45 protein-coding genes and 3 tRNA genes are annotated in these 46,139 nt (G+C 68.7%); 26 read left to right on the forward strand and 22 right to left on the reverse strand.

Features of this window, described 5'->3' with window-relative positions; translation table 11 throughout:
• The first annotated feature begins 835 nt into the window (after positions 1–835).
• Positions 836–2,116: a hypothetical protein gene (locus ABD120_RS23650; protein WP_343952196.1), complete on the forward strand. Its 1,281-nt coding sequence runs from the start codon at positions 836–838 to the stop codon at positions 2,114–2,116.
• A 330-nt stretch (positions 2,117–2,446) separates the two neighbouring features.
• On the opposite strand, the gene ABD120_RS23655 is transcribed toward ABD120_RS23650, so the two are convergent.
• The gene (locus tag ABD120_RS23655) at positions 2,447–3,637 is read right to left on the reverse strand and encodes a serine/threonine-protein kinase (protein ID WP_343952198.1); all 1,191 of its coding nucleotides are present in this window, start codon (positions 3,635–3,637) and stop codon (positions 2,447–2,449) included.
• A 208-nt stretch (positions 3,638–3,845) separates the two neighbouring features.
• Between ABD120_RS23655 and ABD120_RS23660 the strand changes: the two genes are divergently transcribed.
• The 7 genes from ABD120_RS23660 to htpX all read left to right on the forward strand — a co-directional run bounded on the left by ABD120_RS23660 (position 3,846) and on the right by htpX (position 13,438).
• Positions 3,846–4,763, forward strand: a complete 918-nt coding sequence (locus ABD120_RS23660) for a 4Fe-4S binding protein (RefSeq protein ID WP_343952199.1) — start codon at positions 3,846–3,848, stop codon at positions 4,761–4,763.
• Positions 4,760–5,485, forward strand: coding sequence for an NADH-quinone oxidoreductase subunit J family protein (locus ABD120_RS23665; RefSeq protein WP_343952201.1), 726 nt, complete (start codon positions 4,760–4,762; stop codon positions 5,483–5,485). The genes ABD120_RS23660 and ABD120_RS23665 overlap by 4 nt, the downstream gene beginning before the upstream one ends.
• A complete protein-coding gene (gene nuoK / locus ABD120_RS39885) occupies positions 5,485–6,240 on the forward strand; it encodes an NADH-quinone oxidoreductase subunit NuoK (protein WP_425564021.1) in 756 nt (251 codons plus the stop codon). Before ABD120_RS23665 ends, nuoK begins: the two co-directional genes overlap by 1 nt.
• Positions 6,237–8,138: an NADH-quinone oxidoreductase subunit 5 family protein gene (locus ABD120_RS23675; protein ID WP_343952202.1), complete on the forward strand. Its 1,902-nt coding sequence runs from the start codon at positions 6,237–6,239 to the stop codon at positions 8,136–8,138. Before nuoK ends, ABD120_RS23675 begins: the two co-directional genes overlap by 4 nt.
• The gene (locus ABD120_RS23680; RefSeq protein ID WP_343952203.1) at positions 8,135–10,372 is read left to right on the forward strand and encodes an NADH-quinone oxidoreductase subunit M; all 2,238 of its coding nucleotides are present in this window, start codon (positions 8,135–8,137) and stop codon (positions 10,370–10,372) included. The genes ABD120_RS23675 and ABD120_RS23680 overlap by 4 nt, the downstream gene beginning before the upstream one ends.
• Before the next feature lie 272 nt (positions 10,373–10,644).
• Positions 10,645–11,880 carry an NADH-quinone oxidoreductase subunit N gene (locus ABD120_RS23685; protein ID WP_343952204.1) on the forward strand — a complete coding sequence of 412 codons (1,236 nt, stop codon included), beginning with the start codon at positions 10,645–10,647 and terminating at the stop codon, positions 11,878–11,880.
• A 706-nt stretch (positions 11,881–12,586) separates the two neighbouring features.
• Positions 12,587–13,438 carry a zinc metalloprotease HtpX gene (gene htpX, locus ABD120_RS23690; RefSeq protein ID WP_343952205.1) on the forward strand — a complete coding sequence of 284 codons (852 nt, stop codon included), beginning with the start codon at positions 12,587–12,589 and terminating at the stop codon, positions 13,436–13,438.
• A 13-nt stretch (positions 13,439–13,451) separates the two neighbouring features.
• Here the strand turns inward: htpX and ABD120_RS23695 are convergent, their stop codons facing one another.
• The 3 genes from ABD120_RS23695 to ABD120_RS23705 all read right to left on the reverse strand — a co-directional run bounded on the left by ABD120_RS23695 (position 13,452) and on the right by ABD120_RS23705 (position 15,133).
• Entirely contained in the window at positions 13,452–13,739 is a 288-nt protein-coding gene (locus tag ABD120_RS23695; RefSeq protein WP_343952206.1) for a hypothetical protein, read from the reverse strand.
• A gap of 40 nt (positions 13,740–13,779) precedes the next feature.
• Positions 13,780–14,025 carry a PHD finger domain-containing protein gene (locus tag ABD120_RS23700; RefSeq protein WP_343952207.1) on the reverse strand — a complete coding sequence of 82 codons (246 nt, stop codon included), beginning with the start codon at positions 14,023–14,025 and terminating at the stop codon, positions 13,780–13,782.
• 73 nt (positions 14,026–14,098) lie between these two features.
• Complete coding sequence (locus ABD120_RS23705) at positions 14,099–15,133, reverse strand: aldo/keto reductase (protein ID WP_343952208.1); 1,035 nt, start codon at positions 15,131–15,133, stop codon at positions 14,099–14,101.
• A gap of 92 nt (positions 15,134–15,225) precedes the next feature.
• On the opposite strand from ABD120_RS23705, the gene ABD120_RS23710 reads away from it, so the two are divergent.
• Positions 15,226–15,846 (forward strand): TetR/AcrR family transcriptional regulator, encoded by a 621-nt coding sequence (locus tag ABD120_RS23710; protein WP_343952209.1) that lies wholly within the window; start codon positions 15,226–15,228, stop codon positions 15,844–15,846.
• 231 nt (positions 15,847–16,077) lie between these two features.
• On the opposite strand, the gene ABD120_RS23715 is transcribed toward ABD120_RS23710, so the two are convergent.
• Both ABD120_RS23715 and ABD120_RS23720 read right to left on the reverse strand, forming a co-directional pair.
• Positions 16,078–16,159: transfer RNA gene (locus ABD120_RS23715), tRNA-Tyr, on the reverse strand.
• Between the two features lie 110 nt (positions 16,160–16,269).
• Complete coding sequence (locus tag ABD120_RS23720; RefSeq protein ID WP_343952210.1) at positions 16,270–16,602, reverse strand: cupin domain-containing protein; 333 nt, start codon at positions 16,600–16,602, stop codon at positions 16,270–16,272.
• Positions 16,603–16,765: 163 nt separating this feature from the next.
• Here ABD120_RS23720 and ABD120_RS23725 point away from each other — a divergent pair, with 163 nt between their 5' ends.
• Positions 16,766–17,257 carry a YajQ family cyclic di-GMP-binding protein gene (locus tag ABD120_RS23725; RefSeq protein WP_343952212.1) on the forward strand — a complete coding sequence of 164 codons (492 nt, stop codon included), beginning with the start codon at positions 16,766–16,768 and terminating at the stop codon, positions 17,255–17,257.
• Positions 17,258–17,316: 59 nt separating this feature from the next.
• On the opposite strand, the gene ABD120_RS23730 is transcribed toward ABD120_RS23725, so the two are convergent.
• A complete protein-coding gene (locus ABD120_RS23730) occupies positions 17,317–18,177 on the reverse strand; it encodes an NAD(P)-dependent oxidoreductase (RefSeq protein ID WP_343952213.1) in 861 nt (286 codons plus the stop codon).
• A gap of 81 nt (positions 18,178–18,258) precedes the next feature.
• On the opposite strand from ABD120_RS23730, the gene ABD120_RS23735 reads away from it, so the two are divergent.
• A complete protein-coding gene (locus ABD120_RS23735) occupies positions 18,259–18,840 on the forward strand; it encodes a TetR/AcrR family transcriptional regulator (protein WP_343952214.1) in 582 nt (193 codons plus the stop codon).
• A gap of 189 nt (positions 18,841–19,029) precedes the next feature.
• Here the strand turns inward: ABD120_RS23735 and ABD120_RS23740 are convergent, their stop codons facing one another.
• Positions 19,030–19,827, reverse strand: coding sequence for a hypothetical protein (locus tag ABD120_RS23740; protein ID WP_343952215.1), 798 nt, complete (start codon positions 19,825–19,827; stop codon positions 19,030–19,032).
• Between the two features lie 148 nt (positions 19,828–19,975).
• Here ABD120_RS23740 and ABD120_RS23745 point away from each other — a divergent pair, with 148 nt between their 5' ends.
• The 3 genes from ABD120_RS23745 to ABD120_RS23755 are packed head-to-tail and all read left to right on the forward strand — an operon-like array spanning position 19,976 to position 24,747.
• Positions 19,976–23,125, forward strand: a complete 3,150-nt coding sequence (locus ABD120_RS23745; protein ID WP_343952216.1) for an AfsR/SARP family transcriptional regulator — start codon at positions 19,976–19,978, stop codon at positions 23,123–23,125.
• Between the two features lie 42 nt (positions 23,126–23,167).
• Positions 23,168–24,280 (forward strand): FAD-dependent monooxygenase, encoded by a 1,113-nt coding sequence (locus ABD120_RS23750; RefSeq protein WP_343952217.1) that lies wholly within the window; start codon positions 23,168–23,170, stop codon positions 24,278–24,280.
• Entirely contained in the window at positions 24,277–24,747 is a 471-nt protein-coding gene (locus ABD120_RS23755) for an NUDIX hydrolase (RefSeq protein WP_343952218.1), read from the forward strand. Before ABD120_RS23750 ends, ABD120_RS23755 begins: the two co-directional genes overlap by 4 nt.
• Here the strand turns inward: ABD120_RS23755 and ABD120_RS23760 are convergent.
• Complete coding sequence (locus ABD120_RS23760) at positions 24,722–26,203, reverse strand: hypothetical protein (protein ID WP_343952219.1); 1,482 nt, start codon at positions 26,201–26,203, stop codon at positions 24,722–24,724. The genes ABD120_RS23755 and ABD120_RS23760 overlap by 26 nt on opposite strands.
• Before the next feature lie 64 nt (positions 26,204–26,267).
• Here ABD120_RS23760 and ABD120_RS23765 point away from each other — a divergent pair, with 64 nt between their 5' ends.
• On the forward strand, positions 26,268–27,353 hold the full coding sequence (locus ABD120_RS23765; RefSeq protein ID WP_343952220.1) for a calcium:cation antiporter: 1,086 nt from the start codon (positions 26,268–26,270) through the stop codon (positions 27,351–27,353).
• On the opposite strand, the gene ABD120_RS23770 is transcribed toward ABD120_RS23765, so the two are convergent.
• Positions 27,354–27,839: a DinB family protein gene (locus tag ABD120_RS23770; RefSeq protein ID WP_343952221.1), complete on the reverse strand. Its 486-nt coding sequence runs from the start codon at positions 27,837–27,839 to the stop codon at positions 27,354–27,356.
• A gap of 137 nt (positions 27,840–27,976) precedes the next feature.
• On the opposite strand from ABD120_RS23770, the gene ABD120_RS23775 reads away from it, so the two are divergent.
• On the forward strand, positions 27,977–28,990 hold the full coding sequence (locus ABD120_RS23775) for a lysozyme (protein ID WP_343952222.1): 1,014 nt from the start codon (positions 27,977–27,979) through the stop codon (positions 28,988–28,990).
• A 38-nt stretch (positions 28,991–29,028) separates the two neighbouring features.
• Complete coding sequence (locus ABD120_RS23780) at positions 29,029–29,571, forward strand: C40 family peptidase (protein ID WP_343952223.1); 543 nt, start codon at positions 29,029–29,031, stop codon at positions 29,569–29,571.
• A gap of 24 nt (positions 29,572–29,595) precedes the next feature.
• Here ABD120_RS23780 and ABD120_RS23785 read toward each other — a convergent pair whose 3' ends face one another.
• Positions 29,596–29,814 carry a hypothetical protein gene (locus ABD120_RS23785; protein ID WP_343952224.1) on the reverse strand — a complete coding sequence of 73 codons (219 nt, stop codon included), beginning with the start codon at positions 29,812–29,814 and terminating at the stop codon, positions 29,596–29,598.
• 45 nt (positions 29,815–29,859) lie between these two features.
• Here ABD120_RS23785 and ABD120_RS23790 point away from each other — a divergent pair.
• A tRNA-Thr gene (locus ABD120_RS23790) sits at positions 29,860–29,932 on the forward strand.
• A gap of 59 nt (positions 29,933–29,991) precedes the next feature.
• Here the strand turns inward: ABD120_RS23790 and ABD120_RS23795 are convergent.
• Genes ABD120_RS23795 through ABD120_RS23805 form a run of 3 tightly spaced genes read right to left on the reverse strand, consistent with a single transcriptional unit; the run spans position 29,992 to position 33,094 of the window.
• Entirely contained in the window at positions 29,992–30,744 is a 753-nt protein-coding gene (locus ABD120_RS23795; protein WP_343952225.1) for an ABC transporter permease subunit, read from the reverse strand.
• Positions 30,741–31,628 carry an ABC transporter ATP-binding protein gene (locus ABD120_RS23800; RefSeq protein WP_343952226.1) on the reverse strand — a complete coding sequence of 296 codons (888 nt, stop codon included), beginning with the start codon at positions 31,626–31,628 and terminating at the stop codon, positions 30,741–30,743. The genes ABD120_RS23795 and ABD120_RS23800 overlap by 4 nt, the downstream gene beginning before the upstream one ends.
• Complete coding sequence (locus ABD120_RS23805) at positions 31,625–33,094, reverse strand: alpha/beta fold hydrolase (protein ID WP_343952227.1); 1,470 nt, start codon at positions 33,092–33,094, stop codon at positions 31,625–31,627. Before ABD120_RS23805 ends, ABD120_RS23800 begins: the two co-directional genes overlap by 4 nt.
• Before the next feature lie 150 nt (positions 33,095–33,244).
• Here ABD120_RS23805 and ABD120_RS23810 point away from each other — a divergent pair, with 150 nt between their 5' ends.
• The 3 genes from ABD120_RS23810 (at position 33,245) to rpmG (ending at position 34,809) form a co-directional block, all read left to right on the forward strand.
• The gene (locus ABD120_RS23810) at positions 33,245–34,369 is read left to right on the forward strand and encodes a sensor histidine kinase (protein ID WP_343952228.1); all 1,125 of its coding nucleotides are present in this window, start codon (positions 33,245–33,247) and stop codon (positions 34,367–34,369) included.
• A 130-nt stretch (positions 34,370–34,499) separates the two neighbouring features.
• A tRNA-Met gene (locus tag ABD120_RS23815) sits at positions 34,500–34,573 on the forward strand.
• A 71-nt stretch (positions 34,574–34,644) separates the two neighbouring features.
• Entirely contained in the window at positions 34,645–34,809 is a 165-nt protein-coding gene (gene rpmG, locus ABD120_RS23820) for a 50S ribosomal protein L33 (RefSeq protein WP_101786011.1), read from the forward strand.
• Positions 34,810–34,946: 137 nt separating this feature from the next.
• Here rpmG and ABD120_RS23825 read toward each other — a convergent pair whose 3' ends face one another.
• The 4 genes from ABD120_RS23825 to ABD120_RS23840 all read right to left on the reverse strand — a co-directional run bounded on the left by ABD120_RS23825 (position 34,947) and on the right by ABD120_RS23840 (position 37,208).
• On the reverse strand, positions 34,947–35,465 hold the full coding sequence (locus ABD120_RS23825; RefSeq protein ID WP_343952229.1) for a hypothetical protein: 519 nt from the start codon (positions 35,463–35,465) through the stop codon (positions 34,947–34,949).
• 27 nt (positions 35,466–35,492) lie between these two features.
• Entirely contained in the window at positions 35,493–36,161 is a 669-nt protein-coding gene (locus ABD120_RS23830; protein WP_343952230.1) for a hypothetical protein, read from the reverse strand.
• 169 nt (positions 36,162–36,330) lie between these two features.
• On the reverse strand, positions 36,331–36,759 hold the full coding sequence (locus tag ABD120_RS23835) for a MaoC family dehydratase (protein WP_343952231.1): 429 nt from the start codon (positions 36,757–36,759) through the stop codon (positions 36,331–36,333).
• Positions 36,759–37,208 (reverse strand): MaoC family dehydratase N-terminal domain-containing protein, encoded by a 450-nt coding sequence (locus tag ABD120_RS23840; protein WP_343952232.1) that lies wholly within the window; start codon positions 37,206–37,208, stop codon positions 36,759–36,761. The genes ABD120_RS23835 and ABD120_RS23840 overlap by 1 nt, the downstream gene beginning before the upstream one ends.
• Before the next feature lie 500 nt (positions 37,209–37,708).
• Between ABD120_RS23840 and ABD120_RS23845 the strand changes: the two genes are divergently transcribed.
• The 5 genes from ABD120_RS23845 to ABD120_RS23865 all read left to right on the forward strand — a co-directional run bounded on the left by ABD120_RS23845 (position 37,709) and on the right by ABD120_RS23865 (position 42,153).
• The gene (locus ABD120_RS23845) at positions 37,709–39,385 is read left to right on the forward strand and encodes an alpha/beta fold hydrolase (RefSeq protein WP_343952233.1); all 1,677 of its coding nucleotides are present in this window, start codon (positions 37,709–37,711) and stop codon (positions 39,383–39,385) included.
• Positions 39,325–39,489, forward strand: a complete 165-nt coding sequence (locus ABD120_RS23850; protein WP_343952234.1) for a hypothetical protein — start codon at positions 39,325–39,327, stop codon at positions 39,487–39,489. The genes ABD120_RS23845 and ABD120_RS23850 overlap by 61 nt, the downstream gene beginning before the upstream one ends.
• Positions 39,490–39,552: 63 nt before the next feature.
• Positions 39,553–40,584 carry a UDP-N-acetylmuramate dehydrogenase gene (locus ABD120_RS23855; protein WP_343952235.1) on the forward strand — a complete coding sequence of 344 codons (1,032 nt, stop codon included), beginning with the start codon at positions 39,553–39,555 and terminating at the stop codon, positions 40,582–40,584.
• Between the two features lie 81 nt (positions 40,585–40,665).
• Entirely contained in the window at positions 40,666–41,352 is a 687-nt protein-coding gene (locus ABD120_RS23860) for a hypothetical protein (RefSeq protein WP_343952236.1), read from the forward strand.
• 231 nt (positions 41,353–41,583) lie between these two features.
• Positions 41,584–42,153: a TMEM165/GDT1 family protein gene (locus ABD120_RS23865; RefSeq protein ID WP_343952237.1), complete on the forward strand. Its 570-nt coding sequence runs from the start codon at positions 41,584–41,586 to the stop codon at positions 42,151–42,153.
• A 175-nt stretch (positions 42,154–42,328) separates the two neighbouring features.
• Here the strand turns inward: ABD120_RS23865 and ABD120_RS23870 are convergent, their stop codons facing one another.
• The 4 genes from ABD120_RS23870 to ABD120_RS23885 form a co-directional block, all read right to left on the reverse strand.
• Complete coding sequence (locus ABD120_RS23870) at positions 42,329–43,372, reverse strand: ABC transporter ATP-binding protein (RefSeq protein WP_343952238.1); 1,044 nt, start codon at positions 43,370–43,372, stop codon at positions 42,329–42,331.
• Entirely contained in the window at positions 43,373–44,170 is a 798-nt protein-coding gene (locus ABD120_RS23875) for a carbohydrate ABC transporter permease (protein ID WP_343952239.1), read from the reverse strand.
• The gene (locus ABD120_RS23880) at positions 44,167–45,021 is read right to left on the reverse strand and encodes a carbohydrate ABC transporter permease (protein ID WP_343952240.1); all 855 of its coding nucleotides are present in this window, start codon (positions 45,019–45,021) and stop codon (positions 44,167–44,169) included. The genes ABD120_RS23875 and ABD120_RS23880 overlap by 4 nt, the downstream gene beginning before the upstream one ends.
• The coding region (locus tag ABD120_RS23885; RefSeq protein WP_343952241.1) for an ABC transporter substrate-binding protein at positions 45,018–46,139 on the reverse strand (1,122 nt) is incomplete at its 5' end. The genes ABD120_RS23880 and ABD120_RS23885, both read right to left, overlap by 4 nt.

A 46,139-nucleotide genomic window follows, 5' to 3' on the forward strand; every position in this document is an offset into this window, starting at 1 on the left:
GCCTTCGCCTTCGCCTTCGCCTTCGCCTTCGCCTTCGCCTTCGCCTTTCTTGCCGCTATTGCGGGTTGTCGTCCTCCCTGGGGCTCAGTAGTTGGCTCGGTTCGAGTACGGCGAGGGCCTTTGAGGCTGCCCACTGCCGAGGAGATGGCGCAGACGACCGCCGAAGTTCATGGACGATGGCCCTGTATCAGCACGCTCGGCCGGGTGCCTGCTGTCGTCGCTCGCACTACCGACGGCGAGAACCGGCTGCTATCTCCAGCACTGCCGCTGCCACTGCCTCAACCGCAGTCACGGCTATCGCCCCCGCTGTCGACCTCGACGGCCATGGACGTCTGCGAGGCAGCCGTTGGCGTCCTTGACCGTAGACGACGGATCTTCCCGTTCGACGAGCGCAGGTCGCCGCCGCCGCGATCAGCGACAGGGTTCAGTGACCACGGTCGGGACATGTCTCCAGTCGATGGCCGAAACAGCTCGGCATGGGTCATGCCTTCGCATATCTGGTCGAATGTTCAGACGGCAAGTTGGTGGTCTCATCGCCCCGGCATCCACGCACGGGCGCTCTGGAGTGGCTTCTCAGTCAAGGTCTTCGGAGAGCTGGAGAGCTGGAGAGCTGGAGAGCTGGAGAGCTGGAGAGCTGGAGAGCTGGAGAGCTGGAGAGCTGGAGAGCCGGAGAGCTCGGGGAGGCGGTGAATGTCCTGCAGAACAGTTATCGCGCACCCGGGTTTCTGTCCGACATCGCTTCCAGATCCGTTCTAAGCCGTCAGCGGTCGATCGTGTCGTCTAGTTTTCGCGCAGAATGGTGTCGACAGGGAGGCGGGGGCCAAAGGAGGAACGAATGCCGCCGATCGAGTTCCGTCATCCAGTCCTTACTCTCGTCCTCACCTGGGACGGCATCACGCTCAGCGCTGCCGACACCCGTACTGGCCGGTCGTTGTCGGCTCCAGCGCCTTGTTCGCTTCTTCTCTACGGGTATGAACGGTCAAGTCTTCATCCGAAGCACGGCTGGACCTATCAGGAAACCATCACCGGCCTTGCGATCCTCGACGCAGCCGGGCTGGTTGTCGCGGAGTTCCCCGGCGAATGGGATCTCCGTGCCTTGGGAGTCTTTGCCCGTGGCTGCGGCATTCCCCTCAACGACGTGAGAGCCTGGCCCGGTCACCGAGTGCGAGCGATTCTCGCCGGACGGGCACCCGGCTGGTCCAGGTTCACCGGCCTGCCGATTCCCTGGTACCGCCGCTGGGGCAAGTCCGTCGCGATCGGTCTTGGCTCGGCGGCCGCACTGGCGATGGTCATCCTGGTATCGATCGACGCATGGTTCGTATGGCGTGTCTTCTCGACTGTCGGCCGGTTGTTATCGGAGTTGGCCGCGTTCAAGTGGATGGTCTTTCTGTTCAGTCCATTCCTGATGCTGAGCGCCCCGGTGCGGTCGCGCATACATCGTCGTCGCATCCGCCGAGGCGTCATTCTGGCCTCGCCGGTCGGCATCCACCTGTCGGTAACCGGCAGAACTCTGCACATCCACCGCGGTTCAGAAGTAATCGCCGCCGCTCCTCTTGGCTCCCATCCACCAGCTAGTTCTGAGTACCCCTCTGCGGTGTCTGTTGCCGAACAGCAGCCCACCAGCACGCCCGCCATCGGGCCGGAAGCCGCTGCTCGCCGCGAAGGGGAAAGTGTAATGAATCAAATGGCAGGAGAGAACTTCACGTGGCCCTCGCCCGCTGAGCCCAAGTCGATATTCCACCCTGAACGGGCGACCTCTCAGAATAGTCTCACGGTTGGCGATTGGCTATCGCCCGGCGCCTCGCCGCCAGCTACTGTTCCGATTTCACCAGATAATGTTCAGCCCTGGACTTTCGAGCCGGTTGACCGGATCTCACCACCAACGCCTGCTCGGTCGTCTTCGGTGGTCAAGCTGCTGCTCTATGGCTATGAGGATCTCGCAGGGCTTGTTCTCATGTCCGCTTCAGGTGAGCCGCTTCATCATATCCCGGGTCCGTGGGCGCCGGAACTGGTCAATCGTTTCGCCGCGCGGCACGAACTTGTCCTCGAAGTTCGTGTATTGCAGAGAAGTGACTACATTTCGCTGGTCGCTCGGTCCCATCAAGCTACACCCTAAATCTGGGTGAGGTCGATGCGCTTCGCTAGGCGCGAACATCTCACAACATCGGGTTCAGCGGTGGCTCTCGATGGCTGCGAGTTGGAATTGTTCCGGGAGTCGGAATTGGTAATCGAACTCTGACGCCGCTTTAGGGCTGCACCTTGAGCTGTCGGCTATCGGTGACGGGCTCTGGCTCAACAATGCGTCGTTATGGAGAGGTTTTGTGCGGGCGAGGAGCGTGGTATTGAGGGAGCGTGAGTGGCGTCGGTGGGTGGCGGGTTGGAGGCTTTGCCGTAAAGGAGACAAAGGCCCAAAGGGCCGTCGGGGAAGAATGGCGGGTCGCGCCGGTCAGTGGACGATCGCCAGCATCACGTCGGAGGCCGACGGTCGCTCGTCGGGGCGCTTGTGGAGGCAGGCTCCGACGATCCCCCGCAAGGCGGGCGGCAATGGTGACAGATCAGGATGGAAGTTGAGCACCCGGTTGAACACCGCGGGGACGGTGTCCTCTCCGAACGCCGGTCGTCCCGTAGCCGCGAACAGGATGGTCACCGCCCAACTGAACACGTCCGACGGGGGGCCGACGGTCCCGCCCGTCAGCTGCTCCGGAGACATGTACGGCGGGGTGCCGATCATCTTGCCCTGGGTCACGGTGACCTGGTCGAAGGCTCTGGCGATGCCGAAATCGATGACGCGCGGACCGTCTGGGCCGATGAGGACGTTGCTTGGCTTGAAGTCACGATGCACCACCCCCGCCTTGTGGATGGCGGCCAGCGCTCCGGCTGTGGATAACGCCAGGCGAGTGAGGCTGTCCTGGTCGCGCGGGCCGTACTTTCGTACGAGTTGCTCAAGGGACGGGCCTTCTACGTACTCGCTCACGATGTAGGCGTTCTGTCCGCTGATGTTGACGTCGAGGACCCTGGCTGTGGAGAACGTCGCGACCCTGCGGGCGGCGTCCACCTCCCTGGCGAATCTGGCCCGTGCGGTCTCGTCGACCAAGTCGTGCAGGACCTTGACCGCAACCTGTGAGCCGCTGGGGGCCGTCGCCAAGTAGACCGCGCCCTGGCCGCCGCGACCGAGTTGGCGGAGCACCCGGTATCCGCCGACCCAGCCGGGGTGGTTGGACTGCGGCGGAGCGGGCGGCTGGACCGGTGGCGGCGGGAAGACCGGGGCGGTGGGGCGTTGGTGCAGGTCCTGCCGGGGGACGGCGCCGCGCCGACCCTTCGCCATGATCGGGACCATGATTCCGGAGTGGATCACGCCGCCCAGCCAGCTGAACCCGAACCCCAGGACGACGACGGTGGCCAACGGCTCGGGTATGGCCTCCACGTCGCCGTAGCCGATGAGCGCGAGCAAGAAGATCGCTACACAAAGGGTGTAGACGCAGGCCGCGACGGCCTGGAAGAGGCTGCGTCGCCAGTAGGCGGCGAACCCTATCGTGAACGGCGTCGCGAGCCCGCAGCTGACGAGTGGGACGACCGCCCAACCCACGGCGGCGGCCCAGGCTCCGGGGCTTGGACTTGCGGGGTGGGGGTGGGACATGGCGGGAAGACTACCGGGCTGGGGCGACAGGGTGGGGGCCGTGAGCCCGCTGTGGATAAGTGTGCACAGGTTGTGGATGGCTGTGGAAAACCTGGGGACAAGAGGTCCGGCGCATTCACCTGTGGCGGATAGTGCGTCATGATGTTGAGTCATGGCGAAGATACCGGGAGTAGGACTCGTAAGGGGACTCTCAGTCACCCTTCGCCACATGCTGCGCAAATCCATCACGCAGCAGTACCCCGAGGTCAAACCCGATCTACCGCCTCGGAGTCGGGGCGTGATCGCGCTGGTCGAGGAGAACTGCACCTCTTGCATGCTCTGCGCCAGAGAGTGCCCCGATTGGTGCATCTACATCGACTCGCACAAGGAGACCCTCCCCGCGCCCGAAGGCGGCAGGCCCCGGCAGCGCAACGTCCTCGACCGCTTCGCCATCGATTTCGCCCTCTGCATGTATTGCGGGATCTGTATCGAGGTGTGTCCGTTCGACGCGTTGTTCTGGTCCCCTGAGTTCGAGTACGCCGAGGGGGACATCCGCGAACTTCTCCACGAGAAGGAGCAACTAGCGTCTTGGGCGGCGACAGTACCCCCGCCACCCGCACACGACCCCGGGGCAGAGCCGCCCAAGGAGCTGACCGCGGCGCCGCGCCGTCCTGCCGCTCAAGCAGCGGCCCGTCCTGCGAGGCAGGCGCCGGCTCCTCGACCCGAGCCCGATAGCGGGCAGGACGCCCCGTCCGCCCCCGAGGAGGGCTCGCGTCCGCGTAGGTCCGTGGCCAACGTCCGAGGGATTCGTCCGCCCGGCCGCCTGCCCGAGTCCGCTGCGGGCCGTACGCCCAAGACGCCGGGGCCGCCACCGGACGGCTCAGAAGCGCGACCATCCGATCGTCCGCAGGGGAATTCAACGGATTCGCCCGACAAATCAGGGAAGCCTGAACGGAAGTTGTCCACAGGCGAACCCGGGGCGCAAGAGTTGTCCACAGGTCCCGGCGAGCCGCCCGCGCCCGCCGAATCCGAAGAGCAGACTTCTCCCGCGACCCCACGTAGGCGCAGGATGGCCGACCCACGATCCATCCGCCCGCCCGGACGGTTGCGCCCCGACGAGACACGGGAGTCCGAGGAGGATTCGTGACCGAGGCAGCGCCCTTCCTGCCCCCGACCACGCAAGAAGTCGTCTTCTTGCTCCTGGGTGCGGTGGCCGTAGGAACGGCGCTGCTCGTCGTCACCACCAGACAACTCGTCCACGCCGCTCTCTGGCTCGTCGTCTGCTTCGGCGCGCTGGCGGGCGGCTACCTCGTTCTGACCGCCGAGTTCGTCGCCTGGGTCCAGGTGCTCATCTACGTCGGCGCCATCGTGGTGCTGATGCTGTTCGGCATCATGCTCACACGTGCGCCCATCGGCCGTTCCCCCGACCTCGACAGCGGTAATCGCGCGGTGGCGACCGTCGTGGCGCTGGCGACCGCGGGCATCCTGGTCACGGTCGTCATCGACGGCTTCGGCACCGCGTACTCCCCGCTCAAGCCCGGAGCGGGCGCGGCGGAACAACTCGGCGCGAGCGTGTTCAGCACGTGGGTGCTGCCGTTCGAGGCTCTCTCCGTGCTTCTGCTGGCCGCCCTGATCGGCGCCATCGTCCTCTCCCGCACCGACATCCGCGGCGCGCCCACGCGTTCGCGATCTCCGAACGGCTCGGTGCCCGGCGTGGCATCCAGTCCGGACCGCGACACCATCGGCCCTTCGCCACGCGATTCAGGTCAATCCACTACGACCACGCCCTCCATACAGGGCCCTGAAGCAACGAAGCCGACGGAAGGCAGACCGCACAACAGCTCAACCGATGATGACGGGGGGCAATAGTGCACATCGTCTATCCGGCGATCGTCTCAGCCCTGCTCTTCTCCATCGGTGTGTACGGCGTGCTGGCCCGGCGCAACACCATCCTGGTCCTGATGTCCGTCGAGTTGATGCTCAATGCGGTGAACATCAACCTGGTGGCGTTCGACGTCTGGCTGGGGGACCGGCTGCACAGCGGACAGGTGCTCACGCTGTTCGTCATCGTGATCGCCGCCGCAGAGGTCGGCCTCGGGCTGGCCATCGTGCTGGCTCTGTTCCGGAACCGTCAGACCGTGGACATCGACCACCTCCGCACACTGGCCGAGCCGAACGATCACGCACCCGTCGACGGAGCCCTCACCCCGGCACGGGTCGGTGTCGGCTCGTCCGCTGGAGGAACCGCGAGGGCGCATAGCGGGCAGTACGGCCCGACCGGAGGTGAGAAGGGGGCGCCTCCAGTCGAAACCGGCCGATCTGGAACAGACCTAGATGATCGGGCCGGCCGAGGGCAGGGGCCAGCAGATCAGACTGCGGCCGGAACACCCAGAGGCGAAGTGGCGGCGGCCGGAACACTCAAAGGTGAAGTGGCGGCGGCCGGACCCAAAGGTGAAGTAGCGGCGATCGGGGCGTCCGAGGGCGAAGCAGACGACGCACCGGAAGGCCGACAAGCCAAGGACGCAGGGCCGGAGCCCGGCAAGGATGCCTCAGAGGGAGGGACCGGGCGCGCCTCCGGCGAGGGGCGGCCGGAGAACACCGACAGGCGAGGAGGCACGGCATGACGTCCTTTCCCCTCCTCATCGTCGTTCTCCCGTTCGCGGCGGCGGCAGCGGGGCTGCTGCTGTCCCGCTGGCCGCACCGCCGGGCCGACAGCGCGGGGCAGGTGTCGGCGGTCGCCAACCGGCGAGCCGCATGGTTCGCCATCGCTCCCACAGCCGTCTCGGCTGCCCTGGCCCTCGTCCTGGCATCGGCCCAAGGCTTCGCGTTCTTCACCGGCGCCGAGCCGCAGCCCCTGACAGCCGAGTACGGCACCATCGGCACCGGCGGCCTGGCGATCTCATTGACCCTCCAGGCCAACGGCCTGTCCACGGTCATCGGAGTACTGGTGACGCTCGTGGCCCTCGCCGTCCAGGTGTACTCCGTCGGCTACCTGCACGGCGACCCGCGCTACCCCTCCTACAGCGCGTTCATCAGCCTGTTCACCAGCGCGATGCTGCTCGTCGTCCTCTCCGGCGATCTCCTGCTCCTCTACGTGGGCTGGGAGGTCATGGGACTGTGCTCGTACCTGCTGATCGGCCACTGGTGGGAGGACCGCGCCAACTCGCGGGCGGCGGTCAAGGCGTTCCTCGTCACCCGCCTGGGCGACGTCGGGTTCCTGTTCGGGATCTTCGTGCTCGGGGCGGCGGCGGGCAGTTTCCGTATCGCGGACGTCCTGGCCAGCGTGCCCGACCTGTCCTCCGGAACGCTGGTCACGGCGACGCTGCTGCTCCTGGCCGGAGTCGCGGGCAAGAGCGCCCAGATGCCGCTGCACACCTGGCTGCCGGACGCCATGGCGGGCCCGACGCCGATCAGCGCGCTCATCCACGCGGCCACCATGGTCGCCGCCGGCATTTTCGTCGTCGCCCGGCTCTTCCCGGTCTTCGCCCAGGCAGGGCCAACCATGGACGTGCTGGCCGTGATGGCCGCGCTCGGCATGCTCGGCGCCGCGCTGGCCGCTCTCGCCCAGGACGACCTGAAACGGGTGCTCGCCTACTCCACCATCAGCCAACTCGCCTTTATGGCAGGCGGCCTGGCCGCAGGGTCGGACACTGCTGCGATCTTCCATCTGGTGACACATGGGGCGTTCAAGGCGCTGTTGTTCCTCTGCGCGGGCGTGGTCATCCACCATGTGGGCTCCAACCTGATGAGCCGGATGGGTGGTCTGCGGCGCGCACTGCCGCTCACGTTCGCGGCGACGACCATCGGGTTCGCCGCCCTCATGGGACTGCCGCCCGCCAGCGGCTTCTTCAGCAAGGACAGCGTCCTGGCGGCGATGGACCAGGCGCTCGGCGGTGGCACGCTGACGTACGGTGTGGCTCTGACGCTGTACGGCAGCGCGCTCGCGACCGTGGCCGTCACCGGTGCCTACGCCACCCGGGCCTGGTTGCGGACCTTCCTCGGCGAGCCCGGAGCCGTCGCACTCGCGGAACCCGCGCCGGGAACCGCCCATGTCGTCGACGCACGCGAAGCGCCTCTCACGATGCTGGTCCCGGTTGTCCTGCTGGCGGTTCCTGCGCTGCTGCTCGGCTTCGCCGGGGGGCTGCATCTCGACATCGGCGTGGCGCTGACCAGCCTCGTGCTCGCCCTGTCCGGCGCGGGTCTCGTGTACGCCGCCTGGCGCAGTGCCCCGCTGGCCGACCCTGCCCGGTTGCTCGGACCGCTCCGCGTACCGTGCGAGCGGGCCTTCTACCTCGACAACGTGTACGCGGCCCTGTTCGCCCGGCCGGTCCTCGCGCTGGCGAAGGCGGTGGTGGCGACGGACACCCACGTGGTCGACGGCGCGGTCCGAGGTTCGGGGAAGACCACCCGAGGACTGTCCGGAACGCTGAGGTTCGCGCAGAACGGCAACGTTCAGCTCTACATCAGCGGCCTGCTCGCCGGAGTCCTTCTGATCGTGGTCGGGGCGGTGATGTTCGCATGAACTGGTTGCCCGCCGCGCTGCTGGCCGTACCACTGCTGGGTGCGTTGCCGGTCCTGTCACCCGCACTCAGGACGTCGCTGCGTCTGTACGGGTTGATCGTGTCCGGTGTCGTGCTCGCCCTGGCCGTGGTCATGGTGGCGGCGTTCGACTACGGCCAGGCGGCGCGGATGCAGTTCACGCTCGACCTACCGTGGATCCCTGGCCTCGGCATCCGGTTCCATCTGGGCGTCGATGGCATCTCCCTGCCGCTGATCGCACTGACGGCCCTGCTGACCTTTCTCTGCTTCGCCTACCTCTGCGTCGGCGGGGGCCGATTGCTGCGGTCCAGGCCGAGAGCGCTGGTGTTCACGCTCCTGGTTCTCGAAGTCGGCATGATCGGCACCTTCCTCGCGCTCGACCTGTTGCTGTTCTTCGTCTTCTTCGAGATCGTCCTGATCCCGATGTACTTCCTCATCGCCGTCTGGGGCGGCCAGGCCCGTCGCGCGGCCGCGTTCAAGTTCATCCTCTACACGCTGCTCGGCTCCGTGGTGATGCTGCTCGGCCTGCTGTACCTCTGGGCGCAGACCGGCACCCTCGACATCGTCGAACTGGCCGCGCAGCACGGTGCCGGGATGCCCAGAGCGGTGCAGACGACCGCGTTCATCGCCATAGCCATCGGTTTGGCGGTCAAGACGCCGATGTGGCCGCTGCACACCTGGCTGCCCGACGCGCATACCGAGGCGCCCACGGTCGGCTCGGTGCTCCTGGCCGGTGTCCTGCTCAAGATGGGAACGTACGGTTTCGCGAGAATCGCCATCCCCGTCCTGCCGGAAGGAGCGGCCGCTGTAGCGCCGTGGCTCGGTGTGTTCGCCGTGGTCGGCATCATCTACGGTGCGCTCGCCTGCCTCGCCCAACGCGACCTCAAACGGATGATCGCCTATTCGTCGGTCGGCCATATGGGCTTCGTCCTGCTCGGCTTCGCGACGCTGACCACGGTCGGCATCAATGGGGCGCTCTTCGCCAACGTCGCCCACGGTCTGATCACCGGGTTGCTGTTCTTCGCGGCGGGAGCGATCAAGGAGAGGTACGGCACAGTAGACATGTCGGCCATCGGGGGCGGCATGTTGGCGACCGTCCCTCGCCTGGGCTCGGTGCTCACCTTCGCGGCTGTCGCGTCGCTGGGATTGCCGGGACTGGCGGGATTCTGGGGTGAGATGCTCGCGCTGCTCGGCGCGTTCCAGCCCGCCGAGATCCTGCCCAGAGGGCTGTTCCTCGTGTACATGGTGATCGGTGGGCTCGGGGCGGTGCTGACTGCGGCCTACTTCCTGCTCATGCTCTCGCGTGTGACTCATGGGGTGCCCAGCCGCCCTGAGACGGTCACCGTCGGCGCGACCGGTCCTGCGGGCGCCGGTGAACGGCTGGCGCCTGGCCGTGCGGGCGTCGGCGAGGGGGCTGTCGGAGACCGTCCGGAGGTAAGGGCCGGTGAAGAACCGGGCCCTGCGATGGCCGGCGGGCGTGAGGGTGCGTCGCCGGGGGTTGATGAAGAGGCGGGCGGAACTGTCAGGGACGTTTCGGCGAGTTCATCCGCTGGAACCGCCAGGGCTACCTCGGCGAGTACCCCCGATGGAGCTGGCGAGACCACCTCGGCGAGTTCGTCGTCTGGTGCAGGTGGCGACCTTCCGGCGGGGTCTGGGGTTGGTGCGGGTGGGGGCTTTCCGGCGGGGTCTGGGGTTGGTGCGGGTGGGGGCTTTCCGGCGGGGTCTGGGGTTGGTGCGGGTGGGGGCTTTCCGGCGGGGTCTCGGGCCGGGGCTGCTGACGACCTTCCAGCGAGATCCCGGGTTGGTGCAGGTGGGGATCTTCCGGCGGGGTCCTCGGCCGTAAGCCGCGCGGAGGTCTCAGCGAGGCTCCCTGCGGGGGAGCATGGTCCCGCCGAGGAGCATGGTCCAGCGGGACCTGAAGGTACTGGGGGCGCCAGCGGGAACGATCATTCCATGGCCGATCAACGCCTTGATGTCGGGGAGGCCGGTAACCGTCCTGACGCTGGGGAGGCGGCGGTTGGGGGCGAAGCCGGTGATGAGCGGCTGGCGGTGGCGGTCAGCGATCGAGTGGGCGGGCGATTGCCGGACATCAGGGGATACGAACTGGTCGCCTGGGTGCCCCTGATCGCCCTGACGCTGCTCTTCGGGCTCTGGCCGAAGCTGCTGCTGTCCCTCACCACACCTGCCGTCCAAGCGCTCTTGGGGGTCGGCCCGTGATCCAGTCGATCGACTTCTTCGTGATCGCACCGCCGCTGATCCTGGCTTTGGTGGCAGGGCTGGTGCTTCTGCTGGACGCGTTCCTGCCCGCGACCCCGCGCGTCAGGACCGGTCTCGGCCTCGTCACGATCGCCGGACTGTTCGGTGCTCTCGCGTTCGTGGTACTCCAGGCGACCCAGGCTCGCGGTGCGATGTCCACCTTCTGCGTACCGTCTGTGCTCGCCTCGCCGGGGCCGGAAGTCGTACAGGGCCCGGCGCTCTGCTCGTTCGTGGTGGACCGGTTCACGCTCGTGTTCGCCGGGCTGGCCCTGGCCGCTGCCTTGGTGATCGTCCTCATGTCGATGACAGAACTGGCCGCAGGTGGCATTCCCGTGGGGGAGTGGTACTTCCTCCTGCTCTGCACGCTGGTCGGCGCTGTCACCCTGCCCGCCGCCCGTGACCTGATCATGCTCGTGGTCGCTCTGGAGCTGGTCTCGCTACCGGTGTTCGCTCTTACGGGCCTGAGGCGCTACGACGGCCGGTCCTCGGAAGCGGCGGTAAAACTCTTCCTGGTCTCGGTGGTCTCCACCGCGATCATGCTCTTCGGCGTCTCTCTCCTGTACGGCATCAGCGGCACGGTGTTCCTCTCCCGCCTCGGGGTCATCCTCAGCGGCCAGATCGCCGCACCCGGCGCGCCCGGCGGACTTCCCGAGGTGGTCACCGTCGGAGTGATCCTGGTGATCGCCGGGTTCGCCTTCAAGATCGCGGCGGTGCCGTTCCACTCGTGGGCGGCCGATGTGTACCAAGGCGCCCCCATCCCCATCGCCGCACTCCTATCGGTGATCTCCAAGGCCGCCGGATTCGCCGGACTCATCCTGATCATGATGACTGCCTTGTCCGGCCAGGCCGCGACGTGGACGCCGATCGTCGCCATCATCTCCGCGCTGACCATGACGGTCGGCAACCTGCTCGCCATGCGGCAGCGCTCTGCCGTACGGCTGCTGGCCTGGTCGTCCGTCGCGCAGTCCGGCTACATCCTCGCGCCCTTGGCGGTTGCGCAAGGCAGTCGGCCGGTGAGCGCCGCAGTCGCGTATCTGGTGATCTACGCGGCGATGAATCTCGGTGCGTTCGCCGTGGTCATGCTGGTCTCACGTACGGTGGTCCGGAACGAGTTGGACGAATACCGTGGGTTGGTGTTCCGGAGCCCGGTGGCGGGATTGGTGCTCGCGTTCTGCCTGATCTGCCTGGCCGGATTGCCGCCGGGACTCGCCGGGCTGTTCGCCAAAGTGATCGTGTTTCGCGAGGTCATCGGCGGGGGTGTCGGCTGGCTCGCCCTGGTGATGGCGGTGAACACGGTGATCGGGCTCTATTACTACATCGCGTGGACGGCGCGGCTGTTCTCGCCCGGCGCGGCGACTGCTGTGGCGCCTCGCGCGCAGCCCGCGACCTGGGTGGCGGCGGTGGGAGCTGTCGCTGTCGCGATCGTGTTCTCCGCCGCACCTCAATCGGTTCTCTCGATGGTCGGTTGAGCCTGCGATGGTCGGTCGACCGTCGCCGGTTGTTCGATGGCGGGTTGAGCGCGGCAGGGTTCTCCCCATGGTCGGTTGGGCACGGCCGGTCCTTCGACGGTCGGTCGAACATCACCGGTTGCTTCGACGGCTTGGGCAGACCCTGGAGGGGAAGCACCTATCTCCACCGTCACTGCCAGCGGGTGTGCCGCCAGTGCGGTGTCGGGTTTCTGGGTGTTGCGCGCGGGCGGGATGGAAGTCGAGGAGACTGTGCGCCATCCCGTCGAACGGCACCAGGACGCCGTGCGGGGTGAGGTCCCGGATCCGCTCGGCCACGGCCCGCACCCAGCGCAGGTCCCTGGCACCGGACACCACGGCGACCGGCCAGGTGAAGTTCGGCAGCGCGGCGGGCAGGTCCGAGTTGGTGGTGTTGGTGGGTGAGTGTGTCAGTGGCTGTTGCTGGTTGGGGGTTTGCTGAGGTTGGGGGCGGGGTTGTTCGGTCGGTGGGTGTGGTGTCGGGTTCCTGGGTGCTTGTGGGTGGGGTTGGTGGGTGCGTGTGTCGGTGGCCGTCGTTGGTTGGGGGATTTGCCGAGGGCGGGGGTGGGGTCGGTTGGTGTTGTTCGGAAACAGGGAGTTCCGGATCGGCCTCCGGCAAGGCGGGGTGGGAACGATGAGGTGGGGGGTGGACGTTGGAGCTGGTGAAACCCGGACCGCGAAGGGGGGAGTCATGCGCCACAACAGTCTGCGCACCGCCGCGCTGCTGGGTGGGCTGTCGGGGCTGACCCTCCTCGCCGGAGCTTGGCTGGGTGGCGGTACGGGTCTGCGGATCGCGCTGGTCGTCGCCCTCGCGACCACCGGCATCGCCTACTTCTTCTCCGACCGGATCGCCCTGTCGGCCATGCGCGCCCGCCCGGTGAGCGAGGTCGAGCAACCGACGCTGTACAAGGTCGTCCGCGAGCTGTCGACGGAGGCCCGGCAGCCGATGCCGAGGCTGTACATTTCCCCGACGGCCCAGCCGAACGCCTTCGCCACCGGCCGCAACCCGCGTCGCGCGGTGATCTGTGTGACGTACGGTCTCACGCGGCTTCTCGACGAACGAGAGCTTCGCGGCGTCATCGGGCACGAGCTGTCCCACGTGTACAACCGCGACATCCTCATCACCTCGGTCGCGGCCGCGCTCGCCACGATGATCACCTGGGCCAGCTATGTGGCGGTGTTCTTCGGCGGTTCGGATGACGACGAGGGGCCCGGATTCCTGGGCGCGCTGCTGATGATGGTGCTCGGGCCGGTGGCGGCCACGATGGTGCAGTTGGCCGTCTCACGCAGCCGCGAGTTTCAAGCGGACGAGGCCGGCGCCCGCCTCACCGGCGATCCGCTGGCGCTCGCCTCCGCCCTCCGGAAGATCGAGATGGGCGCCCGTCGTCTGCCTCTTCCGGAGAACAGCCGCCTGACCTCGGCGTCCCACATGATGATCGCGAACCCGTTCAGCGGTTGCGGCCTCGGCCGGATGTTCTCCACGCACCCGCCCACGTCGGAGCGGGTGGCCCGCCTGGAGCGCATGGCCGGCTACCGCCGCTGACATCGAGCCCCGGCTACCTTCGGGCGATGAACCGGCGCGCGGTTTCGAGTTGCCGGACCTTGGCGGTCCTCAAGGCGTTGAACTTCTTGGGATGGGCACGAATGGCGTCGTTCTGGATGCGGGTCTCAGCGGCGGCCCGGTTTCGGAACTCCTGCTGACAGCTGGATGCGTGCTCGGTCCAGACATTCGTCCACAGCTTCGCGGAGCTTGGGCGGTGCCTGCTGATCTGTGCGCGGTCGCTTGCCTTGCGGAATGCCACAGCGGGCCGGTCGGGAGGCGACTGGTAGCCGAAGATCTCCACGATTCGCGGCTCGATGACGCCGTAGCGGGGCGTCCTCCTTCTAGGCAGGAGCCGGCAGCGCCTGCCAGGCCAGTCCGCGACGCAACATGCAGTCGCGGACAAGGAGATCCTCGGCGACGTCCAAGGTCATGGCCTCGGCCGGGCTGAAGTTGTAGGCGTCGAACAGCAGCAGGAGCCGCTGTGCTCCGGCACCGGGCTCAGGTACGGTGCGACTGCAGGGGGCGTGGAACAGGCTGAGGCCACTCCGACGAGGAGCCAGGCCGCCACCTCGTCGTCGGATCGGCATCTCATCCTGCTTTCACATCGGAGGTCGTCGTCGCGTGCCTGCGGGCGTTCCGGTGGCCATCGCCAGGCGGTGGTCAGACCACGGGTGGGTTGAGGCGGGCGAAGCCTTCCTGGCGGCGATAGGGGAAGTACGGATAAGGCGACACCTTGTTGCTCGCCGCGTCGAGTTTCGCCATGTGGTCGGGTGTGAGCGTCCAGCCGACGGCACCGAGATTCTGGCGGAGCTGCTCCTCGTCGCGGGCGCCGATGATGACGGAGGAGACGGTCGGCCGCTGCAGCAGCCAGTTGATGGCGATCTGCGGGATGGCTTTGCCGGTCTCCTGCGCGATCTCGTCGAGGACGTCGACGACGCGGTAGAGGAGTTCGTCGTCGACCGGCGGGCCGAAGTCGGCGGTGTCGTGGAGTCGGCTGCGGGCGGGAAGCGGCTGGTCGCGACGGACCTTGCCGGTGAGCCGCCCCCAGCCGAGCGGGCTCCAGACGAGCGCGCCGAGGCCCTGGTCGAGTCCGAGAGGCATGAGTTCCCACTCGTAGTCCCGGCCGATGAGGGAGTAGTAGACCTGGTGCGCGATGTAGCGCGGATGGCCGTACCTGTCGGCGATGGCGAGGGATTTCATCGCCTGGTAGCCGGCGAAGTTGGAGATCCCCAGGTAGCGGATCTTGCCTGCTCGGACGAGGTCGTCGAGCGCGGACAAGGTCTCCTCGATGGGTGTCCCGGCGTCGAAGGCGTGCAACTGGAGCAGGTCGATGTAGTCGGTGCCCAGGCGGCGCAGCGCGTCCTCGCACGCGGTGATCAGGCGGGACCGGGAGGTGCCGGCATCGGCTGGGCCGTCACCTGTCGGCAGTCCGGTCTTGGTGGACACGATCACCTGGTCTCTGCGGCCTTTGACGGCGGCGCCCAGCACCTCCTCGGAGGCTCCGCCGGAGTAGACGTCGGCGGTGTCGAACATGGTGATCCCGGCGTCCAGGCAGATGTCCACGAGGCGGCGGGCCTCTTGCGCGTCGGTGTTGCCCCAGGCGCCGAACAGTGGTCCTCGGCCGCCGAAGGTGCCGGCGCCGAAGGTCAGTGCGGGAACCTTGAGCCCGGATGCGCCCAGCCGTCTGTATTCCATGGTCAGCCTCCCGATAGCTAACGGGTCTTGAGTTTCGTTAACATGGTTCAAGCTAGCACGCCTGCCCCTATTAACGAAACTGGAGTCCCGTTATGGAGTCGATGGAGCCGGGGACCGTCCGGCCGGGAGGGCGTACCGCACGCGTGCGGACGGCGGTGCTGCAGGCGGCCGGGGACATCCTCGCCGAGCGGGGTTACTCCCACCTGGACCTCGCTGACATCGCCCGACGCGCCGGAGTGGGGAAAACGACCGTCTACCGTCGCTGGGGTACGGTCACCGGTCTGGTGGCCGACCTGCTGGCGGACATGGCCGAGCAGTCGCTGCCGCGCACCGAGACGGGTTCGCTGCTCGGCGACCTCAAGGCGAATGCCCGGCTGGTGCAGCGTACGTTGGCGGACTCCCGGCAGGGGCCGCTGTTCAAGGCCGTGATCGCGGCCGCGACCGGCGAGGCGAGGACGGCCGAGGCCCTGCGTCACTTCTACGACGTCCGCGTCGACGAGTGGGCCCCCTGCGTCCAGCAGGCCATCGATCGGGGGGAGGTGCCCGAGGGCACCGACACCCATGAGGTGATCCGTGCGGTGTCGGCCCCTCTCTACTACCGCCTGCTGGCCGGCGGCGGCCGTATCGACGTAGCCGCTGCGGACCGCGCCGCCGAGGCCGCCGCGACCGCCGCGCGCGCGGGAGTGTTCCTGTCGGAGGGACGGCCCCGGTGAACGGAGTCGAGCGTGGGGTTCACGGTGTATGCCGAGCGCATCGACGCTCAGCGGCCAAGGAATCTTGAAGCCCCGGAAGGCGATCGACCGCACCCCGAGGGGCAGCGGAAGCGCGTGCCCTGATCCACGGCCTGGATGCGACCCGCGTGGCTCGGTTCCGGCTCACTGGTCGGTAGCCCCACACAATGAAAAGTGCCCTTCATCCGTAGACGAAGGGCACTTTCCCTGTTGTGGCAGGTCCAGGGTTCGAACCTGGGTAGGCTAAGCCGACGGATTTACAGTCCGCTCCCATTGGCCACTCGGGCAACCTGCCTTGTCGGCCGCTCTCGCGGCGACAGGTAGAAGAATAGCGGACTTTCGAGGTGAGCGTGACATCGGTTTGTCCCCCTCGCCCGCTGTGTCGATCATGGTCTCCGCCCCTGTTCACCGCCGCCGGGCGACCGTGAGCACCACAGCGGAATCCTCCAGGGCCTCCAGCGAGTGCACGGCCTGCGGAATGATCAGCAGGTCTCCCGCCGCCCCCTCCCAGGACACGTCCTGTGACAGCAGCCGCACCCGCCCCGAGAACACGAAAAGGGTGGCTTCGCCGGGGTTGTGGTGCTCATCCAGCCGGGAACCCGCGGCCAGGGCGATCATGGTCTGGCGCAGGGCCTGGTCGTGGCCACCGTACAGCGTGCTGGCCGAGCGGCCGCTGGAGGCGGCGTGGGCCGTCTTGAGCTGCTCACGGGCGAGGGCGGGCAACGACTGCTTGTACACGCAGGCTGGTATTCCCGCAGCTCCTCCCGTGCTCCCCGGGAATGGAGCGGGTAAATGACATTTGACCGGCGCATGCGTCGATGACACAGGTTCGCGGATGCTGGCTAGGCTTGTCGGGCGCCGTAGTGAACAGGGCTGTGGCCAGTCAGAGAGGTTTCAGGCTTTGGCAGACTCGTCGTTCGACATCGTCAGCAAGATCGACCATCAGGAGGTCGACAACGCGCTGAACCAGACGGTCAAGGAGATCGGGCACCGCTTCGACTTCAAGGGCACCGGCGCCGCGATCAGCTGGTCGGGGCAGGAGAATATCGAGATCAAGGCGAACAGCGAGGAGCGGGCGAACGCCGTCCTCGACGTCTTCAAGGACAAGGTCGTCAAGCGCAGCCTGTCCCTCAAGATCCTCGATGCGGGTGAGCCGAGGCTGTCCGGCAAGGAGTACCGCATGATGGTCGCCCTCAAGGAGGGCATCGACCAGGAGAACGCGAAGAAGATCGCCAAGCTGATCCGCGACGAAGGGCCCAAGGGCATCAAGGCGCAGATCCAGGGTGAGGAACTGCGGGTGAGCTCCAAGAAGAAGGACGACCTGCAGACGATCATCTCCCTGCTCAAGGGCAAGGACCTGGACATCGCGCTGCAGTTCGTGAACTACCGCTAGTGCCTGGCCGGGCGGTCGGCGGCGCCCAGTGGGGGTGGGTGCCGCCGGGCTCGGGGCGGCTAGCGCGTGAGTACCTTGGTCAGGCTGGTGAGGCTGTCCCGGCCGTGACCTGCGGCGATGGCTCGGTGGAAGAGATCGAGCACCGCTGAGGGGAGTGAGACGTCCACGCCTGACGACTTCGCGGTGTGGATGACGTGTTCGAGGCTGGCCGCGCCCATGGACAGGGTGTCGACGTCGCCCTCGTCGTTTCCCGCGTCGAGGCGGGGTGCGTAGAACTCCAGGAAGTACCTGAAGTCCATGGTCTTCACGGCGTGCGGCAGGAACTGCTGCGCGGAGATGCCGTTGGCCTTGGCGATCGCCTGGCCGTGCAGGTAGGCGACCAGGCCGGTCCAGAACATGTCGATCCCGATCTGGTAGTACAGCGCGGCCAGCCCGGGGTCGTCGCCGAGGTAGTCGATCTGGGTCAGTACCTCCAGAGTCTCCCGGTGGGTTTCGAGCGCGTCCTTGGGCCCGCTGTAGTAAGAGACGGCGTCGGGTGTGCCGATGCCCGGGGGCGGGACCAGCACACCGGCGGTGAGCTGCACGCCGCCGCGCGCGGCGACCCACTCGGTGGCCTCGCGCGCCCGGTCGGGGGTGTCGGAGGTCAGGTTGGCCACCGTACGGCCGGCGAGCGCTTCGGGCGCCTGCTCCAGGATGGCGTAGAAGGCGTCGTAGTCGGTCAGGCTCATGACGACGAGGTCGTTGGCCTTGAGCGCGTCCTCGACGGTGTCGGCACGACGGGCGCCTCGGGCGACCAGGTCGTCGGCCCGGCCGGCGGTGCGATTCCACACGGTGAGGTCGTAGCCGTTGTCGAGGTAGGCGTTGGCCATGGCCAGGCCCATGGGGCCGAGGCCGATCAGGGTGACGGATCGGGCGGTCATCAGGTCTCCTAAAACGAACGTTCTATTTAGAATGGGACTGTAACACTAGAATGAACGCTCTATCAACTACGATGGGACAGCATGAAGACCAAGCACGAGGTGGGCACCCGGGACCGCATCGTCCGCGCCACCTCCCGCCTGATGCAGCGGCAGGGGTACGAGGCCACGGGCCTGAAGCAGATCTCACAGGAGGCGCAGGCCACGCTCGGCTCCGTCTACCACTTCTTCCCGGGTGGCAAGACGGAACTGGCGATCGAGGCCATCAGGCACGGGGACCGGGAGTTCGCCGACCTGCTGCGCGACACGCTCGCGGGCGACGACGACCCGGCCGGGGCGATCGTCGCCTGCACCGGGGAACTGGCGCGCGGGCTGCGCGAATCACAGTGGCTGGACGGGTGCCCGGTCACCACCACCGCACTGGAGAGCGCGGGACGGGCACCCGACATCCAGCGGGCCGCCGACCAGGCGTTCGCGAACTGGCGGGCGCTGGTCGAGGACAAGCTTCGCCGTTCGGGCTTCTCCGCCGAGGTCGCCGGAGAACTCGCCCACACCATCATCAACACCATCGAAGGCGCCGAGATGGCCGCCCAGGTGTCCCAGAGCGAGACGCCACTGCTGATCGCGGGCAAGCACCTCGCACGTCTGGTGAACTCCTACCGCTGAGCAGCGGAGCGAAGACGATCCCCGGCGAACTGCTCCTGCTGAGCAGTGGAGCGAACGTCCTCTGGTGGGCCAACTCCTGCTGAGCAGCGGAGCGAACGGCCCCCGCCGAACGGCGGAGCGAAGGCGGCCCCCGATGGACTCGTATCGCTGGGCGGCGGAGCCGACGGACGGCCCCGCCGCGCGGAGGTCTCAGTTGTAGCGGTAGTCGCCGGTCGAGTAGCGGTAACGCTCGCCGAACACGGCGGCGCGGTACTTGCTGATCGACAGTTTGCCGTGCTGGGCCTTGCCACAGGTGCCGGGACCGGCGAGCTGGTGGATCTCGTAGCGGGCCGTGGGGTCGCCGCCGACGAAGTACTCGGCGCGCACCTCACGCTTGTCCGCGCTGGTGTCGCACGCGAAAATCTTGGTGGAGCGCTCGTTGAAGCAGGTCAGGGCGGCGCCGGCGACAGTGGTGCAGGCCTTGGACTGGGCTCGGGCGCCTGCCGGGGTGATCTGGGTGTGGCGGGGGACGGGGTATTTGGTGAGGTTGCGGACGGTCTTCCAGCGGCTGGTCTTGACCCGGTGCCCGCCCTCGTAGCGCGCGACGCGGAAGGTCACGACCCGGCCGAGCGCGCGCGTTCCCTTGAGCTCACCGGAGCCCGCGAGGTGGTGGATCATGTACTTGGTGCCGAGGTAGCCGTTCAGGTAGTACTCGACGACCCCGTGGGACTTGTCAGGCTCGGTGTCCTCGATGGTGATCCCCGGCCGGTCGCTGTCGTCGGCGCCGACGCAGGCCACGGCCCCTCGGATGCGCATGCATTCCGGCTCGCGCTCCGCCTTCGCGGTCTTGCCCACGGCGGACACGGGGGCGACGGGGGCGACGGCGGGTGGTGGGATGGCGATCACCGCAGGTGGAGCCGCCTTCATGGTCGCGCCCGCGCCGGTCTCGGCGCCGACGGCCGCGGTGACGAGCGCCGCTGCCGCGAGGAGTTTTGCCCCTAATGTCACTCTGACCTCACATCGTCTCGGGGTGCCCTGTGAGATGGCCCAGGGCCTGCCTTAATCGGGTGTGACGTGAGGTTGGCGGTGAATGTTCTGACATTCGCACAAAAAGTATGATCACTTTGCTGGGTCTGCGAGCTGGCAGACTGCAGGTATGCGGTTCGGCATCCTGGGGCCGGTCCAGGTACGCGACGGCGAGGTGCGAGGTGCCCGGCCGCGCGCGGTGCTGGCCATGCTGATGCTGTCGCCGGGGCGCGTGGTCCCCATGAGCGCGCTGATCGACGGCCAGTACGGCGAAGCCCCGCCGGACGGCGCCGCCAACGCGATCCAGGCGGCCGTCTCCCGGTTGCGCCGGGGCCTGCCCGAAGGGGTGGTCGAGTCCCGGAGGGCGGGTTACGTCCTGGCTGTGGACCCGGACGAGGTGGATGCGTACCGTTTCGAACGCCTTGGCCGGGAGGGCCGGGCGCAGCTCGCGGCGGGGGAGTACGAGCGGGCCGCACGGACGCTCAAGCAGGCGCTCGGGCTGTGGCGGGGCCCGGCACTGGCCGACGTTCCGGACATCCCGTTCGCCGAGGACGAGCGGGCGCGACTGGGCGAGGTACTGCTGACCGTACGGGAGGATCTGGCCGAGGCCGAACTGTCGGCGGGCACCGGCACCTCGGTCCCCGAGCTCATGGCGCTGACGGCCGCCCACCCGACCAGGGAACGGCTCAGAGGCCAGCTCATGCGCGCCCTGTACGCCGAAGGCCGCCAGGCCGAGGCGCTGGGCGTCTACGAGGACGGCAGGAGGCTGCTCGCCGAGCGACTCGGCGCCGATCCGTCGCCCCAACTGTCCGAACTGCACGTGGCGATGCTGCGCGGCGACACCGGTGGCGGGCGGAAAGGGGTGCGGGCGCCGGCGCAGCTCACGGCGTTCGTCGGCCGTGATGCCGAACTGCGCAGACTCGCCGACCTGGGTGAGGTCCGGTTGGTGACGATCACTGGGCCGGGCGGAGTGGGCAAGACCCGGTTGGCCGTGGAGAGCGCGCCCGGGGCCTACTTCGCGGATCTGGCGGCGCTGGACGACGGCGCCCAGGTGCCGCAGGCGCTGCTGGTCGCGCTGGGGTTGAGGGAGACGGGCCTGCACAGCCCCGCCGCCGGTGGGCCGGACGCGACCGGGCGGCTGCTGGATGCCCTCGCGGACCAGCGGCTGACGCTGGTCCTGGACAACTGCGAACACCTGATCAACCCGGTGTCCGCCCTGGTGAGACGCCTGCTGGACGCCTGCCCCGGCCTCCGGGTGATCGCGACGAGCCGGGAGCCGCTCGGCCTGACCGGCGAAAGGCTCCTCACGCTGGCGCCATTGCCGGTGCCCCCGCCGGGAACCACCGAGGACATCTCCGACTTTCCGGCCGTGCGCCTGTTCCTGGACCGGGCTGCGGCGGTCCGCTCCGACCCGCCCGATCCGGACCGTGCCGCCGAGATCTGCACCCTCCTGGACGGTCTCCCGCTCGCCATCGAACTGGCCGCCGCCCGCCTGCGGACGTTCACCGCCGACGACCTCGCCGCCAGGCTGGCCGAGGACGGCCGGTTCGCGCTGCTGACCCGAGGCGACCGTACGGCCGCCGCCCGCCACAGAACCCTGCATGCCGCCGTCGACTGGAGCTGGAGCCTGCTCACCGAGGAGGAGCGGGTGGTGGCCAAGCGGTTGTCGGTGTTCGCGGGCGGCGCGTCCCTGGAGGCGGTCGAGCGGGTGTGCGGAAGCGCCGACGTCCTCGCCGACCTGGTGGACCGTTCGCTGGTGGAGGCGGAGGGCGGACGGTACCGAATGTCGGAGACGATCCGCCTGTTCTGCGCCGGGCGCCTCGACCCGGCGGAGGCGGCCCAGGCCAGGGCCGGGCATCTGACGTACTTCCTGGACCTGGCCGAACGCGCCGAGCCGTGGCTGCGCCGGGCCGAGCAGCGCGAGTGGCTGGCCCGGCTCGGCCGCGAGGACGGCAATCTGCGGGCCGCGCTCCGGTACGCCGTCGAGAACGACAGGCCGAAGGCGTTCCGGCTGATCGCGGCGCTGGCGGCGTACTCGTGGCTGAGCGGGCGGCGCGATCGGGAGGCGGTCCGGCTGCTGGCCGGTCCGGTGCCGGACGGACTCGACGAGGAGTACGCGATCTGCGTGCTGCGGGCCGCGCCGGAGGCGACGGAGGAGCAGTGGGCGCGGGCCACGGAGATCATCTGGTCGCTGGGGCGTGAGCTGCGGTACCCGTTCCTGACGGTGCTGTGGGGGATGGTCGTGGGGCCGCCGGCCCGCGACACCGGCTGGCAGGAGGCGACGCTGGGCGGCGACCCGTGGAGCCAGGCGGTCGCGGTGCTCGGACGCGCGCTGGTGCGGCTGCTCGACGGTGCGGTCGCGGAGGCGGAGGCGGAGCTTGAGCAGGCGCTGTCGGTGTTCACGACGCTCGGGGAACGCTGGGGGACGGCGCAGGCGCTCGAATGGCTGGCGTTGATCGCGAGCTGGCGTGGCGAGTGGGCGCGCGCCCACCACCGGTGGGGCCGGGCCGTGGACCTGCACGCCGAACTGGGCGACTCGGATGAGATGGCCGATGTGCTGTGTCGCCGCGCCGCCGGGTCGATGCGCGAGGGCGATCTGGCCGCCGCCGAGTCCGACCTGCGCCGCGCCGCCGCGCTGACGCGGGGCAGGTCGGCGCAGGTGCCACTGTGGTTCGGCGAGCTCGCGCGGCACCGGGGCGAGCCGGAGCGGGCCCGCGAGCACCTCCGCGCCGCGCTGGCCGCCAAGGGCAGCGGGTACGTCGTCGACGGGGTGAAGGGGCTCGCCGCTCTCGCGCTCGGGCGGCTCGCGGAGGCCGACGGCGACCTCATCGCGGCCCGCCGGCACCACCGCACGGCCCGCACCCTGCTCACGTCCTCGGCCGACCTCGCCGAGGTGGCCACCGGCCAGGCCGGCCTGGCCTTGCTGGAGAGCGCGACCGAGAGCACAGCCGAGAGCGCGGCTGAGCGCATGGCCGTGAGCCCGGCCGAGAGCGGGGTTGAGCGCATCGCCGAAAGCCCGGCCGAGGGGACAACTGAGGGTACGGCGAAGCCGGGCCGTCCTGAGAGGGCGGTGAACCCGGGTCTGCTCAAGGGCGCTGAGCATGCGGCGCTGCTGCTCGGGGTCTCCGTGGCGCTGCGTGGCACGACGGTCGCGGGCGATCGGGACACCGCCAGGGTGTACGCGTCCGCGCGGCAGATCCTCGGGCCGACGGCCTGCGCGGAACTGTTCGCTCAGGGCGCGGCCATGAGCGGGGACGAGGCGCTGACCGTGTTGTGGTGAACTGTCAGCCGGTGGTCAGCCCGGACGGCCAGGCTCGTCGCCATGACGAACATCCTCATCTCGGGCGCGGGCATCGCAGGCCCGGCGCTGGCCCACTGGCTGCTGCGCGACGGCCACGCGGTGACCGTCGTCGAGAAGGCGGCGTCCCCGCGCGAAGGCGGTCAGGCGGTGGACTTCAAGGGCGCGGCCCAACTGGAACTGCTCGACCGGATGGGCATCCTTCAGGAGCTGCGGCGACGCCGTACGGACGCCGTCGATCTGGACATCGTGGACGCCGCAGGGCGCAAGCTGACCGAGATGCCCGCCGAGTTCACGGCGGGCGACCTGGAGGTCCTGCGCGGCGACCTGGTCCAGGTGCTGTACGAACGGACGGCGGGCGCGGCCGAGTACGTCTTCGGTGACTCGATCACCTCTCTGACCGAGACGCCCGACGGGGTGCGTGCGCACTTCGAACGGGGTGGCCCACGCCTGTTCGACCTGGTGGTCGGCGCCGACGGTATCCACTCGAACGTGCGGAGCCTGGCCTTCGGCCCCGAGTCCGGATATGTCACTCATCTCGGCTACTACTACGCGCTGTGCGACCTGCCCGGCATGCCGTTCGCGGCGATGTACAACGAACCCGGCCGGATGGTCTCCACGGGAGGAACAGCCCTGTTCGTCTTCGCCGCCCCCGAACTCGCCTACGACCGCCACGTGACAGAGGAGATGAAAGAGCACGTCATCGCCGCCTACGAGGGGCTGGCCTGGCACGGGCGGGAACTCGCCGAAGCGGTACGGCGCAGCCCCGACCTCTACCTCGACTCCCTCAGCCGGGTGAAGGCCGACCGCTATTCCCGGGGCCGCGTCGTGCTGCTCGGCGACGCCGCCTACGGCAACACGCTGGCCGGGCTCGGCACCGGGCTGGCCCTGACGGGAGCGTACGTGCTGGCGGGGGAGCTGAGGCAGGCGGGCGGCGCGCACGCGACGGCCTTCGCCCGCTACGAGCAGGTCATGCGGGCAGGCACCGCGATCTCCAAGGCCGCCAACGCGGGCCGCTTCCTCGCCCCCAGGACCGCGCTGGGGATCCGGGTGCGCAACCGGGTGTTCAAGCACCGCTTCCTGATGAAGGCGATGATGGGTTCGGTGAAAAATCATCCTTTGAAGGAGTACGTGTGACACGAATCCCGCTGCGCCGCTACACCGGGCGCGTCCTGCCCATCGACTCCGACGGGCGGGTGCTGCTGCTCAACGGGTTCGACCCGGCCCTGCCGGACGCGCCGTTCTGGTTCACGGTCGGCGGCGCCGCCGAGGACGGCGAGAGCCTGCTCGACGCGGCGGTCAGGGAACTGTACGAGGAGGCGGGCATCCGCATGGCGGGGGAGCGGTTCACCGGCCCGCTCGGCACCAGCACGATCGAGTTCTGCTGGGCCGACTACGCGATCACCCAGGATCAGACCTTCTTCGCCGTACGCGTCGACTCCGGCACGGTCTCCTTCGACCGGATGGAGGCGATCGAGAAGGAGACCACGCTCGGCCACCGCTGGTGGAGCGTCGCCGAGCTGGAGGCCACGGACGAGGTCGTCTTCCCCCATGACCTCCCCGCGCTGATGCGCTCGATCAGGTGGGACGCAGCACGCGGGTAGCGCCCGTGATCAGCGCGGTGGCGAGGATCCAACCGGCCGCGATCAGGACGTATGCCAGGCCCTGTGTCCATCCGGCCGGATCGAACATCGCCCGCTGGCCGAACGCGCCGATCGGCAGCAGCAGGTCGAAGGTGTAGGCGAAGGCGTCGAAGCCGGGCGCCTCCTCCGGCTTGAGCGGCCGGGGCGGGACGAGCGCGTACGACACGGTGCCCACGACCAGCAGCAGGACGAACCAGAGCGCCGCCAGCCAGGGACGGTAACCGTACCCGACGGTCAGGTCGAGCATGCCGCTCCAGAGCCGCCCGCCCGGCGACATCGTGCGGCGCCGCGCCCGCTGCTTGGCCAGCAGGGTACGGCGGGCGAGCACGTCGTTGCCGTCGCGGAGGTACCAGCCGGCCAACTGCTCGTACGGCTGCGGCCGGTAGCCCAAGGGGTCGCGGGAGACCCAGTCGACGCGGTGCCTGACGCCGCCGCCGCGCAGCCCTTCGTACACGAGACCGTTGAGCCGCAGGCGCTCCGGCCAGGTGGTGAGGTCGTCGTGCAGCGTGCCGATGCGTGAGTAGCCGAGCGTGACCAGTCCGTCGATGGGCTCGGCGGGCTTGAGGTGGAACTCGCGGACCTCGACGTGGCTGGCGTGCAGTGCGTACCTGGTGTCGGGGCTGCGGATGACGCCGGTGACCGACAGCCTGCCGTTGACGCGGGCGCCGCGCAGCCGGACGCAGCCGAGTGCGGTGAACGGGCCTTCCATGATGTCTTCGACGACCATGTTGTCGCAGGCCAGTGCCTCCTTGCCGGGGTTGCGGAGCGTGGTGCCTGCGAGGAAGAGGCCGCCGTTGAGCCGGGCGCCCACCAGGCGGACGCCGCCGGTCACGTCGGCGTTGCTCAGGTACATGCCGGTGTCGACCACCATCGCGCCGGAGTACAGCGCCCACTCGTCGGTGGTGACGATCTTGGTTCCGGCCAGCCAGAAGCCGCTGTCGAACTGCGCGCGGGCGGTGCGGACCGTCCCGGTGATCCACGAACCGGACAGGCTGAGGTGCCCGGCCACCCGAAGCCCGGTGCCTCTGAAACCGGGCATCCGGCAGTCGGTGAAGCGGAGCATGCGGGTGCTCGAACCGTTGAACAGCGGCTCCTCGTCAAGGTGGCAGCCGCTCAGGACGAGCGCGTGCTCCACGGTGCCGTCGCGGATCGCGAGTTGCCCGGTGATCCGCGCGCCGCGCAGCCGCACTGACGGCAGCGAGCCGGGAGGGTGCTCGTGGGCGCCGAGCAGCAGCGCCGCGATGACCTCGGCGCGGACCGTGCGCTCGGGGCCCCAGGTGTGGCCGTCCTTCGGCGCGTTCTCGCCGGCGGGCAGGTCGCGCTGGGCCGGTTCGCCGCCGAGATCGACGAGTTCGCCGGTCGGGAACGCCGACCACACCCGCTGCTCGGCCGGGCTCAGTCGCTTCGATAAAGCCATGATCCTGTTGTCCGTCCTGGGTCGTGGCGGTGGTTCAATCGGACAGTAAGGCATGATCTACTACATGCGCCGATTTCTCGACTGGACCGTGGCCGTTCCCGTTCTGGCTCTGCTCGCTTTGGCGCTGGCCTGGGGGCGACCGCTTCCTTTGATCCCGGCGATTCTGGCGGCGATCGTGCTGGCCGGCGCCGTGCTCGCGGCGGTCCACCACGCCGAGGTGATCGCGCACCGGGTCGGGGAGCCGTTCGGCTCGCTCGTGCTCGCCGTGGCCGTCACCGTGATCGAGGTGGCGCTGATCGTGAGCCTGATGTTGTCGGGCGGCGCCAACACGTCGTCGCTGGCCCGCGACACCGTGTTCGCCGCCGTCATGATCACGTGTAACGGGATCGTCGGAATATCGCTGCTGTTCGCCACGCTGAAACGGCGCGTCGCGGTCTTCAACGCCGAGGGCACCGGCGGCGCGCTCGCGACCGTCGCCACGCTGGCGACGCTCAGCCTCGTGCTGCCGACGTTCACGACGAGCGCGCAGGGCCCGGCCTTCTCCTCCGCCCAGTTGATCTTCGCGGCGGTCGCCTCTCTCGCGTTGTACGGGCTGTTCGTCCTGACCCAGACGGTACGGCACCGCGACTACTTCCTGCCGGTCACCCATGACGGCAAGGCGGTCACCCCCGACGACCACGCGCCCCAGCCGTCGGGGCGTACCGCAATGGTCAGCCTCGGACTGCTGCTCGTCGCGCTGGTGTCGGTGGTGGGACTGGCCAAGGTGGAGTCGCCGTTGATCGAGAAGGCGGTGTCGTCGGCCGGCCTGCCGCAGGCCGTCGTCGGTGTGGTGATCGCGCTGTTGGTGCTGCTGCCCGAGACGATCGCCGCCGTGCGCGCGGCCCGGCGTGATCAGTTCCAGGTCAGCCTCAACCTGTCGCTCGGCTCGGCGATGGCCAGCATCGGCCTGACCATCCCGGCGATCGCGGTGGCCTCGCTCTGGCTGGAGGGGCCGCTGCTGCTGGGGCTCGGCGGCACCCACATGGTCCTGCTCGCGCTGACGGTCGCCGTCTCGACGCTCACCGTGGTGCCGGGCCGCGCCACGCTGCTGCAGAGCGGTGTGCATCTGGTGCTCTTCGCGTCGTTCCTGTTCCTCGCGGTGAGCCCCTGATCAGCCCATCGACCGCCGACCGTCGATGGCCTCCCTGATGATGTCGGCGTGGCCGGAGTGCTGGGAGGTCTCGGCGATGACGTGGAGCAGCACCCGGCGGACCGACCACACCGCGCCGGGCTCGAACCAGGGGGCCTCGGGCAGCGGGTGGGCGGCGTCGAGGTCGAGGGTGGAGGCCAGTTCGGTGGTCCTGGCGGCGACCTCGTCGTACTGGGCGAGCAGGCTCGCGAGGGTCTCGTCGCCGACCATGCGGAAGCCGTTCTCCCAGTCGTCGCCGGGGGCCCACAGGCCCTCGGTGCCCTGGACGGCGAAGCGCACCCAGCCGCGCTCGACGAGCGTGACGTGCTTGATGAGACCGCCCAGGCAGAGCGTGCTCACGGTGGGGGTCAGCGCGGCCTGCTGGTCGTCGAGCCCTTGGACGGTCTGCTTGAGCAGGTCGCGGTGCCGGTCGAGCGCCTGGATGAGGTCGGCGCGTTCACTCGACATGGGTGTCTCCCTTGTTTGAATCGCCTGCGTGCAGATCAGGGATATCAGTCGCCTCCGACAATTGAGGTAACTAACGTTTCCAGATCTATTCCGTTATTGAATGACATGTCAGGCTCGCTGTTCGGGATGATCTGGCCGTGAAGCGGACATTAGCGACAGCCGCCCTGGCGGCACTCGGCCTCGGCGGGGCGCTTGCGGCCCCCGCCCAAGCGGCCAACGGCGTACCCGGCGTCGATGTGAGCAACTGGACGGGCGAGATCGACTGGGCCGCGGTCTCCTCGGGAGGCGCCAAGTTCGCCTTCGTCATGGCCACCGAGGGCACCGGTTTCCGCAGCCCGACCTTCGACGCGCAGTTCGAGGGCGCCGCACAGAACGGGCTGGTGCGCGGCGCGTACCACTTCGCCCAGCCCCACGAGTCTGACGGCGCGCAGCAGGCCGAGCACTTCGTGCAGAACGGCGGCACCTGGCACCGCGACGGCATCACCCTGCCCGGCGTCCTCGACCTGGAGGACAACCCGTACGGAAACCGCAACGGCAAGAACAACTGCTACGACCTGTCCGCCAAGGACATGGTCGCCTGGATCAAGGACTTCACCGCCACCTACAAGAAGCGGACCGGCCGCAACGCGATCGTCTACACCACGACGAGCTGGTGGCGGACCTGCACCGGCGACTCCGCCGCGTTCGGCGCGAACCCGCTGTGGCTCGCCCGCTGGGGCACCGACCCCGGCGAACCGCCGAAGAGCTGGCGCGCCCACACCTTCTGGCAGTCGGCCGACAAGGGCCCGCTGGTGGGCGGCCAGAACTACTTCAACGGCAGCGAGGACCAGCTCAGGGAACTGGCGACGGCCGTCCCCGAGGTGACGTTCTCGGGACGCGCGCACTCGCGGCGCACGTACTCGGTCACGATCAGCAACACCGGGCCGTATCCGGTCACGAACATCAAGGTCAGCGGGCGCGCGTACGGCGGGCACCGCGTGGTCAAGGCGCCCGGCTGCAAGTACAGCGGCACCGCGGTCAAGTGCACGATCGCCCAGCTCGGCATCGGGCGGAAGGTCCGGCTGACCTTCACCACCAATGCCACCGCGCGCGGCAAGGTGGGCGTGCGGTTCGTGGTCGGCGACCAGCCGCTGGACCTGAAGCCCCGGTAGCGCGCGATCGGGTCGCCGATCGATGAGGATATGTCGTAATGAGGGCGATTCTTCGGGTTCCGCTTGCCGCGCTGACACTGCTGTTCCTGGCGGTCGCGTCGGCCCCGCTGGTGGACAGGCCGCCCGTGGGCGACACCGTGAACAGCATCGTGCGACTCGCCTACGCGATCGAACGGCAGGACATCGAGTACTCCTGGGGCGGCGGCCACGCCGAACGCCCCGGGCCGTCCACCGGGACCTGCCTCGGCTACAACGGGAAGATCCGGCCGTGCCCGGCCGAGCGGACCAGGGGGCTGGACTGCTCCGGTCTCACCCGATGGGTGTACGCGCTCGCGTACGGCCGCGACGTGCTCGGGCGCGGCAACACCGACGACCACCTGCGCCGCCTGTTCCGGGTGGACGATCCCCGGCCCGGTGACCTCGTCTATTTCGGGAAAATCACCGAGAAGCTGGTCAAGACCAACCATGTCGGCATCTATCTCGGTCGCGGGCTGATGATGAACGCCCCGGAGACCGGCGCCAGCGTCCGCGTCGACCGGGTCGCGGAGAAGAAGGGTTTCGCCGGGTACTTCAGGTACTGACGGGGAAATTGAGAGTGCTGAGGTCTACGCTGGGCCGCTATGGACAGGCGATTCGTGGGCACGGGCGGGGTCGAGGTGGCTGCCGCCGTACGGGCTGGGCGTCAGGTCCTCAGGGTGCGACGGCACGGGCGGCTCGTGGCCGACTGCGTGAGCGTCGCCGAGGTCGCCCGCCACGTCGATCTGGCCGACCTGTGCGAGGTCGTCCGATTGCCCGTGCAGGGCGGGCCGACGAGTTCGCATCACGGCCTGGCGCCGTGTATGGTTACACCTGTCCGCAGCGCGGACAAGGCCCCTATAGCTCAGTCGGCAGAGCGTCTCCATGGTAAGGAGAAGGTCAACGGTTCGATTCCGTTTGGGGGCTCTTTCTGATAAATGCCCGATCTCACTGAATGCGAGATCGGGCTTCTTTGTTCCATCCGGTCAGGCGTCGCGGTGGTTGATCGCCAGGGTTGCCAGCAGGAGTGAGACCGCGACGTAGCCCACCAGGATGACGGCGGCCGTCGCGGGGCCGAAGGCTCCGGCGTCGGGTACGGCGGCCAGTTGCCTGGCCAGCGACGGAATCGTCAGGGAACTGATCCAGTCGTTCCACGGAGCCGGGAGGAAACGCTCCAGCACGGTCGGGGACAGAGGGAGGACGACCAGCGCGATGAGCGCTCCCGGCGTCGAACGCAGAACCGTGGCCAGGCCCAGCCCCAGCACCCCGGCGACCGCGGAGCCGGCGCCACTGGTCAGCACCTCGGCCAGGGTCGCGTGCTCGGCGAACGTGGCGCCGATCGGGCGCCCGGCCACCACGGCCTGTGCGGTGAAATAGGTGCCGAACGCCAGCACCTGTCCTGCGACAGCGGCCACGGCGGCCACCACGACGGCCTTGGCCAGAAGAAGCGTCCACCGGCTCCGGATCGTGGTCAGCGTGAGCTTGATCATGCCGGTGGCGTACTCGCCGGAGATGGCGAACACGCCCAGCATGCCGAACAGCACAGAGGGAATGTCGGCGCTGAGGCTGAGACCGGTGCCGACGGGATCGCCGCTCGGGCCGTTGGTGTCGAAGTTGCGCGAGATCGAGAAGGCGGCGAAGCCGGTGAGAGCAAGGGCCGAGAGCGTGGCGGCCAGGACGTAGTAGTTGGCTCGGAGCGAGCGTAGCTTGAGCCATTCCGATGCGACGAGGTCGATCATCGGGTGATCTCCATGAAAGCCTCCTCCAGCGAGGTCCGGCGCGACGCCAGCTCGTGAACGGCACAGCCGTTCGCCAGGGCGAGGTCGCCGATGGCGGCTGCGGTCAGGCCGGTCACCAGCATTTCCGCGCCAGTGCCGGTGTCCTGAGCGGGGCGTACGGTCGCGCCGGCCGCTTCGAGTGCGCTGCACAGGCGGGCCGCGTGGGGGGATCGGACCAGTACACCGGACTGGAAGCGGGCCAGCAGCTCTGCCACTGGGGAGTCCTCGATCAGCCGGCCCCGGCCGATGATGATGAGCCGGTCGGCGGTGAGGGACATCTCGGTCATCAGGTGGCTCGACAGCAGGACGGTACGCCCTTCGTCCGCCAGGGATCTGAGCAGTGTTCTGAGCCAGCGGATGCCGTCGGGGTCGAGGCCGTTGGTCGGCTCGTCGAGGATGAGCACGCCCGGGTCGCCGAGCAGCGCCGCCGCGATGCCGAGGCGCTGGCGCATCCCCTGGGAGAACCCGGCGATCCGCTTGCGTGCCGCCCCGGCCAGGCCGACCTCCTCCAGCACCTCCACGACCCTGCGGCGCCCGATCCCGCCCGCGTACGCCAGCGCGTGGAGGTGAGCGAACGCGTTGCGCCCGCCCTGCACCTCGGCGGCGTCGAGCATGGCGCCGACCTCGCGCATGGGGTCGCGCAGGTCGCGTTTGCGGACGCCGTTGATCAACGCCTTGCCCGACGTGGGCGTGTGGAGGCCGAGGATCATGCGCATGGTGGTGGACTTGCCGGCGCCGTTGTGCCCGAGAAAGCCGGTGACCTGTCCGGGTTTGACGTCGAAGGTGAGCCCGGACACCGCGCGGGTGGAGCCGTACGACTTCGTCAGTTCTGTGACCTCGATCATTTCCCCACCTTCTGGATGATCTCGGCCGGGCAGCGCGTGCCGGCCGCGGGCAACTGCCCCGTGGTCAGGTAGGCGCTGACATGCCTTCGCAGACAGGTGTTCCTCGCCCACGACGCGTGGCCGTCGCCGTGCCACAGGACGCGCGCGGACGGGATCTGCTCGGCCACGTGCGCCTGCCCGCGATAGTCGGTGTTGTTGTCGAGCTCCCCGATCGCGAAGAGGATCGGCGGGACGTCGTCATTCACCTGCAGCGGGTGCGGTGCCCAGGACGCGCCCCCGCTGCGGCCCCAGCACCGCCCCAGCTCGAAGCGTCCTTCGAGCCAGCCGAACCTCGGCGCGATCTCACGGAGTCCGGCCTCGATGCCCAGGAACTCCTCGTACGTCGGCAGCTTCGGCATGAAGTCGTTGCACAAGGAGTCTTGGCTCACCGACGTGGCGCCCTCGTCCGGGCGCAGCTCTTCCAGGAAGTCGCCGGCGTCGCCGTCGAGGGCCTTGCGGATGGCGGTGGCGAGCTGGGGCCAAAGTGCCGGATTCATGCCTTTGACCGCGCCGGCGTACAGCTGCCCCTCGTGCACCGTCCGCCCGGCCGACGCCGGCAGCGGCGCGCGGCGCACCCTGGCGGCGAGCTCGTCCCACGCCTTGCCGGCGTCCGTGCCGCGAAGGGCGCAGTCGGTACGGCGGGCACACCAGTCACGGAAGCGGGTGAGATGACGCTCCTGCGTGCGCGCGTAGTTGCGCACCCAGGGCTCGAACTCCTTCTGGGTGTGATCGGCGGTGCCGTCGAAGTACATGCGTCCGACCCGCTGCGGGAACAGCTCCAGATACGCCTGGGCGTACACGGTGCCGTAGGAGTTGCCCGCGTAGACGAGCTTGTCCTGGCCGAGCGCGGCGCGCAGGGCGTCGATGTCGTGCGCCACGTTCCAGGAGGTCATGCCGCGCCAGGCCGCCCCCGCCGTCTGGCGGCAGCTCGCCTGATGGGCCGCGTTCTTGGCGGCGTGGGCGTCCCAGTCCTGCTTCGTCCTGGCCAGGAGCAGCCCGTAGACGGAGGCGTCCGGCTCCGCGCAGCTCACTCTCTTGCCGCCGGCGGGCTCCGACAGGCCGCGTGGATCGATGGCGATGACGTCGAAGCTTCCCCGCAACTCGTCGAGCAGGTTTGGCAGCTCCGCCGGAGCGTCGGGCAGGCTGGTCCGCCTGAGCATCGAGGTGCTGGTGCCGGGCCCTCCGAAATTGACGATCAGCGGCCCGAGGCTCTTGCCCGTCGCGGGCAGTTTGGCCACGCGCACCGAGGTTCTGGGCCCGCTTGGATCGGCCCAGTCCACGGGGACGACCAGCTCGGCGCATCGCAGGCCGTCACCACAGTCCTTCCACACGAGGCCGTGGGCCTGTGCCGAGGCCAGGGCGATACCGCCGAGCGGCACGGCGAGACAGGCCGCCAGGCACAGGGCGATGAGTCTGCGTCGGTTCATGTCGGCAACGATGCTGCAGGCGGTGGGTCCGCACATCGGAGCCGGATCCGATCTTCGGGATCTGACCAGGGTCATACGGCACGGGCGTACGCGGGCGGAGTATGACCCTGGTCCGATTCGCCTCCGGCCGTTCCTCGATAACGTCAGGTTGTGAATCTGCTCGCCCGGCGGCCGCCACCCTGGCTGCTCATCCTGGCCGACACCGTGGTCGCGGTGCTGCTCGCGCTGGTGTCCACAGCGAGTTGGCCGGAGCTGCCCACGAACGCCGTGACGGTTGCGCTCTGCTGGCTGCTCGCGGTGCCCGTGGCGGTGCGGCGGGTGTGGCCGGAGCCCGCCTTCTACGGTGCGCTCCTGATCGGCCTCGCCGTGCTCGCGGTGCAGGCCAACCGGTTGCTGCCGACGGTCGTGGCGGCCCTGGCCGTCTACCCGGTGGCGACCGGCCTGCCGGTGCGGAGATCGGCGATCGCCCTGGTGTCGGGCCTGCTCGTCACTGGAGGCTCGCTACTGGTCTCGATGCCGGACCCGCAGTATTTGAACGGCTGGCCCCACCCCGTCCTCATCCTCGGTACGGCCTGGCTGGTCGTCGGGGCGAGCTGGAGTCTCGGCACGACGGCGCGCACCCGCCGCGAGTTCGCCGCCCGCGAGGCCACGAGACAGGCCGAGCAGGCGCCGGCCGACGAACGCCTGCGGATCGCGCGTGAGCTGCACGACGTCGTCGCCCATTCGATGAGCATGATCACCGTCAAGGCGGGGGTGGCGGCCAAGGTCCTGGACAAGCATCCGGAGGAAGGGCGCGAGGCATTGCGGGCCATCGAGGAGATCGGGCGCGGCTCACTCGTGGAGATGCGCCAGTTTCTCGGCGTGCTGCGCGCACCCGGCAGCACGCCCGACAGCACGCCGGCCCCCGGGCTCGCCGACCTGCCGTCCTTGGCGCACCGGGCGGCGGAGTCCGGCGTGCGGGTCGATCTGTCGGTGGACGGGGTCGTGCCCGACAGCATGGCGTCAGCCGTTTACCGCATCGTTCAGGAAGCGATCACCAACGTCGTCAGGCACGCCGCTCCCGCTCACTGCACGGCCAGCGTGTCGGTCGTCGATGGGCGGTTGCACATCTCCGTGGTCGACGACGGGCCTGGGCAGCGGGTGCCGCCAGGTGGGTCGGGCGGGCACGGGCTGGTGGGGATGCGCGAACGGACCCTGCTGTACGGCGGCACCTTCGAGGCCGGCCCGCTTCCGGGAACGGGATTCGGCGTGCACGCGTCATGGGAGATCCCCTGACGGTTTCCGGTTTCCCTGTGCTGGCTCTTCTGCGGCATACTGGGGGGCAGCTCACCCGATCGGGCCAAGTACGTATGTGCTCGCCGCGTCGGGTATCCTCAACGGGTCCGGGTTGTTTCGCCCGGCTCCAGGCGGAGTAGCTCAGTCAGGCAGAGCAAACGGCTCATAATCGTTGTGTCGCCGGTTCAAGTCCGGCCTCCGCTACGGCCCCTCCCCAGGTCGATCGATCTGGGTACGGGTATGTCCATGTCCCGAACGTAGAAAGGCACTCCCACGTGGCTGCCACCGACGTTAGGCCGAAGATCACGCTGGCCTGCCAGGAGTGCAAGCACCGCAACTACATCACGCGGAAGAACCGGCGCAACGACCCGGATCGGCTTGAGCTGAAGAAGTACTGCCCCAACTGCCGCACCCACCGTGCGCACCGCGAGACCCGCTAAGCGTTCTAGACCGCTGGGCCGTGTTCGGCCCACGTGTCCGCCGCGAGCGTACGCGGCCCGGATCTCCAGGGCGGCACTCCTGCCAACCACCTAACCGGCACTCCTCGATGGGTGCCGGTTAGTCGTATTTCACCGGCTCAGTTGACCGTCGGCGGTGAGCCGTCCTGCGCGAACGTGACGGTGACGGTGGAGTCGGCGAGGTTGAGGATGGTCTGGTAGAGGTCCACCCCCTGGTACTGGCCGTTGGGCGCGCCGCCGATGATCTCGACCAGTGCCGCGTGGACGTGTGACGGGATACCGTCGAAGGACATGATCGTCCCCAGGAGGTCGCCCCTGCTGATCTGGGAGCCGACGGCGATCTCGGACGGCACGTTCGTGATGTGCGTGTAGAAGCCGCCCATCATGTCGTTGGGGGCCCGCATGAACAACTGCGCGCCGTACACCTTGCCGCTGTCGGCGCTCGGGTCGTGCGGGCTGTACTTGGTGACGTGGGCGTCGAAGGCGGCGTGCACTTCCACGCCTTCGCCGGCACCGAGGTCCATCCCGAACTGGATGTACCAGTCCGGGGGCTGATGGCCGCCCTGGTTGGGGCCGCCCAGCCCGCCGCTGAGGCCGGATGGCACGGGGCTGGCCAGCTCCATGTCGAACGCGGTCATGATCGACTCCTTCCCCCGTGAGACGGTTCAGCCGCCTGCCGTGGTCAGCAGCGCCGACCGGTCGAGCCCTTGGTTCACCACCTGGGCCGCGTTGTGGAAGCACTGCTGGTCGAGGTTGTTGCGGGTGACGATGGTGCCGATCTCCGGGTTGAACCGGCATTCGCCGGCGGCTGCGTCGAAGTCGCCCGCTGCCGCCAGCGCCTGGAACCTCGGGAACTGGAACGCTGGCCCCATCCCCCACGCCATGCTGAGCAGGCCGAGTTGGGCGTCCGCCGGCCAGTTGTCGAAGTCCGCGAACTCCGAACGGTTCTTGAGGAACGCCTCGAACTGGTCGAGCTTCTTGCCGACGAACCGGTCGATCTCATCGTCGGAGATACGCAGGGTGGTGAGGCCGCGGAAGACGCCGCCGCCCCGCGGAGCCAGGTCCATCCGGCTTTTCACCAGGTCCCACTCGGCGGCGACCTGGTCGCTGCTCGCCTCACTGCCGTCGGCGTTCAGCCAGTCCAGTTCGCCGGCCATGGCCAGGGATCTGGCCCGTTCGTCGGGCGTCGGCGGAGTGAGCGGTTTCGCGGTCGCGTCGATCAGGTTCCCGACACCGGTGCTCACGAATCCCTTGGTGTCGAGATACATGTTGTGCTCACGTGATTCGAGCGGCTCGTTGAACGGTTCCCAGTTGGAACGCACACTGTCCCACATGTCGGCTCTTCCTCTCGGTCGTGGTGAGACCACGCCGGAACACCTGTGGTGGAGCACCCCTGGGATTCACGGCCCAACTTAGGCGGGCGATTCCGACACTTCAAGAACGTCCGGTGTTCGTTGCCCCCGGTTTGACCTCGGGGGTGGGATTTTGGCGAAGACCGGGCCGCTATGTGAGCTGGACCACTGCGCGGGCCTTGGACAGCACGGTCATGTCCGCGCAGGTCGCGACGAGCCCGACCACCACCCGCTTGTCGGGCAGTTTCTCCTCGACGACGCCGCTGACGGTGATCGTGGCGCCCTGGTCGTCGTCGGGGACGATCACCATGGACGAGAACCGCACCCCGTAGTCGACGACGGCACCCGGATCGCCGGCCCAGTCGGTGACGTACCGTCCGGCCTGGGCCATCGTGAACATCCCGTGCGCGATCACGTCGGGCAGGCCGACGGTCTTGGCGAAGCGCTCGTTCCAGTGGATCGGGTTGAAGTCGCCGGACGCGCCCGCGTACATCACCAGGTTCACCCGCCGCACGGGGTAGCCGACGGCGGGGAGTTCCTGGCCGACCTCGACGTCGTCGTACCTGACGGTCGCCGTCATCAGCCCGCCCCTCCGCGCTCGACGATCGTGTTGTACGTGGTGCACACCGGCTCTCCGGCCAGGGTGGTGATCTCGCTGCGCAGGGTCAGCAGCTCGTTGCGTCCGGCGCTGTGGATGTCGGTGATGGTCGAGCGGGTGACGAGTTCGTCGCCGGCGTAGATGGGGCGGGCGTACTCGAACCGCTGCTCGCCGTGGACGACCATGGCGAGGTTCAGCCCGAGGTCGGGGTCGGCGAGCGCCTCGCCGCCGCTTTGGAGGCTGAACACGATGGGGAAGGTGGGCGGCGCGACGACGTCGGGATGCCCGGCCGCCTGCGCCGCCGACTTGTCACGATAAATCGGGTTGTTGTCGCCGATCGCCGCTGCGAACTCGCGGATCTTCACCCGACTGACCTCGTACGGCTGCGCGGCGGCGTACGTCCGCCCAACGAAGTCACGGTTCAAGGCCATCAGCGCCCTTTCGCGTGTGCCATCTGCGTGTGCCATCTGATCGTCCTTTTCCGACCGTAACAGAACAAGGTTCCGTTGTCCTGCCTTCTCTGTGTGCAGCATCACGCCACCCATCCGTTACGGCCAGCCCCCTTCCCGCCGCCCACCGCGCCCCTTCCCGGCCTCCCCGAGCGGCACCCCTCTGACCCCTCCCCGCCGTGACGCCGCCCGGTCACCCCCGCCATGCCCCACCACCCCGCCGCACCCCGGCGCCATGCCCACCGCACACCACCCCGCCGCCCGGCGCCGGGCCCTGCCGGGCCGGTCTCTGCGTGGCTCTGCCTGGGCCGGTTCCCTCAGTGGTGCTGGCTGGGTGAACCCCCGGCCTCTGGCTCTGTGGAGCCAGTCGTGGGTGCGACCTGGGGTGGATGGGTGGCTGATGGTCCGTGTCGGTGGCCATATGGCCGGATCACTCCCCGAGGAGGAGGATTTCGTCCTCTTCGGTTGTGACGCTGGTGCCTATGAAGATCATGCCCCTGGCGGCGGCGGTCCTGCTGACCGCCACCACCGTCACGACGCCCGCGCAGGCGGACCCCGTGCCCGACCTGCACCCGTGCGCCACCGCCACCAAACGCTGCGATGGGAAGCTGTCGGTCCCCCTCAACTGGGACGATCCCAACTCGGAGCGCATCGAGGTCGCCTTCGCCTGGCTTCCCGCCAAGAAGGCCGAACGCACGATCTTCGCCCATCTCGGTGGGCCCACCCAGTCCCTGGAGTCCCTTCCGGGGGTGGAGCAGGTGCTCGGCCCGTTGCTCGAACGGTCGAACCTGCTGGTCATGGACATCCGGGGCTTCGGTAAATCCACCATCCTGAACTGCGATTACCTGAAGATGGGAGACCTGGAGTCCATCAAGAGGTGCGCGGCCGAACTGGGCCCGCGCGCCGCACACTTCAGCAGCTCTCAGACAGCGGACGACCTCAACGCGATTCGCACCGCACTCGGTATCGACAAGTTGCACCTTTTCGGCAACTCCTACGGGACCTTCATCGGCCAGACGTTCGCCGCCCGCCATCCGAAGACGGTCTCCGCCATGCTCCTCGACAGCATGGGAGTGATCGGCAAGGGCGGTTACTTCTACCATCAGCACCGGCCCAGGCTGAAGAACCTGGAGGTGGTCTGCGACCGGTCGCGCGCGTGCCGTGACCTGCCGTCCACTCCGGTGGCCACGTGGACACGCACGCTCGACCGGCTGCGGGCCAAGCCGGACCCAGAACTGCCGGTCAAGGTGTTCGCGCACGTCGGGCTGCAGGCCAGCCACTCGGTCGTCGCCAAGGAGGTCAACGCCGCCGCCACCGCCTATCTGGCGGGAGATCTGGCCCCGCTGCGCCGCTTGGGCAAGGAAGTGGGGTCGCCGGACTGGAAACCGGAAGAAGACCTCCCCGACAGGACTGCGGAGCTCGCCTACAACTGCGCGGACGTTGAGATGCCGTTCGACAGGTCCGCCCCGGTCGAGGAGAGAAAGCGACAGTTCGCCCGCTATCACGCGAAAGAGCGGCCGAGCCAGCCGTACGAGAGAAGCGAATACCCGTTCGTCGGACGGGAGGAGGCGTGCGTGTACTGGCCGCAGGCGGCGAACCGCCCGCCCGCGCCGCCGGAACTGCCGCATCCCGACGTCCCGGTGATGTCGATCAACGGAGAGTTCGACTTCCACGCCCCGGACGTGGTGAGGGCGGCGATCAAGCGGTATCCGCGCGGCACCTTCCGTCCGGTCCCGGCCGCCTGGCACGCCATGGGATTCACCCCGGAGCCGACCGGATCCTGCGTCCGGGCGGCGATGCAGAAGTTCTTGAGCAAGCCCACGCATCCCGCACCCGAGGCGCGGTGCACCGCCGAGACGTACAAGGCGATCGGCGCCTACCCCCGCGCGCTGAGAGACATCACGCCCGCCCGCGCGAGCGGCCTGACCGGCAGGGAACGCACGCTGGTGGCGGCGGCCCTGGCCACCGCAGAGGACGCGGTCGCCCGCCGCAACCCGCACGCCCATTTCGGCCACCAGTCGCTGAAGGACTCGACCGGCCTGCGCGGCGGCACGATGACCTTCGGGAAGGACACCATCGAGCTGGACCGCTTCGCCACGTGGACGGTGTCCCGGTCCAGGGCACGATCCGCGTCGGAGCGAAGGCCGAGGCCGATCTGAAGATCGCGGGCCACACGGTGAAGCTGTCGTGGACGCCGTTCACCCCGACCACCACCCCGGCCGCGACCGGCACCTTCGACTCCCGCCCGTTCACCACCCGCTGAACGTCCGACCGGATACCGGGCGTGCTGCGACAGCACGGCGGGGGCCTCATAAGCTTGGGCCTCATGGAGACGCTGGCGCCGTACACCACTCTGGGCCTGGGCGGGGCCGCTCGCGAGTTCGCCGAGGCCGACACCTGTGAGCACCTGGTGTCCCTCGTCGCCGAGGCCGACCGGGCGGGACGGCCCGTGCTGGTTCTCGGCGGCGGCAGCAACCTGGTCGTCGGTGACGCCGGGTTCGACGGCCTGGTCGTGCGGGTGGCGTCGGACGGGGTCCGGGTCAAGCGCGACGGCGACCAGATGCTCGTCACCGTGGACGCCGGCGAGGACTGGGATCCCCTGGTCGAGCGGTCCGTGGCCGAGGGCTGGGCGGGGATCGAGTGCCTGTCGGGCATCCCGGGCCTGGTGGGCTCGACGCCGATCCAGAACGTGGGAGCGTACGGGCAGGAGGTGGCGCAGACCGTCCGGTCGGTGCGCGCCTATGACCGGCGGACGCGGCAGGTGGTCGACCTGGGGGCTCGGGAGTGTGGTTTCTCCTACCGCGACAGCGCGTTCAAGCGGGATCCCGGTCGGCACGTGGTGCTCGCCGTCACCTATGCGCTGGATGTGTCGGGGATGTCGGGTGCGGTGGCCTACAAGGAGCTCGCCGCCCGCCTCGGCGCCGAGATGGGGGACAGGGTGCCCCTCGCCGCCGCCCGTGAGGCCGTGCTGGCGCTGCGGCGGGGCAAGGGGATGGTCCTCGACCCGGACGACCCCGACACCCGCAGCGCCGGATCGTTCTTCACCAACCCGATCCTGGGCGCAGAAGAGGCCGCCGAACTCGATCGGCGGGCGCCCGGCCACCCCCGGTGGGGTATGCCGGACGGGCGGGTCAAGGTCCCGGCCGCGTGGCTGATCGAGCAGGCCGGGTTCCCGAAGGGCTACCGGCGCGGCCCGGCGCGCATCTCCACCAAGCACACCCTGGCGCTGACCAACCCCGACCGTGCCGCCACCACCGAAGAGCTGCTGGCACTGGCCCGTGAGGTCCGCGATGGCGTGGCGGAGAAGTTCTCGGTCACCCTGACCAACGAACCCGTCCTGGTCAACTGCGCCCTCTGACAGCGGAGGTAGGTGAGCGCATCTGCCCTGGTTTCGGGGGTTTCAAAAAATCGGCGCCCGCCCACTGACATGATCGGTGCTGTGTCCGATCTCTATCGAATCTCCATCGACGGTAAGACAGGGTCCACGGTGCGCGGCCGGGTCCACATCATCCACCCCGACGCCGAAGAGGTCCCCGAAGGGGAGGACTTCGCGCTTCGGATGATTCTGGAGGTGTGGGATCGAGCCCGGAAGGGCCACTTCTTCGTCGGCAACGCGTACGGTGACGACCACATGCACCTCGATCTCGCCCAGGCTCAGGCCCTCGCCGAAGGGGCGGAGTTTCGGGAGGAGTTCGAGAGGCTCCAGGTCTTGGACGAAGGCCTGCATGTCGTCCTCACCGAGGAGGAGAACGCCGCCGCCGGCCTCGGGGACGACGCTGTGGTGGCGCTGGGGGAGAAGTACGGAATCGCGCCGCTCAGGGCCTGGGGAAGCCAAGAAGGGAGACACTACATCCAGGGCCGGCGCGACGGCCGGGCCTTCTACTCGGAGGCGTGCCGCATCGTGACCGACTACGAGGTCGGCGAGATGTGTGGTTGGCCGCCGCACTGGGAGTTGTCGGAGGAGGAGTACAAGCGGCGATTCGGCCGGCGGGGGCCGAAGCTTGCGGATCTGCCGTACGCCGAGTTCACGTTCACCGTGAAGGACGCCCGCTACGTGGAGCACCTGGAGGGCGGCATCCACTTCGCGTCCGCCATCTTCGGGGAGTGGCCCTGGTTCGAGGACTGACGGTTGCACTCGATGGACATTTGGGGCGCTTCGCATACGGCTGGTAAGCTGCCGGTGACATCCGAGGGGGAGTAGTCCTAATCGCGTGATCGACACACTGGCGCTTCAAGCGCCCGGTCGCGCGGGCCTCTGACAGAGGCGGACGAGACCTTCGGCCTGGCAGCCATGCCGGGCCGAAGAGTCGTGCCCCACCGCAGGCGCTCCGGTCCGGTTCGTGTGGAATGAGGACCGTTGGAAGCGTTCTGGGTAAGTCTGGTGGCCATCTTCGTAGCCGAGCTGGGCGACAAGAGCCAGCTCATGGCCATGACCTTCGCCACCCGGTTCAAGGCCTGGCCGGTCATCGCCGGCATCACCATCGCCACCACCGTCGTCCACCTCGGCAGCGTCGCGATCGGCGGGCTCATCGGCGATGCGCTGCCCACCACCGCGATCTCCATCGTGGCCGGCATCGCCTTCCTCGGCTTCGCCCTGTGGACGCTGCGGGGCGACGAACTGAGCGAGGAGGAGTCGCAGAAGGCCAGCCGTACCACCAGGAACGCCCTCGTCGCGGTGACGATCGCGTTCTTCCTGAGCGAGCTGGGCGACAAGACCATGCTGGCCACGATCACCCTGGCCACGCAGTACGGCTGGCTCGGCACCTGGATCGGTTCCACGGTCGGCATGGTCGCCGCCGACGCGCTGGCGATCGTGGTCGGCCGCATGCTGGGCAAGCACCTGCCGGAGAAGACCATCAGGTACGGCGCCGCCGCCGCCTTCGCGATCTTCGGTGTGGTGATGCTGGTGACCGCCTTCACCTCCTGACCGGGACGCTGCTGCCCTGGGCGGCCCGCGACGGGGCGCTCATGGGGACTGCTCTGGCCGATGTCGGCCCGCCCGACCTGGACGCCGGCGGCCTACGGGCTGCCCCCAGGCCGCTGGCGTCTGTGGCCAGCCACCGGCTACCTCACCTACTGACGGCGCGACCCGGGCTGGTGCGTCAGGGGAGGCGCCGGCCGGTCTCCCTGTCGAACCAGCTGGCGGCCGTGAGGTCCAGGTCGACGCGGACCTCGGTGCCGGGGGCGAAGACGACGTCGCCGGGCATGCGGGCGTAATGGAGGTCCTTGGCGCCGGACAGGGTGAAGGCGACCACCGTTTCCGCGCCGAGTTGCTCCACCACCGCGACCGTGCCGCGCGGTCCGCCCTCCGCGTCGGTCAGCCGTACCTTCTCGGCGCGGACCCCCAGCAGGCGGCCGTCGCGGGGGATGAGGTTCATGGGCGGGCTGCCGATGAACGCGGCCACGAACGTGTTGGCCGGGCGGTCGTAGATCTCCTTGGGCGTGCCGTACTGCTGGATGACGCCGTCGTTGAGGACGATGATGCGCGTCCCCATGGTCATGGCCTCGACCTGGTCGTGCGTGACGTACACGAAACTCTTGCGGACCCGCTGGTACAGGGCCGCGATCTCGGCGCGCATCTGGGTGCGGAGCTTGGCGTCCAGGTTGGACAGCGGTTCGTCCAGCAGGTACATCGACGGTTCCCGGACCAGGGCGCGGGCCACGGCGACGCGCTGGCGCTGGCCGCCGGACAGGGTTCTGGGGCGCCGGTCGAGGTGGTCGGTGAGCTCCATCATGGCAGCGACATCCTCCACCCTCCCCGCGATGTCCTGATTTTTCAGGAACCGGTGGCGCATGATGCGGTTCATCACTGGCAGGTGGTGGTACCAGCGGAACCGGGCCATCAACAGGGGGAAGGCGATGTTCGCCCGCACCGTCATGTGCGGATACAGCGCGTACGACTGGAAGACGAAGGCGATCCTGCGGTCCTTGGGCTCCAGGTCGTTGACCCGCACCCCGTCGAACTCCAGCGTGCCCGACGAGACGTCGGTCAGCCCGGCGATCATCCGCAGCATGGTGGACTTGCCGCACCCGGACGGCCCGAGCAGCACCAGGAACTCCTCGTCGGCCACCTCCGCCGTGAAGTCCCTGATCACCGGCGTGTCACCGAAGGACTTGGTGACGGCCTCGAAACGAATCTCCGGCATCTAACCCTTCACCGCTCCCGAGGTCAGCCCGCTCACGATCCTGCGCTGGACCAGCAGGAAGAAGATGATCGCGGGCAACGTGAAGATCAGCGCGGCCGACATCACCGTGCCCAGCGGTGTGACGAACTCGCCGACGTAGGAGGCCAGCCCCTTGGAGGCGGGCCACTTCTCCTTGTCGACCATGAACGTGCTGGCGAACAGGTACTCGTTCCACCCCTCGAAGAAGGTGATCACCGCGGCCGCCGCCACCGACGGCATCACCAGCGGCAGGACGATCTGCGGCAGGATCGCGTAACGAGGGCAGCCGTCCACCCGCGCGGACTCCTCGATCTCGACCGGGATCCGGTCCATCGCGCTCTTCAGGATCCACACCGCGACCGGCATCCCGAACGCGGTGTTCGCCAGCACCAGCCCGGAGAGCTGGTTCAGCAGCCCCAGCGCCAGGAAGATCGCATACAGCGGGACCACGATCAGCGCCTCGGGCAGCATCTGCGTCGCGAACAGCGCGAACCCGAACACCCCCCGCCCCTTGAACCGGAAACGCGACAGCGCGTACGCCGCGAGCACCGCCATCATCAGGCTCAGCAGGGTCGTCCCGAACGCCACGAAGGCGCTGTTGGGCAGCCAGCCCAGCATGGGCCCGAGCCCGGCGACCAGGCCGCCGAGGTTGCCGAGGTCCGGCCACCAGGACGGTACGGCGAAGACGTCCTTCCGGGTCGCCGTGGTGATCATCCAGTACAGCGGGAACGCGGTGACCACCACGAGCACCAGCACCGCCGCCACGCGCAGCACCCTCATGCGTCCTCCCTTCTGTCGAGCAGGAAGTGCGCCACCGTCACCAGCGACGAGATGAGCAGCCCTACGGCCCCGATCGCCGCGGACAGGCCCAGGTCGGAGTTGACGAACGACTCCCGGTAGACCCCGATCACCACCGTCTCGGTGGCGTCCACCGGGCCGCCCTGGGTGAGCAGCCAGATGATGTCGAAGCGCCGTAGCGACCAGATCGTCATCAGCAGCGCCACCACGCGCAGTGTCGGCCGCAGGAACGGGAACACCACGTCGCGGAAGGCGTTCAGCCGGTCGGCGCCGTCCACCCTGGCCGATTCGCGCAGTTCCTCCGGCACCGACTGCAGCGCGGCCAGCGCCACCAGCATGACGAACGGGAACACCTTCCACACCGAGGCGACCGTGACCGACACCAGCGCCCAGTCGGTGTCGGTCAGCCAGCCCTGCCGGGCCGGTCCGAGCAGGCGGTTCAGCACGCCGCTGTCGTTGTTGTAGATCCAGGCGAAGATGAGCGCGACCGCCACGGTGGGGACGGCCCACGGCATCGTGAGGACGGTGCGCGCCGCCGTACGGCCGGGGAAGGAGCGGTTGACCAGGACGGCGGCGAGCGTGCCGAGCAGCAGCGAGGCGGCGACCGTCGCCGCCGTGTAGACCAGCGTGACCAGCAGCGAGCGGAAGAACCCCGGCTCGCCGAAGAGCTTCACGTAGTGCTCGAACCCGATGAACACCCCGCCCATGGGGTTCAGCAACTGCGTGTCGGTCACGCTCAGCCAGAGCCCGGTGAGCAGCGGCGCCGCGGTGAGCAGCGCGAGATAGACCGCCGCACCCCCGATCAGCAGGTACGGCAGACGCCGCGCCGTCATCCCAGCTTCTCCGCCTCCTGCTGGGCCGCTCTCAGCGCGGCGGCCGGATCGGCGTTCTTCACCAGTACCTGCTCGACCTGCTGCATCACGATGCGCCGGATCTGCGGGGTCTTCGTCTCGAACCCGGCGATCACCGCGGTGCGCGAGGTGGGCGCCTGCTCGCGGAAGACCGGCACCCACGGGTTGGCGGTCAGGAAGTCCTGGGGCGGCTGCGCGTCGGTGCCGATCACGCTGGCGCCCAGCGCCGCCGCGGCCGCCTCCTGGGCCTTGGGGGTGAAGAACCAGGTCAGCCAGTCCTTGGCGAGCGCCTTGCGCGGGCTGTTCTTGTTGATCCCGAGCAGGAAGCTGGCCCGGCTCGACCCGCCGCCCGGGAACGGGATCGCCCGCGCGCCCACTTCGACCTGCTTGCCGCCGACCATGGTGAACAGCGCCGAACTGTTGTCGATCATCATGCCGATCTTGCCCTGCTGGAACTTCGACCGGAACGTGGAGGCGTCATCGCCGACCGGCATCGCGCCGCTGTCGTACATCTGCTTGAACGCCTTCAGCGCCTCGACGTTCTGGGGCGCGTCGATGGTGAGTTTCCCGTCCTTCGACCAGCCGCCGCCGTAGCCGTACGGCCAGTTGGAGAAGTCGATCCACCACGGCGCCTCCTCGTTGATCTGGTGCCGTACGGCGAAGCCCGGATTACCGGTCTTCTCCTTGATCGCCTTGGCGGCGGCCAGCAGTGAGGCGAAATCCTGAGGCGGCTGGACGCCGGCCTTGTCAAGCAGTTCCTTGTTCCAGAAAAGCGCGTAGTTGACGTTCTCCCAGGCGTAGGCGAGCTGCTCGCCCTTGAATTTCCCGGCCTCGTTCGTGGAATTGAGGCCGGCCTGGACCGACACCGGCTCCAGCAGTCCCGCCTGGGCGAGTTCGGGGAAGAAGGTGTCGGGGATGATCAGGATGTCGGGCCCGCCACGCGCGCCGAGCTGCGTCTTCAGCGTGCTCTCGTAGTCTTTGCGGGGAATGGCCTGCTGTTTCAGCGTGGCCTTGGGATTGGTCTGCTGGTAGCCGGTGACCGCTTTCCACAGCTGGTCGCCTCGGCCTGGTTCGAGCCATTGGAAGTTGGCGAAGACGAG

The organism is Nonomuraea longicatena (assembly GCF_039525605.1).
Classification (GTDB): Bacteria; Actinomycetota; Actinomycetes; order Streptosporangiales; family Streptosporangiaceae; genus Nonomuraea; species Nonomuraea longicatena.

What these genes read in the sequence shown, in the direction of transcription:
- ABD120_RS23650 (WP_343952196.1), top strand. Translation starts at nt 836, where the DNA reads ATGCCGCCGATCGAGTTCCGTCATCCAGTCCTTACTCTCGTCCTCACC.
- ABD120_RS23655 (WP_343952198.1), bottom strand. Translation starts at nt 3,637, where the DNA reads ATGTCCCACCCCCACCCCGCAAGTCCAAGCCCCGGAGCCTGGGCCGCC.
- ABD120_RS23660 (WP_343952199.1), top strand. Translation starts at nt 3,846, where the DNA reads ATGCTGCGCAAATCCATCACGCAGCAGTACCCCGAGGTCAAACCCGAT.
- ABD120_RS23675 (WP_343952202.1), top strand. Translation starts at nt 6,237, where the DNA reads ATGACGTCCTTTCCCCTCCTCATCGTCGTTCTCCCGTTCGCGGCGGCG.
- ABD120_RS23680 (WP_343952203.1), top strand. Translation starts at nt 8,135, where the DNA reads ATGAACTGGTTGCCCGCCGCGCTGCTGGCCGTACCACTGCTGGGTGCG.
- htpX (WP_343952205.1), top strand. Translation starts at nt 12,587, where the DNA reads ATGCGCCACAACAGTCTGCGCACCGCCGCGCTGCTGGGTGGGCTGTCG.
- ABD120_RS23700 (WP_343952207.1), bottom strand. Translation starts at nt 14,025, where the DNA reads ATGCCGATCCGACGACGAGGTGGCGGCCTGGCTCCTCGTCGGAGTGGC.
- ABD120_RS23705 (WP_343952208.1), bottom strand. Translation starts at nt 15,133, where the DNA reads ATGGAATACAGACGGCTGGGCGCATCCGGGCTCAAGGTTCCCGCACTG.
- ABD120_RS23710 (WP_343952209.1), top strand. Translation starts at nt 15,226, where the DNA reads ATGGAGTCGATGGAGCCGGGGACCGTCCGGCCGGGAGGGCGTACCGCA.
- ABD120_RS23730 (WP_343952213.1), bottom strand. Translation starts at nt 18,177, where the DNA reads ATGACCGCCCGATCCGTCACCCTGATCGGCCTCGGCCCCATGGGCCTG.
- ABD120_RS23735 (WP_343952214.1), top strand. Translation starts at nt 18,259, where the DNA reads ATGAAGACCAAGCACGAGGTGGGCACCCGGGACCGCATCGTCCGCGCC.
- ABD120_RS23745 (WP_343952216.1), top strand. Translation starts at nt 19,976, where the DNA reads ATGCGGTTCGGCATCCTGGGGCCGGTCCAGGTACGCGACGGCGAGGTG.
- ABD120_RS23750 (WP_343952217.1), top strand. Translation starts at nt 23,168, where the DNA reads ATGACGAACATCCTCATCTCGGGCGCGGGCATCGCAGGCCCGGCGCTG.
- ABD120_RS23760 (WP_343952219.1), bottom strand. Translation starts at nt 26,203, where the DNA reads ATGGCTTTATCGAAGCGACTGAGCCCGGCCGAGCAGCGGGTGTGGTCG.
- ABD120_RS23765 (WP_343952220.1), top strand. Translation starts at nt 26,268, where the DNA reads ATGCGCCGATTTCTCGACTGGACCGTGGCCGTTCCCGTTCTGGCTCTG.
- ABD120_RS23770 (WP_343952221.1), bottom strand. Translation starts at nt 27,839, where the DNA reads ATGTCGAGTGAACGCGCCGACCTCATCCAGGCGCTCGACCGGCACCGC.
- ABD120_RS23780 (WP_343952223.1), top strand. Translation starts at nt 29,029, where the DNA reads ATGAGGGCGATTCTTCGGGTTCCGCTTGCCGCGCTGACACTGCTGTTC.
- ABD120_RS23795 (WP_343952225.1), bottom strand. Translation starts at nt 30,744, where the DNA reads ATGATCGACCTCGTCGCATCGGAATGGCTCAAGCTACGCTCGCTCCGA.
- ABD120_RS23800 (WP_343952226.1), bottom strand. Translation starts at nt 31,628, where the DNA reads ATGATCGAGGTCACAGAACTGACGAAGTCGTACGGCTCCACCCGCGCG.
- ABD120_RS23805 (WP_343952227.1), bottom strand. Translation starts at nt 33,094, where the DNA reads ATGAACCGACGCAGACTCATCGCCCTGTGCCTGGCGGCCTGTCTCGCC.
- ABD120_RS23825 (WP_343952229.1), bottom strand. Translation starts at nt 35,465, where the DNA reads ATGACCGCGTTCGACATGGAGCTGGCCAGCCCCGTGCCATCCGGCCTC.
- ABD120_RS23830 (WP_343952230.1), bottom strand. Translation starts at nt 36,161, where the DNA reads ATGTGGGACAGTGTGCGTTCCAACTGGGAACCGTTCAACGAGCCGCTC.
- ABD120_RS23835 (WP_343952231.1), bottom strand. Translation starts at nt 36,759, where the DNA reads ATGACGGCGACCGTCAGGTACGACGACGTCGAGGTCGGCCAGGAACTC.
- ABD120_RS23840 (WP_343952232.1), bottom strand. Translation starts at nt 37,208, where the DNA reads ATGGCCTTGAACCGTGACTTCGTTGGGCGGACGTACGCCGCCGCGCAG.
- ABD120_RS23845 (WP_343952233.1), top strand. Translation starts at nt 37,709, where the DNA reads ATGAAGATCATGCCCCTGGCGGCGGCGGTCCTGCTGACCGCCACCACC.
- ABD120_RS23855 (WP_343952235.1), top strand. Translation starts at nt 39,553, where the DNA reads ATGGAGACGCTGGCGCCGTACACCACTCTGGGCCTGGGCGGGGCCGCT.
- ABD120_RS23870 (WP_343952238.1), bottom strand. Translation starts at nt 43,372, where the DNA reads ATGCCGGAGATTCGTTTCGAGGCCGTCACCAAGTCCTTCGGTGACACG.
- ABD120_RS23875 (WP_343952239.1), bottom strand. Translation starts at nt 44,170, where the DNA reads ATGAGGGTGCTGCGCGTGGCGGCGGTGCTGGTGCTCGTGGTGGTCACC.
- ABD120_RS23880 (WP_343952240.1), bottom strand. Translation starts at nt 45,021, where the DNA reads ATGACGGCGCGGCGTCTGCCGTACCTGCTGATCGGGGGTGCGGCGGTC.